The sequence below is a fragment of the Gemmatimonadota bacterium genome (assembly GCA_041390125.1).
GTDB lineage: Bacteria > Gemmatimonadota > Gemmatimonadetes > Longimicrobiales > Gaopeijiaceae > JAGQIF01.
The window spans coordinates 1-57,671 of sequence record JAWKQN010000019.1 but is presented as its reverse complement, the minus strand read 5'-3'; the positions used below and the strand labels follow the sequence as shown (position 1 = coordinate 57,671).

Annotated in this window: 50 protein-coding genes and 1 pseudogene (1 of these 51 running past the window's edge); 40 read left to right on the top strand and 11 right to left on the bottom strand. The window is 71.2% G+C overall.

Going from position 1 to position 57,671, the window contains the following annotated elements; genetic code table 11:
• Both R3E98_18475 and R3E98_18470 read right to left on the bottom strand, forming a co-directional pair.
• Positions 1-1,057 carry the 5' portion of a sugar phosphate nucleotidyltransferase gene (locus tag R3E98_18475; GenBank protein ID MEZ4425391.1) on the bottom strand. The gene continues 17 nt to the left of window position 1, outside the view, so only the first 1,057 of its 1,074 coding nucleotides appear in the window; the start codon lies at positions 1,055-1,057; its stop codon lies off the left edge, out of view.
• A complete protein-coding gene (locus R3E98_18470; GenBank protein MEZ4425390.1) occupies positions 1,026-1,424 on the bottom strand; it encodes a response regulator in 399 nt (132 codons plus the stop codon). The genes R3E98_18475 and R3E98_18470 overlap by 32 nt, the downstream gene beginning before the upstream one ends.
• Positions 1,425-1,535: 111 nt before the next feature.
• Between R3E98_18470 and R3E98_18465 the strand changes: the two genes are divergently transcribed.
• From R3E98_18465 to R3E98_18450, 4 genes are read left to right on the top strand one after another with little or no spacing between them, the layout of a single operon-like run.
• Entirely contained in the window at positions 1,536-2,135 is a 600-nt protein-coding gene (locus tag R3E98_18465; GenBank protein MEZ4425389.1) for a hypothetical protein, read from the top strand.
• A 1-nt stretch (position 2,136) separates the two neighbouring features.
• Positions 2,137-3,417 (top strand): serine--tRNA ligase, encoded by a 1,281-nt coding sequence (gene serS / locus R3E98_18460; GenBank protein ID MEZ4425388.1) that lies wholly within the window; start codon positions 2,137-2,139, stop codon positions 3,415-3,417.
• A 55-nt stretch (positions 3,418-3,472) separates the two neighbouring features.
• Positions 3,473-4,669, top strand: coding sequence for a HAMP domain-containing sensor histidine kinase (locus R3E98_18455; GenBank protein ID MEZ4425387.1), 1,197 nt, complete (start codon positions 3,473-3,475; stop codon positions 4,667-4,669).
• A gap of 40 nt (positions 4,670-4,709) precedes the next feature.
• Positions 4,710-7,004 (top strand): UvrD-helicase domain-containing protein, encoded by a 2,295-nt coding sequence (locus tag R3E98_18450; GenBank protein ID MEZ4425386.1) that lies wholly within the window; start codon positions 4,710-4,712, stop codon positions 7,002-7,004.
• Positions 7,005-7,082: 78 nt separating this feature from the next.
• Here the strand turns inward: R3E98_18450 and R3E98_18445 are convergent, their stop codons facing one another.
• Both R3E98_18445 and R3E98_18440 read right to left on the bottom strand, forming a co-directional pair.
• Positions 7,083-8,039, bottom strand: a complete 957-nt coding sequence (locus R3E98_18445) for a zinc dependent phospholipase C family protein (GenBank protein ID MEZ4425385.1) — start codon at positions 8,037-8,039, stop codon at positions 7,083-7,085.
• Positions 8,036-8,566 (bottom strand): hypothetical protein, encoded by a 531-nt coding sequence (locus tag R3E98_18440; protein MEZ4425384.1) that lies wholly within the window; start codon positions 8,564-8,566, stop codon positions 8,036-8,038. Before R3E98_18440 ends, R3E98_18445 begins: the two co-directional genes overlap by 4 nt.
• Positions 8,567-8,688: 122 nt before the next feature.
• Between R3E98_18440 and murA the strand changes: the two genes are divergently transcribed.
• The 8 genes from murA (at position 8,689) to R3E98_18400 (ending at position 17,665) form a co-directional block, all read left to right on the top strand.
• Entirely contained in the window at positions 8,689-9,969 is a 1,281-nt protein-coding gene (gene murA, locus R3E98_18435; GenBank protein ID MEZ4425383.1) for a UDP-N-acetylglucosamine 1-carboxyvinyltransferase, read from the top strand.
• A gap of 168 nt (positions 9,970-10,137) precedes the next feature.
• A complete protein-coding gene (rimP, locus tag R3E98_18430; protein ID MEZ4425382.1) occupies positions 10,138-10,644 on the top strand; it encodes a ribosome maturation factor RimP in 507 nt (168 codons plus the stop codon).
• Positions 10,645-10,705: 61 nt separating this feature from the next.
• Positions 10,706-12,157, top strand: coding sequence for a transcription termination factor NusA (gene nusA, locus R3E98_18425; GenBank protein ID MEZ4425381.1), 1,452 nt, complete (start codon positions 10,706-10,708; stop codon positions 12,155-12,157).
• A 328-nt stretch (positions 12,158-12,485) separates the two neighbouring features.
• Complete coding sequence (gene infB / locus R3E98_18420; GenBank protein MEZ4425380.1) at positions 12,486-15,149, top strand: translation initiation factor IF-2; 2,664 nt, start codon at positions 12,486-12,488, stop codon at positions 15,147-15,149.
• A gap of 31 nt (positions 15,150-15,180) precedes the next feature.
• Entirely contained in the window at positions 15,181-15,462 is a 282-nt protein-coding gene (locus R3E98_18415; GenBank protein MEZ4425379.1) for a DUF503 domain-containing protein, read from the top strand.
• 15 nt (positions 15,463-15,477) lie between these two features.
• Positions 15,478-15,852 carry a 30S ribosome-binding factor RbfA gene (gene rbfA / locus R3E98_18410; GenBank protein MEZ4425378.1) on the top strand — a complete coding sequence of 125 codons (375 nt, stop codon included), beginning with the start codon at positions 15,478-15,480 and terminating at the stop codon, positions 15,850-15,852.
• Complete coding sequence (gene truB, locus R3E98_18405) at positions 15,849-16,721, top strand: tRNA pseudouridine(55) synthase TruB (protein MEZ4425377.1); 873 nt, start codon at positions 15,849-15,851, stop codon at positions 16,719-16,721. Before rbfA ends, truB begins: the two co-directional genes overlap by 4 nt.
• Positions 16,715-17,665, top strand: a complete 951-nt coding sequence (locus R3E98_18400) for a bifunctional riboflavin kinase/FAD synthetase (GenBank protein ID MEZ4425376.1) — start codon at positions 16,715-16,717, stop codon at positions 17,663-17,665. The genes truB and R3E98_18400 overlap by 7 nt, the downstream gene beginning before the upstream one ends.
• 53 nt (positions 17,666-17,718) lie before the next feature.
• On the opposite strand, the gene R3E98_18395 is transcribed toward R3E98_18400, so the two are convergent.
• Positions 17,719-18,615, bottom strand: coding sequence for a mechanosensitive ion channel family protein (locus R3E98_18395; protein MEZ4425375.1), 897 nt, complete (start codon positions 18,613-18,615; stop codon positions 17,719-17,721).
• Positions 18,615-19,367, bottom strand: coding sequence for a DUF432 domain-containing protein (locus R3E98_18390; GenBank protein MEZ4425374.1), 753 nt, complete (start codon positions 19,365-19,367; stop codon positions 18,615-18,617). Before R3E98_18390 ends, R3E98_18395 begins: the two co-directional genes overlap by 1 nt.
• A 104-nt stretch (positions 19,368-19,471) precedes the next feature.
• On the opposite strand from R3E98_18390, the gene R3E98_18385 reads away from it, so the two are divergent.
• The 9 genes from R3E98_18385 to R3E98_18345 all read left to right on the top strand — a co-directional run bounded on the left by R3E98_18385 (position 19,472) and on the right by R3E98_18345 (position 33,367).
• Positions 19,472-20,068: a sigma-70 family RNA polymerase sigma factor gene (locus R3E98_18385; protein MEZ4425373.1), complete on the top strand. Its 597-nt coding sequence runs from the start codon at positions 19,472-19,474 to the stop codon at positions 20,066-20,068.
• Positions 20,065-22,557: a protein kinase gene (locus R3E98_18380; GenBank protein MEZ4425372.1), complete on the top strand. Its 2,493-nt coding sequence runs from the start codon at positions 20,065-20,067 to the stop codon at positions 22,555-22,557. Before R3E98_18385 ends, R3E98_18380 begins: the two co-directional genes overlap by 4 nt.
• Before the next feature lie 137 nt (positions 22,558-22,694).
• A complete protein-coding gene (locus tag R3E98_18375; GenBank protein ID MEZ4425371.1) occupies positions 22,695-24,416 on the top strand; it encodes a protein kinase in 1,722 nt (573 codons plus the stop codon).
• Positions 24,416-25,459 (top strand): PP2C family serine/threonine-protein phosphatase, encoded by a 1,044-nt coding sequence (locus R3E98_18370; GenBank protein ID MEZ4425370.1) that lies wholly within the window; start codon positions 24,416-24,418, stop codon positions 25,457-25,459. Before R3E98_18375 ends, R3E98_18370 begins: the two co-directional genes overlap by 1 nt.
• On the top strand, positions 25,456-25,911 hold the full coding sequence (locus R3E98_18365) for an FHA domain-containing protein (GenBank protein ID MEZ4425369.1): 456 nt from the start codon (positions 25,456-25,458) through the stop codon (positions 25,909-25,911). The genes R3E98_18370 and R3E98_18365 overlap by 4 nt, the downstream gene beginning before the upstream one ends.
• 27 nt (positions 25,912-25,938) lie before the next feature.
• On the top strand, positions 25,939-27,573 hold the full coding sequence (locus tag R3E98_18360) for a trypsin-like peptidase domain-containing protein (protein MEZ4425368.1): 1,635 nt from the start codon (positions 25,939-25,941) through the stop codon (positions 27,571-27,573).
• Entirely contained in the window at positions 27,573-28,424 is an 852-nt protein-coding gene (locus tag R3E98_18355; protein ID MEZ4425367.1) for a transporter, read from the top strand. Before R3E98_18360 ends, R3E98_18355 begins: the two co-directional genes overlap by 1 nt.
• 103 nt (positions 28,425-28,527) lie before the next feature.
• Positions 28,528-29,415, top strand: a complete 888-nt coding sequence (locus tag R3E98_18350) for a hypothetical protein (protein MEZ4425366.1) — start codon at positions 28,528-28,530, stop codon at positions 29,413-29,415.
• A gap of 19 nt (positions 29,416-29,434) precedes the next feature.
• A complete protein-coding gene (locus R3E98_18345; GenBank protein MEZ4425365.1) occupies positions 29,435-33,367 on the top strand; it encodes a tetratricopeptide repeat protein in 3,933 nt (1,310 codons plus the stop codon).
• A gap of 28 nt (positions 33,368-33,395) precedes the next feature.
• Here R3E98_18345 and R3E98_18340 read toward each other — a convergent pair whose 3' ends face one another.
• Together R3E98_18340 and R3E98_18335 are read right to left on the bottom strand one after the other, a co-directional pair.
• Positions 33,396-34,013 (bottom strand): hypothetical protein, encoded by a 618-nt coding sequence (locus R3E98_18340; protein MEZ4425364.1) that lies wholly within the window; start codon positions 34,011-34,013, stop codon positions 33,396-33,398.
• Complete coding sequence (locus R3E98_18335) at positions 34,010-35,146, bottom strand: patatin-like phospholipase family protein (protein MEZ4425363.1); 1,137 nt, start codon at positions 35,144-35,146, stop codon at positions 34,010-34,012. The genes R3E98_18340 and R3E98_18335 overlap by 4 nt, the downstream gene beginning before the upstream one ends.
• 228 nt (positions 35,147-35,374) lie before the next feature.
• On the opposite strand from R3E98_18335, the gene rpsO reads away from it, so the two are divergent.
• The 18 genes and pseudogenes from rpsO (at position 35,375) to R3E98_18245 (ending at position 55,574) form a co-directional block, all read left to right on the top strand.
• Positions 35,375-35,635, top strand: coding sequence for a 30S ribosomal protein S15 (rpsO, locus tag R3E98_18330; protein ID MEZ4425362.1), 261 nt, complete (start codon positions 35,375-35,377; stop codon positions 35,633-35,635).
• A gap of 177 nt (positions 35,636-35,812) precedes the next feature.
• Complete coding sequence (locus tag R3E98_18325) at positions 35,813-37,939, top strand: polyribonucleotide nucleotidyltransferase (protein ID MEZ4425361.1); 2,127 nt, start codon at positions 35,813-35,815, stop codon at positions 37,937-37,939.
• Positions 37,940-37,971: 32 nt separating this feature from the next.
• Positions 37,972-39,246: a pitrilysin family protein gene (locus R3E98_18320; GenBank protein MEZ4425360.1), complete on the top strand. Its 1,275-nt coding sequence runs from the start codon at positions 37,972-37,974 to the stop codon at positions 39,244-39,246.
• 92 nt (positions 39,247-39,338) lie between these two features.
• Positions 39,339-40,469: an alanine dehydrogenase gene (gene ald / locus R3E98_18315; GenBank protein ID MEZ4425359.1), complete on the top strand. Its 1,131-nt coding sequence runs from the start codon at positions 39,339-39,341 to the stop codon at positions 40,467-40,469.
• A 5-nt stretch (positions 40,470-40,474) separates the two neighbouring features.
• Complete coding sequence (dut, locus tag R3E98_18310) at positions 40,475-40,915, top strand: dUTP diphosphatase (GenBank protein MEZ4425358.1); 441 nt, start codon at positions 40,475-40,477, stop codon at positions 40,913-40,915.
• Positions 40,916-41,071: 156 nt separating this feature from the next.
• Positions 41,072-42,106, top strand: a complete 1,035-nt coding sequence (locus R3E98_18305; protein ID MEZ4425357.1) for a rod shape-determining protein — start codon at positions 41,072-41,074, stop codon at positions 42,104-42,106.
• 16 nt (positions 42,107-42,122) lie between these two features.
• The gene (gene mreC, locus R3E98_18300; protein ID MEZ4425356.1) at positions 42,123-43,052 is read left to right on the top strand and encodes a rod shape-determining protein MreC; all 930 of its coding nucleotides are present in this window, start codon (positions 42,123-42,125) and stop codon (positions 43,050-43,052) included.
• Positions 43,049-43,534 carry a hypothetical protein gene (locus tag R3E98_18295; protein ID MEZ4425355.1) on the top strand — a complete coding sequence of 162 codons (486 nt, stop codon included), beginning with the start codon at positions 43,049-43,051 and terminating at the stop codon, positions 43,532-43,534. The genes mreC and R3E98_18295 overlap by 4 nt, the downstream gene beginning before the upstream one ends.
• Positions 43,531-45,375: a penicillin-binding protein 2 gene (gene mrdA / locus R3E98_18290; protein ID MEZ4425354.1), complete on the top strand. Its 1,845-nt coding sequence runs from the start codon at positions 43,531-43,533 to the stop codon at positions 45,373-45,375. Before R3E98_18295 ends, mrdA begins: the two co-directional genes overlap by 4 nt.
• 7 nt (positions 45,376-45,382) lie before the next feature.
• Complete coding sequence (gene rodA / locus R3E98_18285) at positions 45,383-46,645, top strand: rod shape-determining protein RodA (GenBank protein MEZ4425353.1); 1,263 nt, start codon at positions 45,383-45,385, stop codon at positions 46,643-46,645.
• A 6-nt stretch (positions 46,646-46,651) separates the two neighbouring features.
• Positions 46,652-47,473: pseudogene (gene accD, locus R3E98_18280) on the top strand (acetyl-CoA carboxylase, carboxyltransferase subunit beta).
• A 77-nt stretch (positions 47,474-47,550) separates the two neighbouring features.
• A complete protein-coding gene (locus tag R3E98_18275) occupies positions 47,551-48,918 on the top strand; it encodes a Mur ligase family protein (GenBank protein MEZ4425352.1) in 1,368 nt (455 codons plus the stop codon).
• A gap of 48 nt (positions 48,919-48,966) precedes the next feature.
• A complete protein-coding gene (gene hisS / locus R3E98_18270) occupies positions 48,967-50,253 on the top strand; it encodes a histidine--tRNA ligase (protein ID MEZ4425351.1) in 1,287 nt (428 codons plus the stop codon).
• On the top strand, positions 50,250-50,555 hold the full coding sequence (locus R3E98_18265) for a hypothetical protein (protein MEZ4425350.1): 306 nt from the start codon (positions 50,250-50,252) through the stop codon (positions 50,553-50,555). The genes hisS and R3E98_18265 overlap by 4 nt, the downstream gene beginning before the upstream one ends.
• Positions 50,545-52,008 carry a proline--tRNA ligase gene (gene proS / locus R3E98_18260; GenBank protein ID MEZ4425349.1) on the top strand — a complete coding sequence of 488 codons (1,464 nt, stop codon included), beginning with the start codon at positions 50,545-50,547 and terminating at the stop codon, positions 52,006-52,008. Before R3E98_18265 ends, proS begins: the two co-directional genes overlap by 11 nt.
• Positions 52,008-53,273, top strand: coding sequence for a diaminopimelate decarboxylase (lysA, locus tag R3E98_18255; GenBank protein ID MEZ4425348.1), 1,266 nt, complete (start codon positions 52,008-52,010; stop codon positions 53,271-53,273). The genes proS and lysA overlap by 1 nt, the downstream gene beginning before the upstream one ends.
• A 7-nt stretch (positions 53,274-53,280) precedes the next feature.
• Positions 53,281-54,822 carry a glutamine-hydrolyzing GMP synthase gene (guaA, locus tag R3E98_18250; protein ID MEZ4425347.1) on the top strand — a complete coding sequence of 514 codons (1,542 nt, stop codon included), beginning with the start codon at positions 53,281-53,283 and terminating at the stop codon, positions 54,820-54,822.
• On the top strand, positions 54,819-55,574 hold the full coding sequence (locus tag R3E98_18245; protein ID MEZ4425346.1) for a TMEM175 family protein: 756 nt from the start codon (positions 54,819-54,821) through the stop codon (positions 55,572-55,574). Before guaA ends, R3E98_18245 begins: the two co-directional genes overlap by 4 nt.
• An 83-nt stretch (positions 55,575-55,657) precedes the next feature.
• Here R3E98_18245 and R3E98_18240 read toward each other — a convergent pair whose 3' ends face one another.
• Positions 55,658-56,062 carry a RidA family protein gene (locus R3E98_18240; protein MEZ4425345.1) on the bottom strand — a complete coding sequence of 135 codons (405 nt, stop codon included), beginning with the start codon at positions 56,060-56,062 and terminating at the stop codon, positions 55,658-55,660.
• Positions 56,063-56,208: 146 nt separating this feature from the next.
• On the opposite strand from R3E98_18240, the gene R3E98_18235 reads away from it, so the two are divergent.
• Positions 56,209-56,832 (top strand): hypothetical protein, encoded by a 624-nt coding sequence (locus tag R3E98_18235; protein ID MEZ4425344.1) that lies wholly within the window; start codon positions 56,209-56,211, stop codon positions 56,830-56,832.
• Positions 56,833-56,946: 114 nt separating this feature from the next.
• Here R3E98_18235 and R3E98_18230 read toward each other — a convergent pair whose 3' ends face one another.
• Together R3E98_18230 and R3E98_18225 are read right to left on the bottom strand one after the other, a co-directional pair.
• A complete protein-coding gene (locus R3E98_18230; protein ID MEZ4425343.1) occupies positions 56,947-57,303 on the bottom strand; it encodes a hypothetical protein in 357 nt (118 codons plus the stop codon).
• Positions 57,300-57,671, bottom strand: a 372-nt coding sequence (locus R3E98_18225) for an OPT/YSL family transporter (protein ID MEZ4425342.1), incomplete at its 5' end; no start/stop codon positions are given. The genes R3E98_18230 and R3E98_18225, both read right to left, overlap by 4 nt.

Genomic DNA, 57,671 nt, shown 5'->3' with positions numbered 1-57,671 from the left:
CGAGGGTGGACGGCAGGCGTGCGAGCAGGGCCTTCAGGTCCGGGCTCCGCGTCCGCGTGGTGACGAACGTGACGTCGCCCGTCCGGACCACGACGAGGTCGTCCACCCCGAAGAGCACGACCCGCCCGTCCTCGCTCCAGACGATGTTGCGGTGTGCCTCCACCGCGTGGACGGCACCCACGGACACGTTGCCGTCCGCATCCGCCTGCCGTGTCCGTCCCAGCGCCTCCCACGCCCCGACGTCGTCCCAGGCGAACGTGGCCGGGACGGTCCCGACCCGGTCGCTCCGTTCGAGAACGGCCTCGTCCACCGTGGTGACGGGAACCTCACGGAAGAAGGCGTCCACGTCGTCACGCTCCAGGTGCTCCAGGGCCGCGGCGACGTCGGGGGCCGTGGCACGCAGCTCCCGCAGGAAGGTGGCGGCGCTCCAGACGAAGATGCCGCTGTTCCAGAGGTAGCCGTCGCGCACATAGCCGGTCGCTGTCTCGCGGTCGGGCTTCTCCACGAAGCGACGCACCTTCCGCACCTCGGCGGTCCCGTGCCCACCGACGACCTCTCCGGGCTCGATGTAGCCGTATCCGGGCTCGGGCCGGGTGGGGACGATCGCGGTGGTGAGCAGCAAGCCCTCCCGCGCGGCCACGTGCGCGCTGTCCGCGAGGAGCGCGCGGAAGGCGGCGGGTGGATCGATGACGTGATCCGCGTGGATCGACGCCAGTACCGCGCCCGGGTGCTCGCGCTCGATCGTCCAGGCCGCCCAGGCCAGGACGGGACAGGTGCCGCGCGCCGCAGGCTCGACCAGGAAGCTGGAGGCCGGCAGGCCGGTGGCGTGCCGGATGGGCTCGACCAGGGAGGCCCCGGTCAGGACCCGGATGCGCTCGGGAGGGACAAGGCCGTCCAGCCGCTCCACGGTGTCCACGATGAGGGGGCGCTCGCTCCCGAGCGGGAGGAGCTGCTTGGGACGGCTGGGCGTGCTGACCGGCCAGAAGCGGGAGCCCACGCCCCCCGCGAGGATGAGGATCCAGAGATCAGCCGGCGAGGAGCTGGTCGATCCGGGCAAGGAGCTTCTTCGGGCTGAAGGGTTTGGTCACGAAGTCGGAGGCGCCCAGCGCGAACGCGCGCTCCCGGTCGGCGTCCTGCCCCTTGGCGGTCAGGATCATGACCGGTACGCTCGCCCGGGTGGGCATGCCGCGGAGGCGTTCCAGCACCTCCAGGCCGGTGGCCCCGGGCATCATGATGTCGAGCAGGATCAGATCGTAGCGCACCGAGCCGGCCAGCAGCTCGAGCGCGGCCACCCCGTCGGAGACGGCGTCCACCGTGAACTCGGACGCCTCCAGCAGGGTGGTCAGGATCCGCCGGATATGCGGCTCATCGTCCGCCACGAGCAGACGGGCACGGGGCACGGCGGACGTGGAGGCTTCGGACATGCCGGTGCGTCGGAAGGGGGAGAGACGGCCGGGAACCTAGGGCACAACTGGTGTAAAGTCAAGGAATTACAAGCGATTCGGGCTTGAGCCCCACTCTTCGGCGGGATAGCTTTGAACGCTTCGGCAGCGGTGGACTCCGACCCCAGGCTACGACCCGTGCGCACGCTCCTGCTCGGCCTCGCGCTGGCCCTCTTCTCCGGCCTGACGGCCTGTGAGGACCGGCCCTTCGGCTATGTGGACTGGAACCTCAGTCCGGACACGGCCCGCCTGTACTCCCTGGCGCGGCCGGGGCTCAACCAGCCGTCCGGGTTCGACTTCGTCGACGAAGTGCCGGTGCTCATCGAGTCCCAGAGCGCCCTCAACCAGTGGGACATGGCGCTCGACACCCGCGGCGGGCAGCTGGTCGCCGTGCCGGCCATCGGCTTCGGGCTGGACAGCCGGGCCCGCATCGCGGACCTGGGCTCCACCCCCTTCGACGAGATCGCCGAGGCGCCGGGCGACACGGTCGCCTACAGCGCCGGGGCCGTCCCGCTCCGGGTCGGGGACCTCTACGTCGTGCGCACGCGGATCACGGTCGGACTGTTCGGCCAGAGCTGCTTCTCCTTCTCGAAGTTCAGCCCCATCCTGCTCGACCCCGTGGCCGGCGTCATGGACTTCCGGTACGACGGGAACCCCAACTGCAACGACCGCCGCCTCCTGCCCCCCGACTGACGTGATCGACATCCGCCGTCTGCGTGAAGAGACCGACGCGGTTCGCGCCGCCCTCGCCAAGCGCGCCGACGCCAGCCTGGACGCGCAGCTGGACCGGGTCCTGGAGCTGGATGTGGTGCGGCGGAGCGCCATCTCCGAGGTGCAGGAGCTGAAGGCCACGCGCAATCAGGTCTCCAAGCAGGTCGGGGAGCTGAAGCGCGCGGGCGAGCCGGCCGACGCGTTGGTCGCGGAGATGAAGGAGGTCGGGGATCGCATCGACCGTCTGGACGCGGACGTGCGCGCGGCCGAGACGGAGATCGAAGCCATCCTGCTCGCGGTGCCCAACCTGCCGTTGACGGACGTGCAGACGGGTGGGGAGGAGGACGCCGAGGTGATCCGGACGTGGGGCGAGCCCGTCTTGTTCGACTTCCCGGCGCGGCCCCACTGGGAGCTCGGCGAAGCGCTCGGGCTGCTCGACCTCGCCCGCGGCTCGCGGATCTCCGGGAGCGGCTTTCCCGTTCTCACCGGCATGGGCGCGCGCCTGCAGCGCGTGCTGATCGACTTCATGCTCGACCTGCACACGCGCGAGCACGGCTACGTGGAGCTGCGTGTGCCCTACCTCGTCACCCGCCAATCGCTCACGGCCACTGGACAGCTCCCCAAGTTCGCAGAGGAGTCCTACCTGACGGAGCGCGACGACCTGTGGCTGATCCCCACGGCCGAGGTGCCCGTCACGAACATGCACCGCGACGAGCTGCTCTCCGAGGCGGACCTGCCCATCCGCTACACGGCGTACTCGCCCTGCTTCCGTCGGGAGGCCGGTGCGGCGGGAAAGGACACGCGCGGCCTGCTGCGCGTGCACCAGTTCGACAAGGTGGAGCTGGTGCGCTACGAGACACCGGCGCGGAGCCGCGACGCCCTCGAGGAGCTGACCCGCGAGGCTTGTCGCGTGCTCGAGCGGCTGGGACTGGCGCATCGCGTCATCCGCCTGGCGGCCGGAGACCTCGGCTTCTCCTCGGCCATGACGTACGACATCGAGGTCTGGGCCCCCGGGGTGGAGCGCTGGCTGGAGGTCTCCTCGTGCAGCACCTTCACCGACTACCAGGCCCGGCGCGGCAACCTCCGCTTCCGGCCGGACGGCGGCGGCAAGCCCGACTTCGTGCACACGCTCAACGGCTCGGGCGTCGCGCTGCCCCGTCTCATGGTCGCGCTGCTGGAGACCTGGCAACGCGCGGACGGCAGCGTCACGGTCCCTCCACCGCTCCAGGGTCCGCTCGGCGTGGACGCGCTCACGGCGAAGTGACCCACGTGCACGCTCGGTCCCACCACCGGGGGCGTCTCGGAGCGCCCGGGCGGCGTTGACGCGGGGCGCCCTGCTGCGTCGCGCCTGGACGCCGGCCCTGGCGCTCCTGCTGCTCGCGCAGCTGGCCTGGTTCCTCGTCTACACGGATCAGATCGTGCGCTCGCTGCACGAGAACGCAGCGACGATGACCCGCATGTTCGCCGAGGTGCAGGCCGGCATCACGTCGGAGGATCCGGACGCGATGTTCGAGAGCCTCATGAGCCTGCAGCAGCGTATCGTGGACGCCGGCGTTCCGTTGGCGTTGACCGATTCGGCCGGTCGCGCCATCGCGCAGGTGAACCTCCCGTTCGAGGCCGACCTGAGCACCGACGAAGGCCAGGTGCGCATCCAGGCCTGGCTGGCGTTGCTCGATGTGGACCATCCCCCCATCCGCGACTTCAGCGGCAACCTCATCCATTATGGCGATCCGCCGCAGACGGCCCGGCTGCGTTGGATCCCCTGGCTGCAGGCGGGTGGGCTCATCCTCACCTTGATGATCGGCCTCTCCCTGATCCGGGCCCAGCGTCGGGCGGAGGCGGAGCGCGCCTGGACCTCCATGGCGCGGGAGCTGGCGCACCAGCTCGGCACCCCGCTGTCGTCCCTGCAGGGGTGGCTGGAGCTGCTGCGCATGCCGCAGGAGGAGCGCCCCGGTGGGATCTCCGCGCCCGACATCGGGGACGCCATCGAAGAGGACCTGGAGCGGCTGGAGCGCGTAAGCCGGCGCTTCGAGCTGATCGGTCGGGAGTCCAAGCTGGAGCCGGTCGCGCTGCCCGAGCTGTTCGACGAGCTGGAGCGCTACATCCAGGCCCGCCTGCCACGGCTGGGCCCCGGCATCCGCTTCGTCGTGTCGGTGCCGGATGACCTGCCTGCGATCAACGGCACCCGGGTGTTGCTGGTGTGGGCGCTCGAGAACGTGGTCAAGAACTCGCTGGATGCGCTGGCCGGCAGCGGTGGAACGATCGAGGTGACGGCGCAGGCAGGGGAGGGGAGATGGGTCGACGTCCGCATCGCGGACGACGGACCGGGCGTGCCGCTGGAGGTGCGCGACAGGATCTTCGAGCCGGGTGTGACGACCAAGGCGGGCGGGTGGGGCGTCGGGCTGGCTCTGTCGCGCCGCATCGTGGAGGGGGTCCATGGAGGGCGGATCCAGCTCCTGGACACGCCGCAACGCGGTGCGGTCTTCCTGGTGAAACTTCCGCGCTCCGGCGGGTAGAGTCCCGGTCGCTCCATCCGCCCCGTCTCCCGCCGCATCCGTGGACGCCTCTCCGCTCTCGCTCTTCGACGCCGCCCGGCACCTCGAACGCCTGAACCCGCCGCAGCGTGAAGCGGTGGAGTTCTTCGAAGGTCCCGTGCTCGTCCTCGCAGGTGCGGGGTCGGGCAAGACGCGGGTGCTCACCACGCGGATCGCCCACCTGGTCACCCACCACGGGGTTCCGGTGGATCGTATCCTCGCCGTCACCTTCACCAACAAGGCCGCCGGAGAGATGCGGGAGCGGGTGGCCGGACTCCTGGGCGCCGAGCCCAACGGCATGTGGATCGGGACCTTCCACGCGCTCGGCGCGCGGTTGCTGCGGCGGCACGCGCCGCAGCTCGGGTGGAGTCGCACGTTCTCCATCTTCGATCAGGAGCAGACGCTCAAGGCCATGCAGCGGGCCATCGAGTCCGTGGGCCTGGACCCCAAGCGGTGGAACCCGAAGGCCGTACGGGCCCAGATCAGCGCCGCCAAGAACCTGCTCGTCGACGCCGAAACCTTCCGTAAGGAGAACGAGGGCAGCTTCGACATCTTCGCCCGCAACGTGGCGCGTGTGTATCCCGTCTACGAGGCTTCGTTGCGGGAACAGAACGCGTTGGACTTCGACGACCTGCTGGTGCAACCGGTCCGGCTGCTGGAGTCCCTGCCCGCGCTCCTCGAATCCTACCAGCAGCGCTTCGCCTTCCTGCTGGTGGACGAATACCAGGACACCAACCGTGCCCAGTTCCGCTTCCTGGAGCTGATCGCGGCCGGCCACCGCAACCTCATGGTCGTCGGGGACGACGACCAGAGCATCTACGGGTGGCGGGGTGCCGACATCCGCAACATCCTCGACTTCGAGAAGACGTATCCCGAAGCCGTCGTCGTGCGCCTGGAGCAGAACTACCGCTCCACCGGCAACATCCTCGCGGCGGCCAACGCCGCCATCGAGGCCAATCAGGACCGGAAGGGGAAGACGCTCTTCACCGATCGCGAGGCCGGCGAGCGGCTGACGGTCATCAGCGCCGCCGACGAGATGGACGAGGCGCGCACCGTGGTCGAGGAGATCGAGGCGCGGCAGCTCTCGCATCCGGATCTGCACAACGCGGACTTCGCCCTCCTCTACCGCACGAACGCCCAGTCGCGCGCGCTCGAAGAGGCATTCCGTCGTCGTGGCATCCCCTATCAGATCGTCGGTGGCGTACGCTTCTATGAGCGGCGCGAGATCCAGGATGCGCTCGCCTACCTGCGGCTGATCGCCAATCCCCAGGACCTGGGTGCGTTCGAGCGCATCGTCAACGTGCCGCGGCGCGGGCTGGGGAATCGCTCGCTGGAGCGGCTGGGGGAATGGGCGGTCGCGACGGGGCTACCGCTCCTGGAGGCGGCGAAGCGTGCGAGCGAGATCCCCGAGCTCGGGCGCGCCGCCGTCCGTGCCCTCGAAGGGTTCACGGAGCTGCTCGACCGGTTCGCGGAACTGGCGCGCGAGATCCCGGTGGGTGAGCTGGTGCAGGCGCTCGTGGAGGATCTCGACCTGCTGGAGCATTATCGCAAGGAAGGCCCCGAGGGCGAGGACCGCGCCGAGAACGTGCGTGAGCTCATTGCGGGCGCCCTGGATTTCGACGCCGAGGCGATGGCGCTCGAGCCCGAGGAGCGGGAGGGCTTCACCGACCTGGACCTGTATCTGCAGCGCGTGGCGTTGGTCGCGGACATCGACGCCATGAAGGGTGGGAGCGACGCGGTCACCCTCATGACCTTGCACAACGCCAAGGGCCTCGAGTTCCGGACCGTGTTCCTGACGGGATTGGAGGACGGGCTGTTCCCGCTCTCCCGGGCCTACGACCAGCCGGCCGACCTGGAGGAGGAACGGCGCCTCTTCTACGTGGGGCTCACCCGGGCCGAGGACAAACTGATCCTGTGCCACGCCCGCCAGCGCCGCCGGGCCGGTGAGATGATGATGGGCCGTCTCTCTCCGTTCGTGGACCAGATCCCGGAAGAGCTGCTCGAGCGGCGTCTGACGGACCGCTCCCGGCGCGAGTATCCCTCCTTCTCGCGCGAGCGTGCACGGGAGACGGGCGGCGGCCGGGCGCGCGCCGAGCGCGAGGAGACGTTCGCGAGCGAGGGCTTCGACTACGACTTCGACCAGGATCGCCCGCGCCTGCTGAAGGGGGAGCGCGTGCTGCACGCGACCTTCGGGTCGGGCACCGTCGTCGAGGTGACCGGCTTCGGCCACGATCTCAAGGTCACGGTGGACTTCCAGGCCGTGGGACGGAAGAAGCTGCTGGCCCGCTACGCCGATCTGCAGAAGGACTTCGGGTAGGCACGCCCACGAAGGCCGGCTCGCGTGCCGGCGCAGGTCATTCGTCGTCGATGCCGCCGCGCGGACCGGTGACGGACGCTAGATCGCCCGGGTCTCGCCGCGCAGCCGACCGCGCTGCCCCAGGGCTGCCGGGATGGGGACCCCCGGTGGATCGTCCGGGATCGGGAAGAAGGCATCGGCGCTCCGGGCCAGAAGCTCGGGATCGTCGATCGCGCCGTCCGCCAGCTCCCGGTGCCGGATCTGCTTGGCCAGCCGCAGGTTCACCTCGCCGATCGGGTCCTCACGGGCCGGAGCGGACCGCTCGCGGTTGACCAGGTAGTCGACGATCGCCTCGAAGGAGAGTTCCAGGTACCGGCGCACGAGCGGGTCCGGCAGGTCCCAGCGGGAGTTGCGCAGCACCGAGTCGAACACCTTCTGCCAGCGCTCGTTGCCTTGGAAGCGGATCATGCCGCGGAAGATGCGGCGGTTGGTCTGGAAGCTGAACAGGGTGGCGCTCAGGACCTCGTCGAAGAGCTCATCGGCGGCGCGGTGGTCGTGCTCCGTGATCAGCCGCCGCGCTTCCGCCAGGTAGGCCTCGCCCGCATGCATGTCCATGCGGTGCTCCCAGTAGGTGTGTCCGACACCCTTGGACGTGTTCGTGAGCAGGAGCTGCCGCGGCACGTAGATGTTGTGGGCCACCGTGTCCGCCGCGAGGTGAGCGAGGTAGCCGAAGGCCACCGCGCGCAGGGGTTCGTCCGGCGCGGCTTCGAGGATCTCCTCCCCGATGTGCCAGTGGTGGCAGTGGCGCCCGGCGGCCGCGTACTTCTTGGCGAAGGAGATGTCGGCGGCGATCGATCCGTACAGGAACTGGACCGGGTAGCGCTCCAGCAGGGCGCGCAGCGCCGGCGGCAGCAGATAGAGTGCGCTCAGCAGGCCCTCGCCCAGGGCGACGTGGGTGGCGGGGCCCCAGGCATGGAGCGGCGTCGCGTCGATGAGCGCGACCAGCGCCACCCAGCCGAACGCGATCCCCAGGCGAAGGAGTCCGACCGCGCTCACTCGTCCTCGGGTAGCTCCAACGCGGACGGGTCCGGGGGCAGGACCGGGGGCGGCGGGCTTGCGGGCGTGAGGGCGGCCGCGCCGGTCCGCAGCCCGCGGACGGTGGACGCCGTGCCCACGAAGATGTCCTCGGCCTCCTCCTGCACCACCTCCATGAGGGCGTTGAAGTCCTCGATGCGCTCCTCCATCCGGTCCGAGGCCTGGTGCAGCCGGGCCGTGAGCGCTTCCACGGAGCCGGTCAACGAGCCGACGTCGTCCTTGAGCGAGCGCGTGATGGCCTCGACGTTCTCGGTCACGCCGCGCGCGCGCTCCAGCACGGCATGGGACTGGGGCTCCAGGCGGTCCACGATGCTGCGCAACGCGCGCAATGCCTTGAGCACCTGCAGGAGGGCCACGAACAACGCTGCCAACACCAGCAGCACCAGCGCGGCGATGACCACGTTCGCGATCTGGCTCGCGGTCTGGAGGCCGCTCGCGGGAGCGAGCATCCATATGGTGTCGGCGGCTTGCAGCGGTGCGAAGTCCATGTCGAACGGTACCGCATCGCGACCGACCCTTCCAGGGTGCGCCTTGGCACGCGCTCCCGCATCCGGGTAGCTTCGCACCCACCCGCGCCTCGGCGCCCGCGCTCCGTCCAGCCCGTTTCCACATGCCCAGCTTCGTCGTCGAGGGTCGCCAGCGTCTGTCCGGTCGCATCCGGCCCGCCGGGAACAAGAACGCCGCCCTGCCCGTGCTCGCCGCCACGCTCCTGACCACGGAGCCCGTGGTGGTGGACAACGTGCCGCGGATCCGCGACGTGGAGACCCTTCTCGACATCCTGGTGGCGCTCGGGGCGGCGGTGGAATGGACGGGTCCGAACCAGGTGACGGTGGAGGCCCGCGCCGTGGAAGGACGGGCCCCCGATCCGCGTCTGGCCGAGCGCATCCGCGCGTCGGTGCTCCTGGCCGGGCCGCTCCTGGCCCGCTTCGGGGAGGCGCGCCTGGCGCCGCCCGGGGGCGACGTCATCGGACGTCGGCGCCTCGACACCCACTTCCTGGCGTTCGAGACGCTCGGGGCGCGCGTCGAGCTGGAGGACGGGCTGCACGTGCGGGCCCGCGCGCTGATCGGGGCCGAGATGTTCCTGGACGAGCCGTCCGTCACCGGCACCGAGAACGCCATCATGGCCGCCGTGCTGGCCCGGGGGACCACGCGCATCCGCAACGCGGCGTCCGAGCCCCACGTCCAGGACCTGTGCCACCTCCTGCAGGGGATGGGCGCCCACATCGACGGCGTCGGCACGAACATCCTGCGGATCGAGGGGGTGGAGCGGCTGGGAGGCACCCGCTTCCGGATCGGGGCCGATCACATCGAGGCCGGCTCGTTCATCGGGCTGGCGGCCGTGACCGGAAGCGAGATCACCATCGAAGGCCTCGAGACCGACCACATGCGCTCGGCACTCCTGGGCTTCCGGCGTCTGGGGGTCGAATGCACCGTCGGGGAGGACTCCCTGGTCGTGCACGGCGACCGGCCGCTCGAGGTCCGCGCCGATGCCTTCGGCCACGTCCCCAAGATCGACGACGGGCCCTGGCCGGCCTTCCCGGCCGACCTGACGTCCATCGCCCTGGTGACCGCGACCCAATGTCGCGGCACGGTGCTCATCCACGAGAAGATGTTCGAGTCCCGTATGTTCTTCACGGACAAGCTCGTAGGCATGGGTGCCCAGATCATCCTCTGCGATCCCCACCGGGCGGTGGTGGTGGGTCCGGCCCGGTTGCGCGGGGGGAGCGTGGAGAGCCCGGACATCCGGGCCGGGATGGCCCTCCTCCTGGCGGCGCTGGCCGCCGAGGGGCGCTCCCGGATCGGGAACATCGGGCAGATCGAGCGCGGCTACGAGCGGATCGACGAGCGGCTCCGCGCCCTGGGGGCACGCATCTCCCGCACGGACGACTGACCGGGAGGGCCGGGGCCGTGGTTGAGAGAGTCCGGGGAATCGGCTAGGTTAGCTGCGAAGGCCGCGGACACCGCCGCGCGCGGCGGCCGCCAATTGGTTGAAGTGGGGAAGCGGGCCTTCCCCGCTTTTTTTTCTCTTGGTGCCCCGTGTGGGCGCCGGGAGCAGGGAATGGGTGACACGCGGGACCGCGTCCGGTCGGAGCTGGATGGACGCGTCGAGGCGTTGGGCTTCGAGGTCGTCGTGGCGGAGTGGGCCGGAAATGCCCGCCGCCCCGTCCTCCGGCTGCGCATCGACCGCCCGGGATCTTCGGCCCCGGAGGCCGTGACGGTGGACGACTGCGCCGTCGTGAGCCGGGGGCTGGAGACCTGGCTGGACGGCGTGTTGCCCGAGCGGTACGTGCTGGAGGTTTCGTCTCCGGGGTTGGAGCGTCCTCTGGTCCGGGCCGCGGACTGGGTTCGCTTCGCGGGCCAGCGGGTGCTGGTGCGCGCCAAGGAGCCGATGGGTCCGCAAGGCCGTCGGATCGAAGGGATGCTGCTGGCGCTGGAAACGCAAGAGGAGCGGGACGCGCTGGCGCGGGGTGCCGGTGCGGTCCGCATACGATTGGATGGAGGAGACGAGGTGCGCCTCCCGCTGGACGGGATCGAGCGCGGTCGTCTCGTCTACGAATGGAGCTAGGTGCAGTGCGGTAACGGAGGACGTCGCCTCCGAGCCGCCGATGAGGGGCGAGGGGACAACGATGAAAGCCGGTCAGATCGTGGCAGCGCTGAGGGATATCGCCTCGACGAAGAACCTGTCGGACGAGGCCCTGAACGAGTTGATGCGCGATGGCATCCTCGCCGGACTGGCGCGCATCTACGGCCCCAACGTCGAAGCCGAGATCTCCATCGACGATGGCAGCGGCGACATCGACATCGTCGTGCTCAAGCGCGTCGTGGAGTCCGTCGAGGACGCCTCCACCGAGATCGCCCTGGGCGAGGCCCGCTGGGACGACCCCACCTACGAGGTGGGAGACGTCATGGAGATCCCCGTCGACTTCGCCCAGTTCGGCCGCAACGCGGTCATGGCCACGAAGCAGCGCATCGTGCAGCGGGTGCGGGAGGGCGAGCGCCAGCGCATCCGCGACGAGTACGCCGATCGTGTGGGTGAGCTGCTCTCCGGCGAGGTGCAGCAGATCGAACGCGGCAAGATCGTCGTGATGCTGAACCGCTCGCGGGACGCGGAGGCGATCATCCCGTGGCGGGAGCAGAACCCGCGCGAGCGCTTCCGGCAGGGCGATCCCATCCGCGCCGTCCTGAAGAAGGTGGACGAGACGCCCAAGGGCCCGCGCATGATCCTGTCGCGCGCCGATCCCCTGTTCGTCGCTGCGCTCTTCAAGCTCGAGGTGCCGGAGATCTACCAGGGCATCGTCGAGATCCGCGGCATCGCGCGCGAGGTCGGGGGCCGGAGCAAGCTGGCCGTCTACAGCCGGGACGAGTCCATCGACCCGGTCGGCGCCTGCGTCGGCTTGAAGGGCTCGCGCGTCCAGGCCGTCGTGTCCGAGCTCGGCGGCGAGCGGATCGACATCGTGCCCTGGCACCCCGACCCCGAGGTCTACGCGCGGCGGGCCCTGGCCCCCGCCCGGGTGTCGAAGGTGATCTCGGATTCCGAGCGCCAGGTGATCACGGCCATCGTCGACGAGGACCAGCTCTCCCTGGCCATCGGACGGAACGGCCAGAACGTGCGGTTGGCCTCCCAGCTCATCGGCTGGCAGATCGACCTGTACGGGTCGCGCGAGTGGCTCGAGCGGGGCGCCGGCATGGGGCTCTTCGGACCCGAGCCCGGCGAGAGCTTCGAGATGGCGGACTTCCCACTCCAGGAGCTGGATGTGTCCGCCTCCGCCCTGGCGGCCCTGGAAGGCGCCGGATATAGTAGCTTCCTCGACATCATCGATCTGGAGGAGGGGGATTTCCTCAAGATCCCGGGTCTTGCGGAAGCGGATGCGAAGCGCCTCGTCGAGTTGATCGACGAGCTGACCGTGGTCGAGCCGGTACCGGACGCGAATGCTGCGGAGTCCAATGCCGGGGGATCCCCCCCGGCGGGCACCGCCGCCGAGTCCCAGGCCGGCGGTGGGGACGCGGAGGCCGGCGAGGAAGGATCCTCGCCGGACGGTTCGCGACCCGCGGCTGGAGTGGAGGACGGGGGCGGGTGAACTTCGCCGAAGGGCTCGGCTTGCTGGGGCTCGCGCGACGGTCCGGACACGTCGCACCCGGCACGGCCCGGGCCCGTGAAGCGATCCGACGCGGCGACGCACGGCTGGTCCTGGTCGCCGCGGACGCGTCTCCCGCACAAGTCGACAAAGTGAGAAAGCCGGCCGAGCGCCGCGGGATCCCCCTGTGGATCGGGGGAAGCCGCGCGGCGTTCGGGCGCGCAGTTGGGACCGGGCCCGTTTCCGCGGTTGCGGTGACCCGAGCGGACCTGGCCGCGGCCGTCCTGGCGCAGGTGGCGCCCCGGGACGAACAGGCAGATGTGGAGCGTTGATGCGGGTTTTTGAGCTGGCACAGACCCTGAGCGTGGATTCCGAGGAACTGCTGGTGCTGTTGCGCCAGCTCGGGATCCGTGTAGCGGATCGGAGAGGATCGCTCTCCGAGGCCGACGTCGCGCGCGTCATCGCGCGTGTCGAGCGGGAGCGTCGTGCCGGGCACCGGAAGGCCGGTGAGGCCATCCAGGCCGTGATCGAGGATTCCAAGGCTCCGAGCACCCGGCGCCGGCGACGCCGGGCCGAGCCCGAGCCGGAGCCGGAAGAGGAGCCAGCGGTCGAGGCCCCCGCCGCGGAAGCGGAGGAGGCACCCGCCGCCACCGCCCCGGCGCCCGAGCCCGCCGTCGAGGCGCCACCCGCCGCGGAGCCCGAGCCCGAGGTCGAAGCGCCGGCCGCGGCCGAGCCCGAGCCGGAGCCCGAGCTCCAGCCGGAGCCCGTGCAGGAGCGTCCGGAGACGCCCGCGGCCGAGCCGGCCCGTCCTGCCGCGCCGCCCAAGGCCACGCCGCGGCCGGCTGCAGCGCAGGCGCCTGCGCCCGAGCCGGTCCGCCGCAACGCCCCCAAGGGGCCCGCCCGCGTCCTGCGTCGTCCCGCACCCGGTCAGGGTGCCGGTGCGGGATCCGCCGATCGCGGTGCCGCTGCTTCCGGCGGGAAGGTGCGCATCCAGGCCGAAGGCTATACCGCGGACGGCCGCCGCCAGTCGAAGGACCGCAAGAAGGGCAAGCGCACCCGCGTGGACCAGGATGCGGTGCAGTCGAACATCCAGCGCGTGATGGCCGAGCTGAAGGGCGGCGGGAAGAAGCGGAAGAAGGGCCGTACCGTCCAGGACGCCCGGGAGCGGCGGGAGGCCGAGGAGGCCCAGAAGGCGGAGGAACGCGCGCGCGAAGCCCGCACGGTACGGGTGAACGAGTTCCTGACGGTCGCCGAGCTGGCCGAGCTCATGGACGTGTCGTCCACCGAGATCGTGGGCAGCGCCTTCAAGAACCTCGGCCTCATGGTGACGGTCAACCAGCGCCTGGACTTCGACCAGATCGAGCTCCTGCTCGACGAGTTCGGCTTCAAGGCGGTGCGCGAGGCCGAGTACGGCACCGTGGACGAGGAGGAGGAGGACGAGGATCCGGTGGAGTCGCTGCGCCCGCGTCCGCCGGTGGTCACCGTCATGGGTCACGTCGACCACGGGAAGACGCGCCTGCTGGACGCCATCCGCGACACGAACGTCGTGGCCGGCGAGGCGGGCGGCATCACGCAGCACATCGGCGCCTACCACGTGGAGATCGACGGAGGTCGCGCCATCACCTTCCTCGACACCCCGGGTCACGCCGCCTTCACGGCCATGCGTGCGCGCGGCGCCGAGGTCACCGACATCGTGGTGCTCGTGGTCGCCGCGGACGACTCGGTCATGCCGCAGACCATCGAGGCCATCAGCCACGCCAGGAACGCGGGCGTGCCGCTGGTCGTGGCGGTCAACAAGATCGACCTGCCCGCGGCCAACGCGGCGAAGGTCAAGCAGGAGCTGTTGCAGCAGAGCGTGACCGTCGAGGACTTCGGCGGGGACGTGCTGTCGGCCGAGATCAGCGCGAAGGCGCGCATCGGCATCGACGACCTCCTGGAGAAGGTGCTCCTGCAGGCGGAGCTGCTGGACCTGCAGGCCAATCCCGACCGCGAGGCCCAGGGCACGGTCATCGAAGCCAAGCTGGACCCCGGCAAGGGTCCCGTGGCCACCATCCTGATCCAGCGCGGCACGCTGCGGGTGGGCGACCCGTTCGTCTGCGGTCTCTACGACGGACGTGTGCGCGCCCTCCTGGACGAGCGCGGCAAGCCCGTCGAAGCCGTCCGGCCCGGGTTCCCGATCCAGGTGCTCGGTGCGTCGGGTGTGCCCCAGGCCGGGGACTCGTTCCAGGCCATGGAAGCCGACCGGGCCATCGAGATCGCGCAGAACCGCCAGCGGCTGGAGCGCGAGAAACAGCTCCGGATCCGGGAGCGCGGTTTCAAGCTCGGCGACTTCTCCCAGCTCCGCGCGGAAGGGAAGGGCGGACGGCTCGCGCTCATCATCAAGGGCGACGTGGACGGCTCCGTCCAGGCGGTGGCCGACGCGCTCGAGCAACTCGGCACCAACGAGGTCTCCGTGGACATCGTGCACCGCGGAGTGGGTGCCATCAACGAGTCCGACGTGCTGCTGGCCTCGACCACGCAAGCCATCATCATCGGCTTCCGCGTGCGGCCCGATGCCAAGTCCCGCGCCGTGGCCGAGCGCGAGGGTGTGGACGTCCACACCTACGACGTGATCTACGAGGCCGTCAACGACGTGCGCTCCGCGCTCGAGGGCCTGCTCTCGCCGGAGGAGAAGGAGCGCATCCTGGGCTCCGCCGAGGTGCGAGAGGTCTTCAAGATCACTCGCGTCGGAACCATCGCAGGCTGTTACGTCACCCACGGCATCATCCAGCGCACCGGCAACGTGCGTCTGGTGCGGGACGGCATCATGATCTACGACGGCAGCATCTCGTCGCTCAAGCGCTTCAAGGAAGACGTCCGCGAGGTGCGCGAGAGCTTCGAATGCGGCATCGGCATCGCCAACTTCAACGACATCAAGGTCGGCGATGTGATCGAATGCTACCGCGTCGAGGAGGTCGCGCGTACGCTCGCCGACTCGGCACGGGGTCGCGACTGAGCGTCGCTGCCCCGCAGCTGGCGGGGTCGTTGTGACGATCCGATTTCTCGTCTTCCAGCTTGCGTTTCCCGAGGCCCGCAGCCTGAAGGAGAAGCGCATGGTACTCCGCTCCGTCAAGGATCGCCTGCGGACCCGCTTCAACGTCTCGCTCGCCGAGACGGGGTCCCAGGACCAGTGGAGTCGTGGCGAGCTCTCCCTGGTCTACCTGGCCGCGGACGCGGGCCAGGCCGACTCCATCGAGAGTCGGATCGACCGGCTCCTCGAGGAGAGCGGTCGGCTCTTCATCACCCACGTCCAGCGCGAGACGCTGTAGCCGGGTTGCGCTTCGATGTCCCGTCGTGCCGAACGATTGAATGAACAGGTCAAGCGCGAGACCGCGGAGATCCTGCGCCTCAAGGTCCGCGATCCCCGCGTGGAGGGGGTTCGTGTGCTCGGCGCCGAGGTCACCGCGGATCTGTGGCTCGCGCGCGTGTACGTGCGCTTTCCCGACGGCCGCGACGAACGCCGGGAGGCGCACGCAGGGCTCGCCGCGGCCGCTCCGTTCATCCGCCGGGAGCTCGGGCAGGCGCTGCGGTTGCGCCGGGTCCCGGAGCTGCGCTTCGAGGAGGATCGGACGGCGGAGGCCGCCGAGCGCATCGAAGCCCTGCTCCGCGACGTGGAGATTCCCGAAGCCCCTCCCGACGGAGCCCCGGAGGACGCGTGACCCCTGCGTACGTGCTCCCGGTGGACAAGCCGTCGGGGCCGACGTCACATGATGTGGTCGGACTCGCCCGCCGTGCGCTGGGGACCCGTCGGATCGGGCACACGGGTACGCTCGACCCCTTTGCCTCGGGACTGCTCCTCCTGTGTGTGGGCGGTGCGACGCGCATCGCCGAGTACCTGAGCGCGCAGGACAAGACGTACGAGGCGACGCTGGAGCTGGGACGCGCCACGGACACGGACGACCGCATGGGGCAGATCCGCGCCCAGGACGACGCCTGGCGGGCCGTCACCGACGCGGACGTGGTGGGCGTGCTGACCGGTTTCCAGGGGGCCCAGCTGCAGACCCCACCCCCCTACTCGGCGAAGAAGGTGGCGGGGGAGCGGGCCTACGACCGGGCGCGACGCGGCGAGACCGTGGCGCTGGAGGCCGTGCCCGTCGACATCCACGCGCTGGAGGCGCTGGCGTTCGCGCCTCCCCGTCTGGACTTCCGTGTCACCTGCTCCAGCGGGACCTACGTGCGTGCCCTGGCCCGCGACATCGGCGCCGCGCTGGGGACGAGCGCGCACCTGACGGAGCTGCGGCGGACCGCGGTGGGGCGCTTCCGCGTGGAGGAGGCGTTGGTGCCGGAGGCGTTGGGCGATGCCGAACGCGTGCGGGCCACGGCCCTGAGCCCCCTGCACGCCCTGGGGCACCTTCCTCGTGTCGCGTTGCAGGCCGACGAGGTCCGGCGCATCCGCCACGGTCAGGCCCTCCCCCCTCCGTCGGGCGTGGGCGCGGGGGTGTGCGCCCTCTCGCACGAGGACGAGCTGGTGGCCGTGGCCGAGGTGGGTCCCGACGCCCTGCGTCCTCGCAAGGTCTTCGCATGGTAGAGCCGTCCGCAATCGACCCCGCGCTGGCTCGACCGCTGCCCGAGGACGCGCGTGGAGCCGTCGTCACGGTCGGGACCTTCGACGGGGTGCATCGGGGCCACCTGGCCGTGTTCGCGGAGATCTGCCAGCGCGCCCGTTCGTCGGGACGGCGCAGCGTCCTGGTGACCTTCGATCCCCACCCGCTCCGGATCGTGCGTCCCGAGCATGCCCCGCCGCTGCTCACCACCCCCGTGGAGAAGACGGAGATCCTGGCCGAGACGGGGCTCGACTACGCGGTCTTCATCCCCTTCACGCGTGCGCTGGCGGACTATCCGCCGCGCAGGTTCGTCGAAGAGATCCTCGTCGAGCGCCTCGGCGTCTCGGAGCTGGTCATCGGGTACGACCACGGCTTCGGCAAAGGACGGAGCGGAGACGTCGAGACCCTGCGTGCCATCGGCGCCGAGCTGGGCTTCGCCGTGGATGTGGTGGAGCCGGTCCTGGCCGGCGGCGAGCCCATCTCGTCGACGCGGATCCGCCGGTCGATCGCGTCCGCAGACCTGGAGGATGCGCGCCGAGGCCTGGGCCGTCCGTATGCGGTGCGCGGCGTCGTGGTGCGGGGCGACCAGCGGGGGCGGACCCTCGGGTTCCCCACAGCCAATCTGGCCGTGCCCGTTCCCGACAAGCTCCTCCCTCCCGCCGGGATCTACGCCGTACGCACGCACGTGCGGGGCGGCACGTTCGACGGGGCCCTCCACCTGGGTCCCCGCCCGACGTTCCGCGGGGCTCCGCCCACCATCGAGGTCCACCTGCTGGACTTCGAGGGCGACCTCTACGGCGAGGAGCTGCGGGTGGACTTCATCGAGCGGCTACGGGAGGTTGCGCCGTTCGCGACCGTGGCCGATCTCGTGGCCCAGATCCGCGCCGACGTCGCGGCCGCGCGCGCGGTCCTGGCCCGGAGCCCCTGACGGGGATCGGGCGGCGGCGGGCGGACCCCGGACCGGGCGACGACGGGCGGACCTCAGACTCCACCGCCCCCGGCATCGATCGCCAGGGGCATCACCCCGGGGAGCCGGGGCATCGGCAGCCCCGCCTCGTCCAGCTTGCGCTTCATCAGCGCGGGTAGGCTGTGCTTGAGCTCACGGCGCTCCTCCTGGGTGGACCAGACCGTCAGCTTCACGTGCACGGCCGTCTCTCCGAACGACACGAAGTAGACGCGCGGCTCGGGCTCCATGAGCGAGGAAGGGTGTGCGCGCGCGGCGTCGAGCAGGATGTCGTGGACACGCTCCAGGTCGGCGTCGTAGGAGACCCGGACCACGAGATCCACCCGCCGGATGGGGAAGCGTGTGAGATTCGTGACCTCGCTGCGCATGAGGCTCTCGTTCGGTACGCGGATGAACCGGTTGTCCCAGGTGCGCAGCTTCACCGAGAGCATGCCCACCGAGAGGACGCGGCCGGCCGTGGTGCCGACCTCGATCATGTCCCCCACGACGAAGGGTCGCTCGCCCACCAGGAAGAAGCCGGCCACGATGTTGGATACGCTGGTCTGGGACGCGAAGCCCAGGGCGATCCCCACCACACCCGCGGCCCCGAGCATGGGCGTGAGGCTGAAGCCCATCTCGCGCATGACCAGCGCCACGAGGAACACCAGACCGGGATAGAACAGGAGCTTGCCCGTGATGACCCCGCGGTGGGGGCCGACCCGGCGACTCACCACGCTCCGGACCCACAGCGTGATCCAGGCGAGCAGGGGGATCCCGAGCCCGAGGATGAGGGCGACCTGCACGAGCGAGCCGGCTTCGTCCGGGGTGGGGACGACCGCCGGTGCGACGGCGACGACCGTGTCGGTGAGCGGAGCGGTCGCGGTGTCGGCCAGCGCCTGTGCGGTGTCGGCGATCTGCTGGAGACGCGGGAGCATCAGTAGAGCTCGAGGCTGCGGAGATGGGCGAAGGTGAGCGCGCGCAGGCCGCGCGGCAGCAGCAGGCGCGGCCCCTGCACGCGGGGAGCATCCGGCTCGAACGCCGGGGGAGCGCCGCTCACGTCCACGGCAGCATCGGCCTCTCCCAGGTAGACGATGCGGGCCTCGTCGGTGACGAAGCCCCGTCTGGTGCGGAACAGCGAGTGCTGCGGAGCGCGGATCGCGAGGCGGTCCACCTCCAGCACCCGCGTCGAACGGTTCGCGATGCGCAGGACACAGACGGCCCGGGTGGGCGCCGCCGTGGCGATGTCCGCCTCGGCATGCTCGACCTCGGCGGGAAGCCAATAGGCCAGCTCGCCTCGCGTCTTGCCCCCCCACCAGGTCTGACTCAAGACCGCGCTCGGGAGCTCCGCCAGGAGCGTGCGCTCCTCGTCCTCCAGGTGGACCTGGGCCCAGATGGGCAGGTGGACCTGCAGGCGGGTCTCGGCGCCCGGGGCGAGCCGGAACGGGTTGCGCACGCCCACGACCACGGGGCGGTCCGGGAGGGCGGGCGCCACCTCCACGGAGGTGGCGGGGCCGGGGGCGGCCCACCGCTCCTCGCGGGTCGGGCCAAAGCCCGTGAGGGGGCCGACCGGTGCGTCGATCCCCACCACGAGCGCGCCGCGCTCGATGCGTAGATGGACGGCGAGGTCCCCCACCACCCGGTGGACGGCCTCGTATTCGGACACGGTGAAGTGGCCCCAGGGCTCCATGTCCCTACACGCGCAGGAGCGGGCCTCGGGGGATCGGCCGTTCCCCCGCCGGCTCCGATCGGCTAGTGTTGCCCGTCGGGCTCAGAACAGTCGGAGGCATTGCCGTGGGCTCCCCCCGCCCCAGCGACGTGACGCGCCTTCTCGACGGATTCGCCTCGGGAGACGACGAGGCGCAGGCCGCGCTGTTGCACGTCGTCTACGATGAGCTGCGTGCGTTGGCCCGCGCCCACCTGCGGGCCGAGGTGGACGGGCATACCCTCCAGCCGACCGCCCTCGTCCACGAAGCCTACCTGAAGCTGGTGCAGCAGCGCGTGCCCCACTGGAGCGGGCGCGCGCACTTCTTCGGGATCGCCGCCCAGGCCATGCGTCGCATCCTGGTGGACCACGCCCGGCGCCGCAGCGCCGCCAAACGGGGGGGCGGGCGGGCCGTGACCCTCATCGACGGTCTGGCCGCCCGCGAGGGGCCGGGCGTGGACGTGGTGGCCCTGGACAAGGCCCTGGCCGAGCTGGAGCGCACCGATCCGCGCGCGGCCCGCATCGTCGAGATGCGCTTCTTCGCCGGCCTGGAGATTGCCGAGGTGGCGCAGGCCATCGGCGTCTCCGAGCCTACGGTCAAGCGCGACTGGCGCCACGCCAAGGCCTGGCTCTACCGGCACCTGTCCGAGGACGGCCCGGCTCCGGAGGGTGCGCCGGCGGGATGATGTCCGACCGGCGCGAACGCGTGAAGGCGCTCCTCGACCAGGTCCTGGACCTGGAGCCGGAGCGGCGCGACGCCTTCCTGGCGCGCGAATGCGGCTCCGATCCCGACCTCCTGACCGAGGTGCGAAGCCTCATGACGGCGTTGGACGGCGCCGACGATCCGCTGGAGCGACCTGCGCTCGCCGGCAGCGGCACCCCCTTTGGCCGGGAGGGGTCCGTGATCGGCGCGTACCGCTTGCTGCGTCGCATCGGCGAAGGCGGCATGGGCGTCGTCTACGAGGCGGAGCGTGCGGACCAGCAGTTCGACCGGCGTGTCGCCATCAAGCTGATCCACGCCTACGGCCACAGCGAGGAGGTCATCCGCCGCTTCCGGCAGGAACGGCAGATCCTGGCGACGCTCGCCCACCCCAACATCGTGTCCATGCTGGACGGCGGGGTGGCTCCGGACGGCCGGCTCTTCCTCGTGATGGAGTACGTGGAGGGCCAACGGATCGACGACTGGGTGGTTGAACGCGGTCTGTCCGTGGAGGCGCGCATCGACCTCTTCCGACAGGTCTGTGCGGCCGTGCAGTACGCGCACCAGAACCTGGTCGTGCACCGCGACCTCAAGCCCGGCAACATCCTGGTGACCCGGGACGGGGTGGTGAAGCTCCTCGACTTCGGCGTGGCCAAGATGCTGGACCCGGGCACCGATCCCGAACGCACGGTGACCGAGGCGGGTGCCCGGGCCCTGACGCCCGCCTACGCCAGCCCGGAGCAGCTGCGCGGGGAGCCGGTCACGCTGCTCTCCGACATCTACGCGCTCGGTGTGGTGCTGTACGAGCTGCTTGCAGGTCGCGGGCCCTACGCGTTCGGGGGCGAGTCCCTCTTCGAGATCGAGCGCATCGTCAGCTCGCGCGAGCCGACCCGACCCAGCGCCGCCGTCGCCTCCGCGGATGCGGGCGCGCTGCGCCCCCGCGTCCGGGCGCAGGAGCTGCGCGGCGATCTGGACCAGATCATCCTCACGGCCATCCGCAAGGAGCCGGAGCGCCGCTATCCCTCCGCGGCCCAGCTCGGGGAGGACCTGCGCCGCTTCCTCAGCGGACGACCCGTGCTCGCGCAACCGGATACGCTGCGCTACCGGGCGCGCAAGTTCGTGCAACGCCACCGGTCGTCCATGGCCGTGGCGGTGGTCGGTTCGCTGGCGCTCGCCGTGGGGGTGGCGGGCGCAGCGGTGCAGGGTGCACGCGCACGCCTGGCGCAGGCGCGGGCCGAGCAGCAGGCGCAGGACGTCCGTCGTCTCCTCGGCGCGCTGGTCTTCGATGTACACGATGCCATCTCGGACCTTCCCGGTGCCACGGAGGCGCGAGCGCTCCTGCTGGATCGCGCCTACGCGAGCCTGGAGGGGCTCGCGGGGGACGTGGAAGGCGATCCGGCGCTCGAATGGGAGGTGGCCGAGGCGCTCCTCCGTCTCGGGCTGGCGCAGGGCCAGCCGGCCGGTGCCAGCCTCGGCGATCTGGGAGCGGCGGCGCGCAGCTACGAGATGGGCATCGCGCTGGCCCGCTCGGCGGTCCACGAGCGTCCCGACAGCATGCGCTACCGGCGCACCCTCGCCGTCCTGCAGGAGCAGCTGGGGGACGCGCTCGCGTTCCGCGGTGACGTGGAAGGCGGGGTGGATCTGGCCCGGGCGGCGCTCTCGGGGTACCGGATCATCGCCGAGCAGCATCCCGACAGCGTGCGCCACGCCCTCTCCGTGGTCATCAGCCTCGTCAAGCTGGGCGACCTGACCGGCAACCCCAACTTCCCCAATCTGGCACGCCCCGATTCGGCGCGGGCCGTCTACGGGGAGGCCGAGCAGCGCCTGGAGGCGCCGCCCCTGGGGGCTGCGGAGGGGTGGGGCGTGCGACGCTTCCGGGCGCTGGTCCAGGAGCGGATCGGCACCCTGGCCCGTCAGCGAGGCGACGGCGCCGCGGCCCGGACCGCCTTCGAGGCATCCCTGCGCATGCGTCGGCAGCTGGCCGCCGAGGCCCCGAACAACGTGGATGCCCAGCGCGACGTGGGCGTGGCCCATCAGAACGTCTGTGAGCTCGAGGCGGCGGCCGGCGCGGTGAGCCGCGCCGCGCCCCACTGCACGGCGGCCCTGGACGTCTATCGGACGCTCCATATCCAGGACACGAGCAACGCCCAGGGCCTCACCGACGTGGCCTCCGGCCACCGATCGCTGGCCAGCCTCTCCGAGGAGGCAGGGCACGTCGACGACGCGTTGTCCCACTACGCCGAGGCCCGCACCTGGCTGTTGCGCCGCCTCGACCGGGACGGGACGGACGCCCGCAGCCGGCTCGAGCTGGCACGGGTCGAAGCGCTGCATTCGCGCCTCGCCCGGCTGCACGGTCGACCCGCCCCCTATCGCGCCGAGGCGTCGAGCCGGCTGGAGGCCCTGATCGAAGCCGGCCTGGCCACCCCGGAGGACCAGGCGCTCCTCCACGCGCTCCGGACCGGCTTCCGGACCTGATCCCGCCCGCGGGGCCGTCCCTCCCGGGGAGGCGACGCCCCGGGTCCGGGCCCCCGCCGCCCTGCGCGGTCCTCGCCCCGTGATCCCTCCGACCTCCGCCTCGCGCGTGTCAGGCGACACGCCAGCACGGGGGAGGCATGGTCGGCGAACAGATCGGGCGGTACCGGATCGAGTCGGAGCTCGGGCGGGGGGGCATGGGTGTGGTGTACCGCGCCACCCAGGTGACCCTCAACCGCACCGTCGCGGTCAAGATGCTCCCGCGCCAGCTCGCGGACGACGAGAACCTGGAGCGCTTCCGGCGTGAAGCGCAGACACTCGCGCAGCTCGCCCACGAAGGCATCGTGCACATCTACGATGTGGAGGAGCACGAGGGCTCGCACTTCATCATCATGGAGTTCGTGGGCGGCGGCTCGTTGGGGGGGGTGATCGAGCGCGAGTCGCCGCTCCCCGTGGATCGCACCCTCGAGATCACCGCCCAGGTCGCGAGCGCGCTGGCGGCCGCGCACCGCCGCGGCATCATCCACCGCGACATCAAACCCGACAACATCCTCTTCAACGAGGAGGGTCGCCCGCGGCTGACGGACTTCGGCATCGCGCACATGCGCGACGGCAACTCGAAGACCAAGACCGGTGTGATGCTGGGGACCCCGTACTACATGTCCCCGGAGCAGGCCCGCGGCCGCTCGGTCACGCCCGCGAGCGACCTCTACGCGCTCGGGGTCCTGATGTACGAGATGCTGACCGGCGAGGTGCCGTTCCAGGGCGAGGACGCCGTCGCCATCGCCATCCAGCACATCCAGCAGCAGGCGCCGGCGCTGTCCGAGAAGGCCCCCGGCACGCCGGCGACGGTGATCGCGATCGTCGAGCGTCTGATGGCCAAGGATCCCGAGCAGCGCTTCGCCGACGCGGAGGCCCTGCTCCAGGCCCTCTACGAGGCCGGTGGGGTGGGGGGCACGACGCTCGGCCGCACCTCCGGGCGGTTCACCGCGGTCGGGGCGGGTGCGGCGGCCGCGCCGGAGGCCGAGGCGTCGCGGACGGGTGGGTTCGCCGACAAGGCGCGCCAGCTGGCCGCCGCCACGGGCGGGGCCGCCGCCACCGGAGGGGCCGCGGTCTCCGCTCGCCTGAACCGCCCCTCGTTCGCGGGGCTGCCGCGATCGGTGTGGGCGGGCATCGGCGTCTTCGCCGTGGCCGGCGCCGCGCTGCTCATTCCCCGCGGTGGGGACGACCCGCCGCCCCCTGTCGTCGGGCCGGGGGTCTCCTCGCTCCCGGCGTCCGGCCCGCGTAACGCGCCGCCCTCCGCCACGTCGAATCCCGCCCCCGTCTCGGCAGAGGACGCCGATCGGATCGCGGGGATCGTGACGGGACCGCCCGCGACGCCGACGAACACACCGGAGCGCCAGCCGGAGTCGACCCCCGCCAACCGGACGGCCCCCGACCGGCGTGCGGTCGAACCCGAGACCCCACCGGTCAAGCCGACGCCGGACCCGCCCCCGGAGCGGAGGACGGGTTCGTCCTTCGACGAGGGCGCGGCGCGGCGGGAGATCCGCGCGCTGGTGGAGCGCCAGCGACGGGCGACGGAAGCCGCCGACCTGCGCGCCCTCCTCGCGGACGTCCATCCCGATCTGCGCGAGGAGGCCTCGTTCGACATGCAGGCCATGATGGCGACTGCGGACCAGGTGCGTTCCGAGGTCTCCGACATCCAGATCGAGTTCGAGGACACGGAGGTCGCCTACGTCGCGTTCGCGGTCCGGCTCACCGGTCGGCTGCTCGCAACGGGGGAGCGTGTGCTGATCGCCGATACCATGGCGTCCTGGACGCTGCTCAACGAGAGCGGCCGCTGGCTCATCTGGGAGTGGTGATGGAACCCTGGCGATTCCTCTTCGCCGGCCGCTCCGACACGGGCCGGCAACGCGAGCGCAACGAAGACGCGTTCGGACTGTACGCGGCGCCGCCGTCGGCCGTCGATCCGTCCTTCCGTGCCATGTTCGTCGTCGCGGACGGGCTGGGTGGGCACAGTGGGGGCGACGAGGCCAGTCGGCTCGTCGTCGACAGCCTCCAGTCCTCCGCCGTCGAGCTCGAAGGACGCCGCATCGACGCCGGCCTGTGGCTCGACCGCCTGCTCCGTGAGATCCACCGCACGTTGCTGGGTCGGGGAGACGCGAACGATCGCGCGTCGCAGATGGGCAGCACCGTCACGGCCGCCGTGGTCGATGCCGACCATCGGCTCGTCATCGGTCACGTGGGCGACACCCGCCTGTACCGCCTGCGCGCGGGTGCATTCGAGCAGCTCACGCAGGACCATTCCTGGGTGGCGGAGCAGCAACGTGCCGGACTCCTGACGGAGGAGGAGGCCGAGGCCTTCGAGCACCGCAACTGGCTCACGCAGTCGCTGGGCGTGGGGGAGCAGCTCCAGGTGGACCTCTACCACGAGGAGCTCGTCGAGGGAGATCGCTACCTGCTCTGCAGCGATGGCCTGCACGGATTGGTGCGGGATCCCGTGCTCGCGCGGGTGTTGGCGGAGGAGGCCGACCCGGACGCGGCTTGTGCCCATCTGATCGACCTGGCGAACGAGGCCGGCGGCACCGACAACGTGACCGCGGTGATCGTCCACGCGGTGGCCGCCCGGGCGGTCCCGGCCACGCTTCCGGGTGCGCCGGCGGTGGAGGATGCGCGCCCCGGCGCCTCCGGTCGGGTCCGGATGGGACTCGGTCTGGCCGTCCTGATCGCCGCCTCCCTTCTGGCCGCCGGGCGCTGGAGCACGCCGGCACCGGAGCCCGAGCCCACCCCCGAGCCCCCCGCGGCCACGGCGACGATCCCCGACAGCGGCGCTCTGCGCGTGAACGCTGAACCGACGGACGAGACGAGCGCCGAGCCGGATTCCACCCCGAGGAGTGAACGATGAGTGATCTCGACAAGACGCAGAAGGTGTCCAACCCCGCGTTGGCCAAGACCGTCCGGATCGATCCGGAGGAGCTGGAGCGGGAGATGAAGGGGCGCGACGACAGCGGTCGCAAGACCGTGGTGATGCAGCGTCCTCCCGAGATCTCGGCCATCGGGTGGTTGGTGGGCGACCGCGGGCAGCATCGCGGACAGATGCACAGGATCGATGCGGCCAAGGCCGTCGTGGGCGTGGATTCTCTGTGCGAGGTCGTGATCAAGCACGACCACATCTCGGATCGGCACGCCAGCATCCGCTTCAAGGACGGCGCTTTCATCATCACCGACCTCGACAGCACCAACGGCACGTCGGTCAACGGCGAGTCCATCCACCAGCACCCGCTTGCGGACGGAGACCGGGTCTCCTTCGGCTCGTCCGAGTGGGTCTTCAAGTGTGTGGTTTTCCAGGACAACTAGCTCACGGCGATCCCGAGGAGAGAGAAGATGATGAGAAGGCAGAAGGCGTTCGCCCTGCTGGCTGGCCTGGCCGCGCTCGGCGCGCTCCTGCCGCTGCGCGCGGGCGCCCAGGACCTGGACGCGGACGAGCGTCAGCGGCTGTACTACCAGGTCAAGCCGGCCACCGTGCTGGTGTGGCTGTCGGCGCAGGCGGACATCGTCGTCCCCACCGGCGACAACGACTTCACCCAGCTCCAGGCCCAGATGAGCGGCAGCGGATCCGGGTGGATCGTCACGCCGGACGGGTTCGTGGTGACCAACGGGCACGTGGTCGAGCTCTATGAGGAGGCCAACGAGAACCAGCTCAAGGGCCAGCTCCTCTACAGCGCGCTCGAGTCCGGCGGCGTATTCGATCGGATCGCACAGCAGCGCGGCGGCGCCCTGTCGGAGAACGACAAGTACCAGATCACGAGCGATCTGCTGGGCAAGTCGCAGATCACCCTCCGCAAGAGCCTGGACGTCTATCTGCAGAACTGGCAGAAGATGCCGGCGGAGGTTCGTGCCTACAGCCCGCCGATGAGCAACCTGCCCGGCAAGACGTCCTTCCCCTGGCAGGGCTCGCGCGAATCGGGCAGCGACGTGGCCGTCCTCAAGGTGGCGGGCCGGGACCTGCCGACCGTGAAGATCGGCGACTCCGATCGCGTGCAGATCGGGGACGAGATCTTCGTGGGGGGCTACCCGGGCACGGTGCTGCTGCACCCGTACCTGAGCCCGGAGTCGCAGATGCAGGCCAGCTTCACGCGGGGGCAGGTCTCCGGCGTGAAGGTGGCGGTGGGCGGCAACAGCGTCATCCAGATGGACGCGGCCATCACGCACGGCAACAGCGGTGGGCCCGTGTTCAACGGCCAGGGTGAGGTCGTGGGGATGGCCACCTTCGGCAGCATCCAGGGCAACCAGATGGTGCAGGGCTTCAACTTCGCCGTGCCGTCCAACGTCGCCCGCGGCTACCTGCCGGCCACGGCGGCGCCGACGGAAGGCATGTTCGATCGCACCTGGACGCGCGCGCTCGACGCCTACTACGGCGGCGACTACGGCGCGGCCATCGCCTCGTTCGACGAGGCCGCCCGCATCCTGCCCGACCTGCCGGACGCCAGCACGCTGCGGCTGAACGCCATGCAGGCCCGTGACCGGGGCGAGGGGACGTCCTCGACCGGCGGCGGGGGCGGCGGAGGCGGCATCCCCACGTGGGCCATCCTGGCGGCGGTGGCGGTCGGAGGCCTGCTGGTCTTCTCCGGTCTGGCCTCGAAGCGGAAGGCGGCGCCCGTCGGTGGCGCTCCGGCGAGCGCGAGCGCGGCGCGTGCCGGCAACGGCCGCCCGGCCGCGGCGGCCTCCAAGAGCGCGCACCTGGTGGCCCAGGCCGGCTCGCTGGCGGGCAACCGGTTCACGGTGACGGGGGCGGGAGTGAAGATCGGCCGCGACCCCGCCGTGTGTCAGGTCGTGCTGTCCGACAGCAGCGTCTCGCGCGAGCACGCCGTGGTGCTGAGCACCGGAGACGGGTTCGTGGTGAAGAACCTGAGTGGCACCAACCCGACGTACGTGAACGACCGCCCCATCCAGGAAGCCACGATCAAGAGCGGCGACCGGATCAAGGTGGGCGGGTCCATCTTCTCCCTGGAGGCGTGATGAGAGCGGGTGTCCTGCTGGTGGGGCTGAGCCTGGGTGCGAGCGCGCCCCTGTCGGCGCAGCTCGGTGCGATCGGTGCGGCGACGGGCGCTGCCGCCGTCTCGACGGAGGAAGGCATCAATTCCGCACCCCTGCTCTCGGAGAGCGGTCTGGTGCTGGGCGACGGCTGGGCGGTCAATGCGGGCTTCAGCCTCGTCGAGACCGAGGTGCTGCTGTTCGACGGCTTCGGCGGTTCGGAGCAGGCGACCTTCTCGTCCACCGGGCTGTCGGTGTCGGGGGTCTTCGCTCCCAACCCCGATCTCATGCTCGGCGCCACGATCACGCCCTATCTGGGTGTGATGCTCGAGAGCCCCTCCGGAAGCTCGGACGACAGTGGACGGGGAGACGCCTCCCTCTTCGCGAAGTACCGTGCGTGGCGCTCCCAGGACGGCCGTTCCAGCTTCGCGGCGACCGGCTCGGTGCGGTTGCCCGTCGCGTCGGACGGGTTCGGTCAGGAAGGCGCGTCGGTCGGCGCCTCCGGTGCCATCAGCCACCGGCTGGGCGGCGGGAGCCCGCTCACGCTGCACGGCTCGCTGGGCTTCAGCGTCCCGACCAACGAGGACGACGGTGTGACCGCCGTCAACTTCTCCGGGGCCGGCGTCTACCGCACGAGCGAGCGCTTCGCGTTCAGCGGTGAGCTGCTGGGGGCGAGCGCCGACGGGGAGTACATCGTCAACCTGGCGCCCGGTGCCCGCATCTCGGCCGGGCAGAACTGGCTCGTGGACCTGGCTCTGGCCTTCAACGTGGGCACGAGCCTCGAGGTGTCTCCGTTCGACTACGGCTTCTTCGTCGGCGGCACCTACGTGCCCTGATGTGAGGCTCGGGGGGGCGGACCGCCGGTCCGCCCCCCCCGCCGCGTTCGGTCCCGGTCGGCGACCGCGACGACCGGCTCCCCCCCCTGGCCCCGGATCCCCCATGCGCGCGTTCCTGCCGTCGCTGCTCCTCGCCCTGCTGCTGCTGGACCCCGCCGGCCTGGTCGCCCAGACCGGTTCGACGCCCGGGTTGCGGAGGGTCCCGGACGGATCGGGAGACGGCCAGTCGTGGTTCGCCGGCCGCCAGCTGCCCCGGCCGTTGCGCCTGGAGATCACCGGCGTGGGCGAAGAGACCGCGTGCCGGCACACCGCCGTGGTCTTCAGCCCGACCGAGAACGGCAGCGCGTCGCCCGACACGGTCTACGGCGACTGGCAGGACACGCGCTGCATCGCCCGCGTGCGTTGGAACCTGTCCGATCGGGTGGGTCGGCAGCACCTGCAGGCGTCCCTGGCCGGTCGACCCGACGAGCGCACGCTCTTCGAGGCCACGGGCCGACAAGGAGCGCGGGTGTTCTTCGGGGTCGGCTACACCCCACGGCAGGACTCCTACACGCAGCTGGTGACGCGCAGCGACACCGCCATCGTGCAGCAGGGCGACACCACACGCTATCTCGTCCACGACAGCACCTTCGTACGGACGGTGGACGCCAAGGCGGGTGTGTTTCCCATCATGGGCGTGGACTTCCCGCTGTGGCCGTCGCTCGGGCGGGTCCGGCTGTCCGCCGCCATGTCGGTCCGGCAGGACAACGTCTTCTTCTTCGGGATGTCCGGGCTGCAGGCCTTCGTGTTCGGAGAGAACGCGGAAGCCTCGGCCATCGACCTGCACCTGGGCCTCCAGCTCAGTCGCCGGGACGTGGGTCTGCAGGGGGCCGCCTGCACACCGGCCCGGTTCTGTCAGCGCTCGGACCTGCGCGTGGCGGGCTTCAGCCTCCTGCTGACGGTGGACAGCGCGTCCGCGTTCCGGGGGCTGGCGTCGACGATCCTGCGGTGAGGTACGGGAGCGCGGGCCCGTGACCACGCTGCGCATCTTCGTCTCCTCCCCGGGAGACGTCGCCGCGGAGCGCGAGCTCGCGCGCCGGGTCGTGGATCGGCTGCAGGGCGAGTTCGCGGGTCGCGTGGTCCTGGAGCCCGTGCTCTGGGAGCACGAGCCGCTGGTGGCCACCCACACCTTCCAGACCCAGATCGTGCGTCCGTCCGAGACGGACGTCACCGTCTGCATCCTCTGGTCGCGTCTCGGCACCCGTCTGCCCAAGGAGTTCACGCGCCCGGACGGTCGCCGCTATGCGTCCGGCACGGAGTTCGAGTTCGAGGACGCGGTGGAAGGCTACCGCACCCAGGGGCGACCCGACCTGCTCGTGTACCGGAAGACCACCGATCCGGTCGTGAGCCTCTCCGATCCGGACGAGCTGCTGCGCAAGCTGGAGCAGAAGCGGGCGCTCGACGCCTTCATCCAGCACTGGTTCATCGACGAGGAGGAGGGGACGCTCCGGGGGGCGTTCCACAGCTTCGACCGACCCGAGCAGTTCGAGGCGCTCCTGGAAACGCACCTGCGCAAGGTGGTGGAGCGCAGACTCCCGACCCGGTCGATCCGACCCGAGCCGGTGGGGGCACGGTGGACGAAGGGTTCTCCGTTCCGAGGTCTGCAGGCGTTCGACGTCGAGCACGCCGACGTGTTCTTCGGGCGCACGGCAGCGATCGGCGAGGTCCTCGATGCGCTCAAGCTGCAGCACGAGGCGGGTCGGGCCTTCGTGCTGGTCGTCGGGCAGAGCGGGGGCGGGAAGTCGTCGCTGGCGCGGGCGGGCGTGCTCCCGCTCCTCACACGACCGGGGGTGGTGGAGGGCGTGGGGCTGTGGCGCCGCGCCATCCTGCGACCGGGGGACGCCGAGGGCGATCTCCTCGACGGGCTGACGGCCGCGCTCCTCTCCGACACCGCGCTGCCCGAGCTGGCGGAGGCCGTGGGAGGCGCAGCGAGCCTGGCCCCCCTCCTGCGCGATTCGCCCTCGGCGCTGCCCGCGCTGCTCCGGTCCGCGCTGGCGGTCGTGGAGGCGCGCGCAGGGGCGGGCGCACGGGCGGGGCTGGCTCTGCTGGTGGACCAGCTCGAGGAGATCTTCACCCAGGCGGACGACGACGAGCGCCAGCGTTTCGCTCGCGCGCTCGATGTGCTGGCCCGGAGCGGGGTCGTCTGGATCGTGGGCACGCTCCGCGCGGATGTCTATCCGCGTCTGGCCGAGGTCCCGATCCTCCTCGAGCTGAAGGAGGGCATGGGCCAGCACGACCTGCGCGCGCCGACCCCGGCGGAGCTGGGGCAGATCGTGCGCCACCCGGTGGCCGCCGCCGGCCTCCGCCTGGAGGAGGACCCGGCAACGGGTCAGCGTCTGGAGGACGTGCTGCGGGATGCGGCCGCGCGCACGCCGAACCCGCTTCCCCTCCTCGAGTTCACGCTGGAGGAGCTGTATCAGCAGCGCACACCGGAGGGGGTGCTGACGCTCTCCGCCTACGACGCCATCGGCGGCATGGAGGGCAGCCTGGCCCGCCGCGCCGAGGAGGCGTTCCAGGGATGTTCGGCAGAGGCCCGGGGGGCGTTCCACCGCGTGATGAGGCAGCTGGTGGTCATCGCCGATCCGGAGGATGCCGGGACCGTCGGTGCGCGGCGTGCACCGCGCGAGCGGGTGGCCTCCGACTCGGCATCCGCGGCGCTCGTGGACGCGCTCGTCGAGGCGCGGCTCCTGGTCAGCGACCTGGGTCGGGACGGCACACCGGTGGTGGGCATCGCGCACGAGGCGCTCCTGCGCCACTGGCCTCGCCTGACGGAGTGGCTGGAGGACGACCGGGACCTGCTCAAAGCGCGCGCGCGATTGGCGCAGGCCGCCCGCCGCTGGATGGAGGAGGGTCGCTCTCCCGACTTCGTCCTGCCGCCGGGCAAGCCGCTCGAGGAGGCCAGGGACGTGCAGGCGCGCGGCAGCGGCCTGAGCGCGCTCGAGCAGGAGTTCCTGGAGGTGTCGCTCTTCCGGGCGCGACGGTTCGTGCGGCTGCGACGGGCCGCGTTCGCGGCGCTCACGCTGCTGACGCTCACCGCGGGCGGGCTGGCCTGGAGCGCGCACACCGCGCGCGTGCGCGCGTCCGAGGAGGCCTTGAGCGCGACGCGCACCCACCAGTTCACGATCGGACTCCTGGCCCGATCCGGCAGCCCGCTGTACACCGGTGGGGCGGAGTGGTCCGTCAAGGAGCTGCTGGACCACGGCACGCGCCTGCTGCTGGACGAAGACGAGCTCTCCGACGTGCCGCTCACACGGGCGCGGGCGCTCCTGGAGTGGTCCCGCCCGTACGAAATCAGACAGGAGTACGCCACGGCGCTGCGCCTCACGCGTCGGGCGCTGGCGGTGCAGGAGGAGCAGGCCGGGGTGCCCGACTCCGTCCGCGCCCGCACCTGGCTGACGTTGGGCGAAGACCTGCTGGAGCTGGACAGCCTGGACACCGCGCGACCGTACCTGGAGCAGGCGGCGTCCGCGCTGGCGGGGAGCGCGCTGGGCGCCCGTGCCCGTGCCTCCCTGGGAGCGCTCCGGCTCGCGGCGGGAGACGCCGCGGCGGCGGCGCCGCTGCTGGAGGAGGCGCTGGAGGAGGTGGGCGCGGCCGACACCGTCCTGCGGATCGCGACGCTCACCACGCTCGGACGCGTGCGAGACCTGGAGCAGCGTCGCGACGACGCGGAGGCCGTGTATCGCGAAGCGCTGGCGTTGGCCGATGGCCTCGAGGGCGGACGGCGGCCCGACGCCTACGCCTCGGTGGCGCAGTACCTGGCGTCGGTGCTGTCGGCCACCGGTCGTGAGGGGGAGGCGGACTCGGTGCTCGCCGAAGCCGAGCGCCGACAGGTCGGGATCTTCGGTCCGGAGCACGGAGACGTTGCGGTGACGGTCAAGCTCCGTGGCGCGCTCGCGCGCGAGCGCGGCGACCTGATCGCGGCGGACAGCCTGCTCGCGCGTGCGCTCGCGATCGAGCGCGCGGCCTTCGGAGCGCGCCACAGCCACCCGGCCATCACGACGTTGGAGCTGGCCCAGCTGCGGATGCGCCAGGGTCGCTTCGAGGATGCGGCGGCGCTCGCCGACGAGGGGCGGAGCGTCCTGGCGGAGGGCCTGGGGCCTCACCACCCACGCGTCCTGACGGCCTGGATGGTCCTGGCCAACGTGTACCGCGTGGCGGGGCGACCGGCCGACGCGTTGGCCGCCTACGACTCCTCCTTGGTCGTGGAGACGGCGGCCGACGTCGGAGGCGATGGCGGCGGCTACGGCGCGCGCCTGGCGGCGCGCGGTACGCTGCGGGCGGAGATGGGGGACCGCGTCGGTGCCGAGGCCGACCTGGGCCGCGCGCTCGAGGTCGCGCGCGCGGCCGGAGACACCGCGCAGATGCTCACGTGGTTGGACAGCCTGGAGGAAGCCTTCTACGCGCTCGGCGACTTCGCGCTGGCGCTGGAGCGGGCGGAGGAGGCGCTCGCGCTCCGACGGGAGTGGCTCCCACCGGGCGATCCCGCGATCGCGTCCACGCTGGGCGAGGTGGCCTTCTACACGGCCGCGCGCGGTGACACGGCGCGCGCGCTGATGCTGGTCCGCGAGGGCTGGGATCTGCTGGACGCCCTCGAGCGCCCGGGCACCGATGCCTTCGAGGCGCATCGTGCGCTGCTCAATCCGCTGGCGGTGCTGGAGGAATGGAGCATGGTGGCGGAGCGGGCCGGTGTCCTGCGCGCGCTGCTGGAGCAAGCGGCGCCGCCGCGGCCGGAGGAGCTGGCGGACGTGCTGCTCTACGAGGCCGGTGTGCGCGCCGACCTGGGGCAGGGCGCGGAGGCGGTGCGCCTCGCCCGGCGCGGTGTCGCGCTGTTGGAGCAGAACTACGGCTCCGGCCACCCCCGGACGGAGCGGGCGCGCGGGTTGCTGCGCCAGATCGGCGGATAGGCCGCGCGCACCCGAGCCGGGCGAACGCTCAGGCTCGCTCGGGCTCGAGGCCCCGGGACGCGGCCCACCGCGCCAGGACCGGGGGAAGCGTCGCGCCGGGGCTCTCCAGGAGACGGACGGGGAAGGGGGGCTCCACGCCCACGTGCACGACCGGACGGCCGGCCCGGAGCGCGCGCCGGACCACCTGGCCCGTGCCGCCGGGACCGCGCTCGGCCGCGCCGTCCCACAGCGCCAGGACCACGTCCACCTGGCCGATGAGCGCATCCCCCAGCCGCTCGTACCCTGCGCTGCGCGCGCTCCCCGCTCCGCTGCCCTCCACCACGGACGTCCGGGTGGAACGCGCCAGCAGCGAGCGGAAGGTCCGCACCGAGGCGTCGTCCGTGAAATCCCGCTCGTAGTCCGCGGCGGGGAAGGGGAGCAGCACCACCAACCGGTAGCCGGCGTCCAGCGCGGTCCGGGCGGCCAGGCGATCGGCGCCTTCGGCCAGCGGAGACACCAGGACGGGCGGAAGGGCGGTGGGATCGGCCAGCCCCTCCAGCAGGTCGGCGAGCACCGCTTCCAGGCGGGTACGATCCTCTGCGACCAGCGCGGCGAGACGACGATGGCCCGTGACCCCCACCGTGAGGGGGGCGGGTCCGGAGCTCACCCGACCGACCGGGCGAACGCGTCGGGGAAGTGCTCGGTCCGCACCTGGACGTCCGCGGCGGCGTGTCCGACCCGGTCGAGGTCGGGGATGCCTTCCACGTTGGCCATCTTGCGCAGGGACTCGACGGCCCGGGCGCTGAAGTCCAGGCCGAGGCCCCCGAGCGCGTCCCGGTCGAGCGCGACGTTGTACCGCAGGTAGTGGAGCAGCGGCGTGGGCGTCAGCCGGTCCCCGGACAGGTCACCGATCTGGCTGTCGATGGGGGAGGCGGTGGGGCTGTTGGACATCCATTGCAGCATGGTCCGGTTGAGCTCGCCGGCATCGCTCATCATCTGGAGCATGAGGAGCGCCAGCCAATGCAGCTGCGTGTACTTCTTCAGCGCCTTCGGCGGGGCCTTGGCCTCGTAGCTGCCGGTCCCGACGGAGCAGAGCAGGAGCTTGTCCGCTCCGGTGGGCCAGCCCAGTCCGAATCCCTCCAGGGTGGCCACCATGAACAGCTGCAACGCGGGGTCGCAATGCATGCTGACCCCTCCGTCCACGAACGCGCCCCCCTCGCCGCCCCCGAGGTCGTCGATGTACTGCGGCGCGAAGTACGTGGGCGCGGCCGTGGAGGCGCGCACCACCTCCCACAGGGGAAGGTGCCGGTTCATCTCGTAGTAGCGGTGGCCGGGGATGTTCACGAGGACCCAGACGGAGGCGGTGTCCGCCCGCTTCGCGATCACCGTGAGGCCGACCTTGAGCCGGTCGCTGTCCAGCCGGGCGTCCCGGAACTCGGACTTGAGGAGGCGCGCCACGGCGCGCTCGTCGAACTTGGCTCCGAGCACGCGCCCGAAGGGGCCCAGCAGCGAGCGCTTGGGCTTGAACGCTTCCCGTCCCAGCGTGCGGTACATCTCGCGCAGGCGGCCCACCGGCCAGCCCATGGCCAGGGCGCTCGCGATGACCGACCCGGTGGAGGTGCCCCCGATCAGGTCGAAGTAGTCGCTGAGGACGAGGTCGGGGGCGCCGTGCTGCTCCCGCAGGAGCGCCTCGATCCGCTCCAGGTAGCCCAGGGTGATGAGGCCACGGATGCCTCCCCCGTCCAGGGCCAGGAGGCGCTTGGGACCGGGTTCGCCGAGCCGGGCTCGCAGTGCGCTCAAGGGATCCGCCTGATTCCTGCTGAGGGGCCGAAGGCCCGGAGTCTAGGGGCCGGCCGGCGAGCGGGGCAAGCCGGGGCACCCCCCTCCCCGGGATCCGGCCACCCCCCGCATCCGCGCCGGAGCCGTTGCTCCAGGTGATGGCTTCCCTTATGCTTCGGGGCTAGCAAAGAGACGGCCAGGACCTGGCTTCCCGTGCAGCGCAGACTCTCGGAGAGGCAACGCAAGACGATGGGAATCGACAAGACCGGCATCATCGAGAAGTACCAGCTCCACGACAAGGACCGGGGAAGCGCGCCGGTCCAGATCGCGCTGCTCACCGAGCGCATCAACTACCTGCAGAACCACTTCCAGGCCCACAAGAAGGACCATCACAGCCGTCAGGGCCTCATGAAGATGGTCGGACGCCGTCGCCGCCTGCTCGAGTACCTGCGGCAGACGGACCTCGAGCGCTACCGCAGCCTCCTCGCGGATCTCGGGCTTCGCCGGTAGGCATCTCCCGGAGCGGAATCCAGGGTGGATTCCGCTCCTCCCGTTTCCGGGGCGGTCCATCCGGCGGCCGCCGGTGACCCTCCCCGGGGCGACCACAGGAACGTTCCGCCCCCGAGCGCACGAAGAGCGTCCGCCGGGCCCGGAACCGTCAATCGGATAACGAACGACATGCACAGAATGGAACGAGAGTTCGCGGGTCGACCTCTCATCCTCGAGACCGGCCGTATGGCCAAGCTCGCCCAGGGCTCGTGCCTGGTGCAGTTCGGCGAGACCGTGGTGCTCTGCGCCGCGACCGTCCAGCCCAACCCCACGCACCTCCCCTTCTTCCCCTTGACCATCGAGTACCGCGAGAAGAGCTACGCGGCCGGGAAGATCCCGGGCGGCTTCTTCAAGCGGGAGGGGCGTCCCGGGGACAAGGAGATCCTGGCCGCGCGTTCGGTGGACCGCCCGCTGCGGCCGCTCTTCCCCGACGGCTTCATGCACGAGACGCAGGTCGCCTGCTTCGTGCTGAGCGCCGACCAGAAGAACGACGCCGACGTGCTGGCTCTTCTCGGCGCCTCCATCGCCCTCAACCTGTCGCCGATCCCGTTCCGCACGCCGGTGGCGTCGGTCCGTGTCGGCCGCATCCAGGGCACCTGGGTGCTGAACCCGACCTTCGAGCAGCTCGAGTACTCGGACGTCGACATCGTCGTCGCGGGATCCGAGACCGCCATCACGATGGTGGAAGGCGGCGCGGTGCAGGTCCCCGAGGAGGAGATCCTCGAGGGCCTGAAGATCGCCCACGAGGGAATCAAGGAGCTGGTGGCCTTCCAGAAGGAGTTCATCGCGGGTCACCAGGTGCCGGTCATGGAGTGGTCGGGCCGGCAGCCGTCCGCGTCGCTCAAGGACCAGGTCGAGGACCTGGCCCAGGCCCGCGTGGCCGAGGCGATGAGCCTGCGGGACAAGCAGGAGCGCAGCCAGGCGCTGGCCGCCATCCAGGAGGACGTGCTGGCCCAGATGGCCGCCTCCGCCGGGGACGAGGACGAGGACGGCGACGCCCTCACGCCCGAGGTGAAGGACATCCTGCGCGACATCGAGAAGAAGACGATGCGCCAGCGGATCCTGGAGCACGGCGAGCGCGCCGATGGCCGAGGCCTCGACGACATCCGTCCCATCCAGTGCGAGATCGGGGTGCTGCCGCGGCCGCACGGGTCGGCTCTGTTCACGCGGGGTCAGACCCAGGCCCTGGGCGTGGTCACGCTCGGGACGGCGCGGGACGAACAGCGCATCGACTCGATCGATTCGGCGGAGGACATCTTCAAGTCCTTCATGCTCCACTACAACTTCCCGCCGTTCTCCACCGGCGAGGCCCGACCGTTCCGGGGGACCTCGCGTCGTGAGACGGGGCACGGGAACCTGGCCGAGCGCTCCATCCAGCCCCTGCTGCCGGCCTACGACGACTTCCCATACACGATCCGGGTCGTCTCCGACGTCATGGAGTCGAACGGCTCGTCGTCCATGGCGTCGGTGTGCGCCGCCTCGCTGTCCTTGATGGCCGCGGGCGTGCCCATCAAGGGCGCCTGCGCCGGCGTGGCCATGGGACTCATCCTGGAAGGCGACCGGGTGGCGGTCCTCACCGACATCCTCGGACTCGAGGACGCGCTCGGCGACATGGACTTCAAGGTCGCGGGCACGTCCACGGGCGTGACGGCCATCCAGATGGACATCAAGGTCGAGGGGCTCACGTTCGACATCCTCGAGGAGGCGCTGCGGCGTGCCCACAAGGGACGCATGCACATCCTCGGCGTCATGAACGACACGATCGCCGAGCCGCGCAGCGAGCTCTCGCAGTACGCGCCGCGCATCATGACCATCGAGATCAACCCGGAGAAGATCGGCGAGATCATCGGGCCCAAGGGCAAGACGATCCGCGCCATCCAGGACGAGACCGGCGCCACGATCGACATCGACGACAGCGGCCTGGTCAAGATCGCCGCCGTGTCGGGAGAGGCCGGCCAGCGGGCCCGGGAGATGATCGAGGCGATCGTGCAGGAGCCGGAGGTGGGCCGCATCTACGAAGGCCCCGTCAAGAACACGACGACCTTCGGCGCCTTCATCGAGATCCTGCCCGGCACCGAGGGGCTGTGCCACATCTCGGAGCTGCAGGAAGGCCGCGTGGAGAAGACCGAGGACGTCCTGAAGAAGGGCGACATCACCAAGGTCAAGCTCCTCTCGATCGACGAGAAGGGCCGGCTGCGGCTCTCCCGCAAGGCGGCGCTCGCCGAGCTGGGCGAGTCCGCCGAACCGGCGGCGAGCGAGGCCTGACCTTGCCCGGCGGCGTTCCGGCCGCTCGCCCCATGCAGGAGACGCGGCTGGCCAACGGCGTGCGGGTCCTGAGCGAGACCATCCCGACGGTCCGCTCGGTGGCCCTGGGCGTCTGGGTGCGCCACGGCTCCGTGCACGATCCGGCCGAGCACCAGGGCGTGAGCCACCTGCTCGAGCACATGGTCTTCAAGGGCACCCGTCATCGGACGGCCCGCGAGATCGTGGCGGCGCTCGAGGGGTTGGGCGGCTCGATCGACGCCTACACCAGCCGCGAGCACACGGGCTACCAGGCCCGTGTGCTCGACGAGCACCTGCACGACGCGCTCGACGTGCTTGCAGACCTGGTGCTCGCGCCTCTGCTGCGGGACGAGGACCTGGAGCTCGAGCGCGACGTGGTGCTGGAAGAGATCTCCACCGTCGACGAGACGCCCGACGACCTGGTCTTCGAGCTGCACGGTGACCTGCTCTGGAACGGCCATCCGTACGGCCGCTCCATCCTCGGCACCCGCGACACCGTCTCCGCGATCGACGGCGCCTCGCTGCGCGCCATGCACGGACGGCAGTACTGCGGTGAGAACCTCGTGGTCGCCGCCGCCGGCCATGTCGAGCACGAGTCGTTCGTGCGCGAGGTGGAGCGCCGCTTCGGCGGGCTCCCCGCCCAGGCCCGGGTGACGGATGTGGCTCCGGCCCGACCCGCGGCGGGGCGGATGGCACACGTGCGTCACGACGGCGTCCAGACGCATATCGTCCTCGGCTCCCCCACGCCCGGCCACAGCGATCGGCGCCGCCACGCGCTGGTGTTGCTGTCGGCGGCGTTCGGTGGGGGGATGAGCTCCCGGCTGTTCCAACGCCTGCGCGAGGAGTTGGCGCTCGGATACGCCGTCTACTCGTATCAGTCCTTCAACCGCGGCGCCGGCGTCACCGGGATGTACCTGGGGACCCGGCCGGGATGGGAGGCGCGCGCGCTGGGCGCGATCCGCGCCGAGTACGCCGACCTCGCGGAGCGGGGGTTGGAGCCCACGGAGTTCGAGCAGATCAAGCAACAGGTCAAGGGCCAGCTGCTGCTCTCGCTCGAGTCCACCTCCTCGCGCCTGTATCGCCTGGCCGGTCACGCGCTGTACGACGAGCCGTTCCGGACGGTCGACGACGTGCTGGCGGACATCGACGCCGTCGACGCGGATACGCTCTCCGGCGTGGCAGCCGAGTTCTTTGCGCCCGCGCGGCAGACGGCCCTGTTGCTGGGCCCGGAGCCCCCGGGCTCCACGGCGGCGATGGAGGAGGCCTGGCCGGAGCTCGCGCTCCACTAGCGGTCGCGTACACGGGGTCGCTCCCGGGAGGGGCTCGCCGGTTTCCCGAGCCTGTCGGTCCCACAGCCACATCGAACGAGGACGATAGCCATATGCGGATCGGAGTGCCGAAGGAGATCAAGACCAACGAGAACCGCGTCGCGTTGGTGCCCGCCGGGGCCGAGTCCCTCGCGGAGCAGGGCCATGAGGTCGTGGTGGAAGCCGGCGCGGGGCTGGGCAGCGGCTTCAGCGACGAGCAGTACGAGCAGGCCGGCGCGCGCATCGAGGCGTCGGTGGACGCCGTCTGGGCCCACGCGGAGATGATCCTGAAGGTGAAGGAGCCCATCGAGCCCGAGTGGCCGCGCATCCGCGAGGACCACGTGCTCTTCACCTACTTCCACTTCGCCGCGTCCGAGCCGCTGACGCGGGCGCTGCTCGACACCGGCGCCGTGTCCATCGCCTACGAGACGGTCCAGCTGCCCAACGGCGAGCTTCCGCTGCTCACGCCCATGAGCGAGGTCGCCGGCCGCATGGCCATCCAGGAGGGCGCCAAGTACCTGGAGAAGTTCTTCGGTGGGAGCGGCATCCTGCTGGGCGGGGTGCCGGGCGTCCTGCCCGCCGAGGTGGTGATCCTCGGTGGCGGCGTGGTCGGCACCCACTCCGCGAAGATGGCCGCGGGGCTCGGTGCGCATGTGACCATCCTGGACGTGTCGCTGGAGCGCCTGCGCTACCTGTCGGACGTCATGCCGGCCAACGTGGACCTGCTCTACTCCAACCGCTACAACATCCGCAACTGCCTGCGCCGGGCCGACCTCGTCGTGGGCGCCGTGCTGTTGCCGGGCAAGAAGGCGCCGAGCCTGGTGACGCGGGCGGATCTGGCCGACATGCGGCCGGGATCGGTCATCGTCGACGTGGCGGTGGACCAGGGTGGCTGCGTGGAGACCATCAAGCCCACCACCCACCAGGATCCGATCTACACGGTGGACGGCGTGCTCCACTACGGCGTGGCCAACATGCCGGGGGCGGTACCCCGCACCAGCACGCTGGCGCTGACCAACGCCACGTTCCCCTACGCCTCGCGCCTGGCCAACCTCGGGTGGCGCTCGGCCTGCCGGGCGGACCGGGCGCTCGCCCTGGGGGTCAACACGGTCGCCGGGAACGTGACCTACCCGGGCGTGGCGGAGGCGTTCGACCTGTCCTGCCGCAACGTGGCCGATTTCCTGGCCGAGCCGCTGCAGGTCTGACGGCCATGCAGGTCCGCTTCCGCCGGCTGGGGCACAACCCCGACCTGCCGCTCCCGGAGCGCGCCAGCGCCCAGGCGGCCGGGTACGACGTGCGGTCGGCGGACGAGGGCTTCGTGCTGCAGCCGGGGGAGATCCGGGCGGTGGCCACGGGCCTCGCGCTGGAGCTGCCCGACGGCATCGAGTGCCAGGTCCGGCCCCGGTCGGGCCTGGCGCTCCGGCACGGCGTCACCATGCCGAACGCCCCGGGCACCATCGATCCGGACTACCGCGGGGAGCTCAAGGTGCCCTTGCAGAACCTCGGGCGCGAGGCCGTGCGGATCGAGCGCGGCGACCGCGTCGCCCAGCTCGTTTTCGCTCGTTTCGAGACGCCCGCGCTGCTCGAGGTCGACGCGCTCGCCGGCAGCGAACGGGGTGAGGGTGGGTTCGGGAGCACCGGTCGCGCGTGAGACGCGCGCCGCTCGCCCGCGCGTCGAGGTCCCCGACGGGTATCGTTCTTGCAAAGTGCCACACCCTCGGGTAGCTTCGGGCACCTTTCCTCGGGGTTCGGGTCCGTAGCTCGCACACACACGTTCGCGTCCAGACCAGCTGGAGAAAGAACGCCCTTGGCTCGCTGGTTCACTCCCGGACGCCTCTTTCCGGGAAACGACATCGCTGTCGATCTGGGGACCGCCAACACGCTCGTCTACGTGAAAGGCGAGGGGATCGTCCTCAACGAGCCCTCCGTGGTCGCCGTGGACAAGAACACGGGCCGGATCAAGGGGATCGGGCTCGAGGCCAAGCGCATGCTCGGGCGGACGCCCGAGGGCATCGAGGCGGTCCGCCCCCTGAAGGACGGCGTGATCGCGGACGTCGACGTCACCGAGATGATGCTGCGTCATTTCCTGACGCAGGTGACCCACCGCCGTATGCTGCGGTTGAAGCCGAAGGTGGTGGTGGGTGTGCCCTCCGGCATCACCGAGCTCGAGCGTCGTGCCGTGCGCTCCTCCGCGCTCACGGCGGGGGCCAAGGCGGTCTACATGATCGACGAGCCCATGGCGGCCGCGATCGGCGTGGGCCTCCCGATCGAGACGCCCACCGGCAACATGGTGATCGACATCGGGGGTGGGACCACCGAGATCGCGGTGATCGCGTTGTCGGGCATCGTGTCCAACACCTCCATCCGGGTCGGGGGAGACGAGCTGGACTCGGCCATCGTGACCTTCCTGCGCAAGAACTACAATCTCCTGATCGGGGAGCCCACCGCCGAGGCCATCAAGATCCAGATCGGCTCCGCCTTCGACTTCGGAGAGGAGCGCGAGATGGAGGTCAAGGGTCGCGACCTGGTCAGCGGCATCCCCAAGACCGTGACCGTGCATTCGCAGGAGATCCGCGAGTGCATCCAGGAGCCGATCCAGACCATCGTGGAAGCGGTCAAACGCGCATTGGAGATCACGCCGCCCGAGCTGTCGTCGGACATCGTCGACCGCGGGATCGTGATGACCGGTGGCGGCGCGCTGATCCGCGGGTTGGATCGTCTCCTGCAGCATGAGACGCACCTGCCCATCCACGTGGACGAAGAGCCTTTGACGTGTGTGGTGCGGGGCGCGGGGCGGGTGCTCGACGACTTCGAGAAGTACCGGAACGTCCTCACCGCATAGCGGCCGCGTCGGCGCCATGCCCCCGTACGCCGAGCCGCAGGAGCAACAGGGCCGCCGCCAGGTCCTGCACGCGCTCGGCATCGTCCTCTTCGCCTACGTGCTCAGCGTCCTGCCTCCCGGTGCGCAGGGCTGGATCGGCTCCGCGCTGCGCGTGACCGTCCTGGCGCCGTTTCTCTGGGTCCAGGGCTCTCTCTCCGATGCGCGCGTCCAGGCGCTCACGGCCGCGCAGCTGCAGGCGCAGGTGGATTCCCTGACCGCGCTGATGACCGCCAACGGCGGCGTCGTCGACGAGAACCGCCGTTTGCGTGCGCTGCTCGGCCTCGCGGCCCGCCGCAGTGTCGAGGTGGTGGCCGCCAGCGTGATCCGCACCGGCACGCCGGGGTCGGCCGGCACCTTCATGCTCGACGTGGGCATGGAGGACGGCGTCCGCGGCAACGCGCCCGTGATCGTGGCGGAGGGACTCGTGGGCGTGGTGCGCGAGGTGGCCGACGGGACGGCGATCGCGATGGATTGGACCCACCCCGACTACCGGGTGGGTGCGATGACGCAGGACGGTCAGCAGTACGGCATCATCGAACCCCGCCGCGGCGAGTTCGGCGAGCTGGACCGGATGCTGTGGAGCGGGGCCCCCTTCTTCTCCGTGCTCGAGCCCGGCACGCCGGTGGTCACGAGCGGAAGTGGCGGACTGTACCCGCGGGGAATCCCCATCGGCACGATCGAGGAGCAGGCCGAGGTGGAGGAGGGGTGGCGCCGGAGCTATTGGGTCCGGCCCGCCGTCGCGGCCGCGAGCGTCACGCACGTGCTCGTGGTGCTGTGGGGAGGGGGGGCCACGGGCGGGCCCAACCCGCCGGACTGGTGGGGCGCCGACCCCGAGGCCGCCGGCGACCCGGGGGCACCGCCGTTGCCCGCGCCGCGCCCCGGCGACACGGCCCAGGGCCGCCGATGAACGGGTCCGGAGGTCGGGTCGCGTTCGTGGCCGCGCTCCTCGTCCTCGCGCACCTGATCCTGCACGTCGCGCTGGGCATCGGTCGGGCTGCGCCCGACCTGTTCGCCGTCGCGGTCCTGCTGGCCTCGCGGCACACCGGCGCCCGCGGCGGGGCAGCGCTCGGCCTGGTCCTGGGGCTGCTCGAGGATGCCTTCTCGGTGCTGTCGTTCGGCGCGGGCGCGGTCTCGCTCGCGGCCATCGGCTTGCTCGGCGGCTCCACGCGCGATCTGTTCGTGGGGGACTCCCGGGTCTTCCGGACCACGTACCTTTGGCTCGGGGTCTGGCTGAAGAGCGTGATCTTCTGGGTGATGTCGTCGGCCCTGGCGCGCCCCGCGTTCGAGCGCGCCTGGTTCGTGGAGGCACCCCTCGACGCCCTCTATGCCACCGTCATCGGCCTGCTGGCGTTCGCGCTGGCGGGGATCGGAGGAAGCACGGACCGGTGAACCACGATCATCCCCACGAACGGCGGCGCCGCGCGCGCATCGCGGGCGGCATCGTGGCCGCCTGCCTGGGCGTGCTCGGCCTGGCCTCGTTCCGGCTCCAGGTGGTCGGCTCCGACCAGTGGGTGCTCCAGTCCGAGTCCAATCGCCTGCGCCCGCTGCCGCTGCCTCCCCCTCGCGGCACGCTCTTCGACCGCAACGACAACATCCTGGCGGAGAGCGTGCCGGGCTACGAGGTGACGCTCCTGCCGGGTCCGGCGGACAGCATGCATGCGGTGCTGCGGCGGATCGCGCCGTACCTGGAGCTGAGCGAGCCCCGCATCGAATCGTTGATGAACACGGTGCGGCGCTATCCCCGGCAGCCGCTGCTGGTGGAGCGCGACGCCTCCTTCGACGCGGTGGCGGCGCTCGAGGAACGGCGCGCCATGTTTCCCAGCGTGTTCATCGACATGCGGCCCAAGCGGAGGTATCCCGCCGGTGCGGCCACGGCCCACGTGCTGGGCTACGTCGGGGAGATCAACCAGAACGAGCTGGACCGCCCCGAGTTCGACGGCTACGAGCCCCGGATGATCGTCGGGAAGGAGGGCATCGAGCGCGCCTACGAGCGCCGGCTGCAGGGCCAGTACGGGGTGCGCTACGTGGAGGTGGACGCAGCCGGTCGCATCGTCGGCTCGTTCCGCGGCTACCAGGAGGAGTCGGCCGTGCCCGGCGGCGCCCTGACCCTCAACCTGGACCTCGACCTGATGGAGTGGATCCACCGCATCTTCCCCGACAGCATGCGGGGAGCGGTGGTCGCGCTGGATGTGGAGTCGGGGGGCGTGCTGGCGCTGTATTCGGCGCCGAGCTTCGATGCGAACCAGCTCGTGGGCACGGTGGACCGCGACGAATGGAACGCGCTGAACGGCGATCCGAACCGACCCCTGTACAACCGGGCCACGCAGGGGCTCTATGCGCCCGCCTCCACCTTCAAGCTGGCGACCGCCGCCGTGGGTCTGGAGCTCGGGCTGGTGACCCCGGAGGAGTTCATGCCGGAGCCCTGTCGCGGCGGGTACCGGTTCGGACGCGGCTACTTCCGCTGCCACAAGCGCGACGGGCACGGATACCTGGACATGGCCGGTGCCATCGCCAACTCCTGCGACGTGTACTTCTACCAGCTCGGCATCCGGATCGGGCTGCAGCGCTTCCTGGACGACGTGGGCAAGCTGGGCTTCCGGTCCGAATGCGGCGTCGATCTGCCCACCGAGGGGGAGGGGGAGATCCCGGCGGAGTTCTCCTGGTGGGAGCGCCGGTTCGGGTACCGGCCGACGGAGGGCGAGGTGATCTCGCTCTCCATCGGTCAGGGCCCCAACCGCCAGACCCCGATCAAGATGGCGCAGTTCTACCTGGCCATCGCCCGCCGCGGGGAGGCGCCGGCACCCCGGATCGTCCAGGGCGAGCCGGCCCCCGAAGGCCTGCGGCTGGACATCGCCCCCGAGACCATCGAGTCCCTCTGGGCCGGCCTGCGCCGGGTGATGGATCCGGGCGGGACGGGGCACATGTCCTCGCTGGAGCACTGGGACCTCTGGGGCAAGAGCGGCACCGGCCAGAACGAGACCGGCCGGGATCACGCCTGGTTCGCGGGCTTCGGCGGCCCGCTCGGCGGCGATCCCGAGATCGTGGTCGTGGTGCTGGTCGAGCAGGGCGAGAGCGGGTCCGGCACGGCCGCGCCCATCATGGCCAAGACCATCGACTACTACCTGCGCCGGAAGCACGACATCCCCGTCGACACCATCCAGACCCTGCGCGAGCACTACCGCGTGGGTCGCCCCGCGCCCTGGGTGCGGCGGTGGAGCGAGGGGGGCTGAGGCATCGATGGCCCCCCCAGCCGACGGATCGGTGCATGGCGCGTTCCGCCGCTGGGCGGGGGATCCGCCCCTCTTCGTCGCGCTCGCCCTGATCTCGGCGTTCGGGATCGCGATGATCTATTCGGCCGGGGTCCTGAACGTCCCGTCCTCGGTCACCCAGGGGGCCTGGATCCGTCAGGCCGTCTGGTTCGGGCTGGCGCTCGTCGCCTTCACGTTCGTGCGCCGGATCCCGCCCCGCTGGCTGGAGTGGTTCGCGGTCCCCGCCTACGTCATGGGCGTCCTCCTCCTGGCCGCGACGCTGGTCGTCGGGACCGGCGCCGGCACGGCCGCCGGCACCAAGAGCTTCCTGCAGTTCGGGCCGGTGCGGTTCCAGCCGGCCGAGCTCGCCAAGATCGCCACGATCCTGATGCTGGCCCGGATGTTGGGCACCCGCGAGGAGGCGCCCCGCTATCTGCGCGAGCTGGTCCCCGCGGCCGTCGTGGCCGCCGTGCCCCTGGGCCTGGTGGTGCTGCAGCCCGACCTGGGCACGGCATTGGCGTTCGTGGGCATCCTCTTCGCCACGCTCTTCTGGGCGGGCACCCCGTGGTGGATGCTCCTGCTGCTGGCCAGCCCCGGCGTGGGGCTCATCCTCACCTTCGATACGCGATTCTGGTCCGTGTACATGGTGGCGGTGGTCGTCTTCCTGTACGCCTTCCGCTACCGGATCTACCTGGTGGAGTCGGTGGCCGTGGTGCTCGGCAACCTGGCGGCCGGGACCGTGGCGGAGCCGCTGTGGAACTCCCTGGCCGACTATCAGAAGGACCGGCTGCTCGTGTTCCTGGATCCGACGGCCGACCCGCTCGGCGCCGGGTACCACCTGATCCAGTCGAAGGTGGCCATCGGCTCGGGCGGGTTCGTGGGCAAGGGCTTCACCCTGGGCACGCAGAAGCGCCTGGACTTCCTGCCCGAGCAGCACACCGACTTCATCTTCAGCGTGATCGGGGAGGAGCTGGGCTTCGTCGGCACCACGCTTCTGCTCCTGGCGTTCGCGTTCGTCCTGCTGCGCCTCGCCCGTCTGGCCGAGGACCGCGCGCCCACCGCATTTGCCGGGGTGGTCATCTTCGGTATCTTCGGCTCCTGGCTGGTCCACATCTTCGTCAACGTGGGCATGACGATCGGGGTGGTTCCCGTGACCGGGATCCCTCTCCCGTTCGTGAGCTACGGCGGCACGTTCCTGCTGATGTCCTGGCTCTCCGTCGCCGTCGCGCTCCGTGCCCTCGAGGAGGACTAGGGAAGGGTGGCAGCGTGGTTCCGGCGCCCCAAGGGGCCGCTCAAGAAGCAGGAGAAGCGGGACGTCCCGGCGGACGTCTTCGACAAGTGCCCCGGCTGTGGCGAGATCCTGTATACGGAGAAGCTCGCCAAGAACTGGGGCATCTGCCCCACCTGCAGCCACCACACGCGCATCAGCGCCGAGCGGTATCTCGAGCTGCTCCTCGACCCGGGGTCGTTCGTGGAATGGGACGCCGACCTCCGGAGCGGCGACCCGCTGGAGTTCGCCGACCTCAAGCCCTACGCCGACCGGCTGCGGGCGGCCGAACGCAAGGTGGGTCGCAGCGACGCCGTGATCACCGGGGAAGGCACCCTGGACGAGCGCCCCGTCGTCGTCGCCATCATGGACTTCCGCTTCATCGGCGGCTCCATGGGCTCGGTGGTGGGAGAGAAGATCGCGCGCGCCGGACGGGCCGCCCTGGAGCGGCGCACCCCGTTGATCGTGCTGTCGGCCTCGGGGGGCGCCCGCATGATGGAGGGGATCTTCTCCCTCATGCAGATGGCCAAGACCTCCGCGGTGCTGGCCCGCCTCCACGAAGCGGGCCTTCCCTTCGTCTCGGTGCTCACCGATCCCACCACCGGGGGCGTGACCGCCTCGTTCGCCATGCTGGGCGATGCGATCTTTGCGGAGCCGCACGCGCTCGTCGGCTTCGCCGGTCCGCGGGTGATCGAAGAGACCATCCGCCAGGAGCTGCCGGAAGGGTTCCAGCGTTCGGAGTTCCTGCTGGCCCACGGCATGGTGGACCGCGTCGTGGATCGACGCGAGCTGAAGGCCGCCATCGCGCGCCTCTTCGCGCACGTGCTGGGCGCCTCCGTGGCGGGGGACGTCGCGGCACCCGGGCAGGCCTCGCACCGGATCGCCTCCGCCTGAGCCGCACCCCCGATCCGCCACAGACCACGCGGGGACCGATCGATCCGGCCACCCGCACCCTTCTGCACGACCTGTTTCCCGGCCGCCTGGCGCCCTCCGAGCGTTGGGGGCTGGGGAAGACACGCGCGCTGCTGGAGGCCATGGGGCGCCCCGAGCGCGCCTTCGCCTCCGTCCACGTGGGCGGGACCAACGGCAAGGGCTCCGTGTCGGCGCTCGTGGCGTCCGCCCTGCGCGCGGCCGGACACCGCGTAGGCCTGTACACATCGCCGCACCTGGTCCGGTTCGAAGAGCGCATCCAGGTGGACGGACGGCCCCTGGCCACGGACCTCCTGCAGAGCGTGGCGGGCCGCCTCGCGCCCGCCGTCGACGCGTTCGATCCCGCCTTCTTCGAGGCCGCCACCGCCCTGGCCTTCACCGCCTTCCGCGAGGAAGGCGTCGAGATCGCGGTGGTGGAGGTGGGGCTCGGCGGGCGGCTGGACGCCACCAACGTGCTGGAGCCGCTGATCGCGGGCGTCACCAACGTCGGGCTGGATCACGCCGAGTTCCTCGGGGACACCCACGCCAGCGTGGCGCGCGAGAAGGCCGGGATCGCCAAGCCGGACGTGCCGTTCCTGACCACCGAGGCCGACCCGTCCGTGCGTGCCGTCCTGATGGAGCGGGCCCGGGCGCTCGGCGCCCGGACCCTCGCGGTGGATGCCTCCGAGCTCGGCGACCTCCGCTGGACGGGGCGCGGGCTGGACGCGCGGGTGGAGCGCAGCGGGTGGGGAGCCCTGGACGTGTGGACGCCGCTGCCGGGAGCCCACCAGGCCCTCAACCTGCTCCTGGCGGTCCGCCTGCTGGACCTGCTACCGGAGCGCTGGCGACCGGACCGGGATGCGCTGCAGCAGGGGCTCGCCCGCACGGTGTGGCCCGGTCGCCTGGACCTGCGCACGGTGCGGGGGCGTCCCTGGCTCTTCGACGTGGCCCACAATGCCGAGGGGATCGAGGCGCTGGCGCGGGCGCTGCCCACGTTCGGGTTGCCGCGCCCCACGCTGGCGCTGGTGGGGATCCTGGGCGACAAGCCCTGGCGGTCGATGCTGGAGCGGCTGGGTCCGCTCGTCGACCGGGCGCTGCTGGTGGAGCCCCCGTCCGCTCCGGCCTCCCGTCGCTGGGTGCCGCGCGACGTGGAGGCGTGGCGGGGGCGTGCCGACCTTCCGGGGGTGGTCTGGGGGGGTGATCTGGCCGCCATGTTGGACGCCGTGGGCCCCGACGTGGCGAGCGTGCTCGTGACGGGCTCGGCGCACACCGTGGGCGACGCCTTCGGGCTGCTCGGGATCGAGCCCTGGCCGGTGGCGGCGGAGGCCGACGATCCCGACGCCGTGTGAGCGGACGCAAGCATTGTCCTTTGTCCTCCACACTTTAGATTCGCGCCCATGACGGAGGCTGCCAGCATCGGACGCCTGCCGGGGTTCCGGGATTTCCCCCCGGAGGCGATGGCGGCTCGCACACGGATCTTCGACGCCTGGCGGCGGGTCGCCCGGCGCTACGGCTTCGCGGAGTACGACGGCCCTCCGCTGGAGCCGCTCGAGCTCTACGTGCGCAAGAGCGGTGCGGAGATCGTGGAGCAGCTCTACGCCTTCACCGACAAGGGCGGGCGCGACGTGGCCCTGCGGCCGGAGATGACTCCCTCGCTCGCCCGGATCCTGGCCGAGCGCAGCCGGGCGCTGCCGAAGCCCATCCGCTGGTTCGCCATCCCGCAGCTCTTCCGGTACGAGCGCCAGCAGCGCGGGCGTCTGCGCGAGCACTTCCAGTGGAACGCAGACGTGGTGGGCGAGGCCGGCGCCGGCGCGGACGCCGAGGTGCTGTCGCTCGCCGTCGACGGGCTCCGGGAGCTGGGGCTGGGGTCCGAGGACTTCATGGCGCGCGTGAGCGACCGCCGCCTCCTGTCGGCCCTCTTCGCCGCGCTGGGCATCTCCGCGGAGCAGACGCCCGCGACCATGTCGGTGATCGACCGCCTGGAGCGCGAGGGGCCCGGACGGGCGGCCGAACGGCTGCGGACCGAAGCCAATCTGGGCGACGCCGCCGTGCGGGACCTCCTGGGTCTGTTCGAGACGCCCGGGCTGGAGGCGGCCACGGCCGCCTTCGGGAGCCGCGACGACGTCGGGGAGCGGCTGTCCGCGCTGGAGGGCTATCGGGCCGACCTGGAGGCGCGCGGCCTCGGCCCGTTCCTCTCCTTCGACCTCCGCATCGTGCGCGGCCTGGCCTACTACACCGGCATCGTCTTCGAGCTGTTCGACCGCAAGGGCGAGCTGCGCGCCATCTGTGGCGGTGGGCGCTACGACCGCCTGCTCGAGCTGGTGGGGGGGGAGTCCCTCCCCGCGGTCGGTTTCGGGATGGGGGACGTGGTGCTCGGCGAGCTCCTCAAGGACCGCGGCCTGGATGCGTCCACCCCGGACGGTGTGGACCTCTTCCTCGTCGCCACCGGCCCGGAGCAACGCGCGCTCCTGCTCGAGATCGCGACCGCGCAGCGCGCGCGGGGACGGAGCGTCTCCTACGCGTTGGGCGCCGACTCGGTGCGGCGGCAGTTCAAGGCTGCGGGGACGGCAGGGGCCCGCGAGGTGATCGTGCTCGGCCCGGAGGAGACCGCGCGCGGCCAGGCCCGCGTGAAGGACATGGCGTCGGGCGGAGAGCGCGATGTCGCGCTCTCCGAGTTGCGATGAGCCGGGAGGACTCGCACGAGGAGGCCTTTGGAGGCACGCGGCGGGACATGCAGCGTGCCATCCGTCGGTTCGGTGTGCTCGAGACGGTGGTATTGGGCCTCGCGATGATCCTGGCGATGGTCGGCGGTGCGGTGCTGGCCGGCCTGCTCTCCCGGGCGGGGCTGCCCTTCCGCACCACCTGGGTGGTCTGTTCGGTCCTGCTGTTCGCCGTTCCCGCCGTGCTGCAATTGCGCATGGCCGGAGAAGGCACGTCCACGGGTTCAACTTCGATCAAGCCGAGTGAGCACGACGATGGCCGATGAGAAGGCTCTGACCCCACGCGCCGAGGACTTCAGCGCCTGGTACAACGAGGTGGTGCTGCGCGGGGAGCTGGCGGACTACTCCCCGGTGCGCGGCAGCATGGTCATCCGCCCCTGGGGATACGGCATCTGGGAGCGGATGCAGCGGGCGCTCGACGACCGCTTCAAGGAGACCGGTCACCAGAACGCCTACTTCCCGCTGCTCATCCCCATGAGCTTCATCGAGCGCGAGAAGGAGCACGTGGAGGGCTTCAAGCCCGAGCTCGCGATCGTCACGCACGGCGGCGGCAAGGAGCTGGAGGAGCCGCTGGTCATCCGACCCACGTCGGAGACCATGATCTACGCCATGTACGCGAAGTGGGTGCAGAGCTACCGGGATCTGCCCATCCTGCTCAACCAGTGGTGCAACGTCATGCGCTGGGAGCTGCGCACACGGCTGTTCCTGCGGACGGCCGAGTTCCTGTGGCAGGAAGGGCACACCGCGCACGCCACGGAAGGGGAGGCCCAGGAGGAGACGCTGCGCATCCTGGGCATCTACCGGTCGTTCATGGAGGAATGGATCGGGCTGGCGCCGGTCACGGGCCTCAAGAGCGAGTCCGAGAAGTTCGCGGGGGCGGTGCGCACCTACGGGCTCGAAGCCCTCATGCAGGACAACAAGGCGCTGCAGGCAGGCACGTCCCACATGCTGGGGCAGAACTTCGCCCGCCAGTTCGACCTGAAGTTCCAGTCCGAGCAGGGTCAGGAGGAGTACGCCTGGAACACGTCGTGGGGCGTCTCCACCCGGATGATCGGCGGGATGGTGATGACGCACGGGGACGACAAGGGCATCGTGGTCCCGCCGCGCCTGGCCCCGACGCAGGTGGTGATCCTGCCCATCTACCGCAACGACGCGCAGCGCACGCCGGTCGTGGAGAAGGCCGAGGCCGTCCGGGCCGCGCTCACGGAGGCGGGGGTGCGGGCCCACGTGGATCTGCGCGACCACCTCTCGCCGGGCGCCCGCTTCTACGAATGGGAGCGCAAGGGCGTGCCTTTCCGCATCGAGATCGGGCCCAAGGACCTCGAGAAGGGCCAGGTCGTCGTGGTGCGTCGCGTCGAAGTCGACGGCGAGGATCGCAAGCTCTTCCTGCCCGAGGCAGAGGCCCTCGCGCGCCTCCCCGAGCTGCTCGAAGGCCTCCAGCGGTCGCTCTTCGAGGGGGCTCGGGCCCGCCGCGAGGCGAACTCGGTACGGGGTGGCATCGACTCGGTGGCTGCGCTGGGCGAAGCGTTGGACGCCGGGGCCGGGTTCGTGTACACGGGCTGGAGCGGGGACCCCGCCGTGGAGGCGCGGGTGAAGGAGGAGACGCGGGCCACCGTGCGCGTGATCCCGGGCGAGGAGTTCCGCTCGGCGCAGGCGCCCACCCGATGCATCGGCGGGGGCGAGTCGCGGATGGAGGTCATCTGGGCTCGGGCCTACTGATGGAGGCGTTCCCCCGCCGGAACGGCGTGCTGCACGCGGGTGAGGTGCAGCTCGATGCGCTCGCCGACCGCTTCGGGACGCCCCTCTACGTCTACGATGCCGCCATCATCCGCGACCGCTACCGACAGGTCACGGAGGCATTCGCCGAGGCCCGGCCGCTGATCGCCTATTCCGTGAAGGCGAACGGCAATCTGGCCCTGCTCCATCTGCTCGCGGAGCTGGGCGCCGGGGCGGACATCGTCAGCGGCGGCGAGTTGTACCGCGCCACCCGGGCAGGCGTCCCGGGAGAGCGCATCGTCTTCGCCGGGGTGGGGAAGACGGAGGCCGAGATCGCGGCTGCCCTGGAGGCGGACATCCTGGCCTTCAACGTGGAGAGCGTCGAGGAGCTGGAGCGCATCGAGGCCACCGCGGCCCGGATGGGGCGGGTGGCGGGCATCGCGGTGCGGGTCAATCCCGACGTGCTCTCCCCGACGCCGCACGAGTATACCCGCACCGGGCACGCGGACACCAAGTTCGGCGTGTCCCTCGCGGAGACGCCCGCGCTGTATCGGCGGGCCAAGGCCAGCCCCCATCTGGAGCCGGTGGGGATCGACATGCACATCGGCTCGCAGATCACCAGCCCGGAGCCCTACGCGCGGGCGCTGGCCCAGACGCTGACCATCGTGGACGCGCTGGAGCGCGAAGGCATCGCGCTGAAGGCCTTCGACCTGGGGGGTGGCTTCGGGGTCTCGTACCAGGGCGAGCCCGCCATGCCGCTGCGCGCCCTCGCCGAGCTGGTGATCCCACCACTGCGCGAACGGGGCCTGTGGTTGATCCTGGAGCCGGGCCGCTTCCTCGTCGCCGAGGCCGGCATCCTCCTCACCCGCGTCCTGGCGGTGAAGCGTGGCGCGGCCAAGCGCTTCGTCGTCACCGACGGGGGCATGACCGAGTTGCTGCGGCCCAGCCACTACGGCGGCTATCATGCGATCGAGTCGGTCTCCGATCCCGACGGCACCGGCGCCGAGCAGGTGGACGTGGTCGGCCCCATCTGCGAGACCGGGGACTTCCTGGCGCGTGACCGCACCATGCCGGTGCCCGGCGTCGGCGAGCTCCTCGCCGTGCGGATGGCCGGCGCGTACGGGTTCACCATGGCGTCCAACTACAACGCCCGGCGCCGTCCGGCCGAAGTCCTGGTGGACGGACGGCGTGTGACCCTCATCCGCGAGAGGGAGACGTTCGCGGACCTCGTGCGGGGCGAGCACATCCCCGAGCCCGATCCCACCTGAGAGGCCCGTGCACGATCGCATCCTGATCATCGACTACGGATCGCAGTTCACGCAGCTGATCGCGCGCGCCGTCCGGGAGGAGCACGTCTACTGCGAGATCCATCCTCCCACCCGGGACCTGGCCTGGATCCGGGAGTGGGGCCCGAAAGGGATCGTGCTGGCCGGGGGCCCTTCGTCGGTGTACGGGGACGACGTCCCCACCCTGGATGCCGGGCTCCTCTCCGCCGGTATCCCCATCCTGGGGATCTGCTACGGCATGCAGCTCGTGGCGCACCTGGAAGGCGGGCAGGTCATCGCCGGCAAGCGGGAGTACGGCCGGGCCGACCTGCGGCTCAGCGAGCCCAGCCCCCTCTTCGGGGGATTCAGCGCGGAGACGCCCATCCAGGTCTGGTGCTCGCACGGCGACCACGTGGACCGGCCGCCTCCGGGCTACCGCACCATCGCCTCCACCGAGTCCCTGCCCGTTGCCGCGTTCCGGGCGGAGGATCGGCCGATCTACGGCGTTCAGTTCCACCCGGAGGTGGCGCACACGCCCGAGGGCGGGCGCATCCTGGCCAACTTCCTCTTCGACGTCTGCGGGTGTGAGGCGTCGTGGACGGCCGGCACCTTCATCGAGGACACGGTCGCGTCCATCCGCGAGCGTGTCGGTGGGCGTCAGGTGATCTGCGGTCTGTCGGGCGGCGTGGATTCATCCGTGGCCGCCGCCCTGGTCCATCGCGCCATCGGCGACCAGCTCACCTGCGTCTTCGTGGACACGGGCCTGCTGCGCAAGACGGAGCGCGCCACCGTGGAATCCACGTTCCGGCAGCATATGGGCATGCGCCTCATCGTGGAGGATGCCTCCGAGCGCTTCCTCGATCGGCTCACGGGCATCGTCGATCCGGAGCAGAAGCGCAAGCGGATCGGGGAGACCTTCATCCGGGTGTTCGAGGAAGTGACGGCGCGCGACGTGGGCGAGGCGGACTTCCTGGTGCAGGGGACACTCTACCCCGACGTGATCGAGTCCCTGTCCGTGAAGGGCCCCTCCGCCACCATCAAGACGCATCACAACGTGGGGGGTCTGCCGGAGGACATGCGCTTCCAGCTGATCGAACCGTTGCGGGAGCTCTTCAAGGACGAGGTGCGGGCGGTCGGCCGCGAGCTGGCGTTGCCCGAGATGTTCGTGGGTCGCCACCCGTTCCCCGGTCCGGGTCTGGCGATCCGGGTGCTGGGTGAGGTCAGCGAGGCGCGGCTCGCCGTGCTCCGCGAGGCGGACGCCATCTACCTGGAGGAGATCCGCGCCGCCGGGTTGTACGATCACATCTGGCAGGCCTTTGCGGTCTTGCTGCCCGTGCACTCCGTGGGCGTGATGGGAGACGCCCGCACCTACGAGAACGTCGTGGCGCTGCGCGCGGTCACGTCCCGGGACGGGATGACGGCGGATTGGTTCCCGTTCCCGCACGACGTCCTGGCGCGGATCTCCACGCGGATCATCAACGAGGTCGCCGGCGTCAACCGCGTCTGCTACGACGTGAGCTCGAAGCCGCCCGCCACCATCGAGTGGGAGTGAGCGCGGAACCCGACCCGCTCGCCACCGTGCCACGCGACCGGAGCGGGTTCCGGCCGCGCGGCCTGGAGACCACGCGTCTGGAGACCTTCACGGACGCGGCCTTCGCCTTCTCGCTCACGTTGCTCGTGGTGTCGCTCGAGCCTCCCACGGACTTCGCGGCTCTGGCGCGGGCACTGCGCGACGTGCCGGCATTCGTCATGAGCGGCGCGCTGCTGATGGTCTTCTGGTGGGGGCACGAGCAGTGGAGCCGCCGCTACGGACTGGATGACGGACCTGCCGTGCTCCTCAGCACCGGTCTGGTGTTCACGGTGTTGATCTACGTCTATCCGCTCCGCTTCGTCTTCGGCCTCATGCTCTCCTGGCTGTCCCAGCTCACGGGTCTGCCGCTCGGCTCGCAGACGGTCGCCGTCACCGGTCCCGAGGACGTCAACCGGCTCTTCCTGCTCTACGGGGTGGGCTTCACCGCCATGTGCGGGTGGCTGACCGGGCTGTACGTGCATGCCTGGCGTCGCCGGGACGCGCTGCGGCTGGATGCCGTCGAGGCCTGGGAGACCCGCGCGGGTGCCGGGAGCTGGGCCCTCCTGGGCTCGACCGGGCTGTTGTCGATCCTCATCGCGGCGATCGTTCCTCCGAGCTACCTGGGGCTGCCCGGCTGGGCGTACATGCTCTCCGCGTTCCTGATGCCGGCGTACGCCCGCTGGGCGGACCGTCGTCGGCCGTCGCCGGCCGGGGCCGCGCCTCCGGGGCCCTGATCCGATCGGGGGCGCCGGTCCCGGACGGTCGGTCGGGAGCTCCGACGGGCCGCCCCAGCCCGTCCGAGCTGGCTCGTCCGGCGTCAGTCCAGCACGGCGTCCGCCTCGATCTCGACCAGCATCTCCGGCTCGATGAGGGCCCGCACCTCGACCAGGGTGGTGCAGGGGGGATGGGCGCCGAACCGCTCCCCGTGCGCCCGTCCGACCTCGCGCCAGCGGCCCATGTCGGTCACATACATGCGGGTCCGCACCACGTGGCGCAGCTCACCGCCGAGGGTCCCGAGCGCCCGTTCGATCAGGTCCAGGCACCGGACCGCTTGCGCGTAGGCATCGCCCGGCGCGTGGACGGCCCCCTCGTCCGTGACGGGCGCCGTGCCGGTCACGAAGATCTGGGCCCCGACGCGCAGCGCCCGGCAATAGCCGATGGGGCCCTCCCAGGGCGCGCCGGAGAAGGCGCGGGTGCGCTCGTCGGCGGTCCGGGTCTCCATCGGCTCCATTCGGTGGCCGGGCGTGGGCGTCTCCATGGAACTCCGGGGCCAGGGGTTCGTCGGCTGGCGGGGATCTTGCTCCGCGCCCGTCCGGGTCGGGGCCGCCGGGCGCGGTCCCGCAGGAGCCACGGTACGGAGGGCCACCGATGCGGGCGAGGGTCGTGGGGGTGCTGCTCGTCGTGGTGGGGCTGGGCGTCCCGGATCGGGCCACGGCCCAGGTGGCCTGGGACAGCCCACTCCTGCTGGCCCCGGGCTCCCCGGCCGGCCTGCAGGTCTTCCTGATCGACGCGGACGCCTCGGACGGCATGGGCGCCCTGGTGCACTACCGCCGCGGCCGGGCGCCGTCCGGTCTGGGGTTCCGGGTCGGCGTCACCGAGGAGGTCCAGGGGGAGGCCGTCGTGTTCGGGGGTGTGGACTTCTCCGGCCCGCTCACCACGGCCGACGAGGCGTTCCCGCTGGACGTCCTGTGGGTCGGGGGTCTGGGCGCCTCCGTGGGCGAGGACGTCCTGGTCAGCGTGCCGGTGGGGCTGAGCCTGGGCCGTCTGATCCAGAGCCCGGACGTGCGCATCCTGCCGTACGGAGGGCCCCGGATCGTCCTGGATGGCTTCCTGGGAGACGAGCCCAATCGCGAGGAGGTCGGGATCGACGTCGTGGTGGACGCAGGCGTCGACCTGGCCTTCGACACCGGATGGGCCGTGCGCTTCGGGCTCACGGTCGGGGACCGTCAGGCCGTCGCGATCGGGGCGAGCTTCGGGTCGGGCCTGCGGTAGGGAAGCTCCGCACAGGAGGGGACACCCGATCCGGAGCCGCCCGGCCCTTCGTGCGTCTCCGCGGATCCGATCCGCCCTCGCGCTACCCGACCCCCAGCTCGCGCTGTCCGACCCTCAGCTCGCGCTGTCCCCGCCCTGCGCGTGGATGGCGTCCCGCTCGCGCCGGAAGCGGACCTCCACGCTGTCCCAGATCTGGGCGATGTAGGGCACGTCGGTGCCGTGCTGGTCCACGAACTCGAGCAGGTCGTCCGGATCCACACCGTGCTCCGCCAGGATCCGCTCCCGCTCCTCGGGCGCGATCTCCAGCCCGGCGCTGCTCAACCCCGCGATACGCAGGTCCACGTACGTGTCGATGAACACGTCGGCGCTGATGGTGCGCGCCGGGCCGCCGGGGTCGCTGGAGTCGCAGGCGAGGAGCAATCCCGCCCCGGCCGCCGCCGCCAGGAGTCCGCGGGTGACGGCACGTCTCATCGGGCCTCCATGGCACGGGTGGCCGCACGCCAGAGCAGGCCGCACAGCCCCACGAACACCAGCGTGCCGATCACCGGCGACGACCAGGCGGTGAACTCCGACCAGTGGTGCCCGATCACCCACCGGTCCGCGTTGGACGGATCGCCCGTGAAGCGGGTCACGCCGTAGATGGCACCGCCGATCAACACACCGACCAGGGCGGCTCCGGCGATGAGGCCGGATGCGTACAGGACGCCCTGCTCGCGCTTCTCGGCCAGCACCTCCACCCCGTCGGCGTCCGTGCCTGCGCTCTCGTAGCGGCGCGTCAGGGCCTGTCGCATGAGCCCGCCCACGAAGATGGGGGTCATGAGCGAGATGGGCAGATAGAT

Excerpts from the sequence above, each read along its gene's own strand:
- R3E98_18470 (MEZ4425390.1), bottom strand. The coding sequence starts at position 1,424 with ATGTCCGAAGCCTCCACGTCCGCCGTGCCCCGTGCCCGTCTGCTCGTG.
- R3E98_18440 (MEZ4425384.1), bottom strand. The coding sequence starts at position 8,566 with ATGGACTTCGCACCGCTGCAAGCCGCCGACACCATATGGATGCTCGCT.
- murA (MEZ4425383.1), top strand. The coding sequence starts at position 8,689 with ATGCCCAGCTTCGTCGTCGAGGGTCGCCAGCGTCTGTCCGGTCGCATC.
- rimP (MEZ4425382.1), top strand. The coding sequence starts at position 10,138 with ATGGGTGACACGCGGGACCGCGTCCGGTCGGAGCTGGATGGACGCGTC.
- nusA (MEZ4425381.1), top strand. The coding sequence starts at position 10,706 with ATGAAAGCCGGTCAGATCGTGGCAGCGCTGAGGGATATCGCCTCGACG.
- infB (MEZ4425380.1), top strand. The coding sequence starts at position 12,486 with ATGCGGGTTTTTGAGCTGGCACAGACCCTGAGCGTGGATTCCGAGGAA.
- rbfA (MEZ4425378.1), top strand. The coding sequence starts at position 15,478 with ATGTCCCGTCGTGCCGAACGATTGAATGAACAGGTCAAGCGCGAGACC.
- R3E98_18400 (MEZ4425376.1), top strand. The coding sequence starts at position 16,715 with ATGGTAGAGCCGTCCGCAATCGACCCCGCGCTGGCTCGACCGCTGCCC.
- R3E98_18395 (MEZ4425375.1), bottom strand. The coding sequence starts at position 18,615 with ATGCTCCCGCGTCTCCAGCAGATCGCCGACACCGCACAGGCGCTGGCC.
- R3E98_18390 (MEZ4425374.1), bottom strand. The coding sequence starts at position 19,367 with ATGGAGCCCTGGGGCCACTTCACCGTGTCCGAATACGAGGCCGTCCAC.
- R3E98_18380 (MEZ4425372.1), top strand. The coding sequence starts at position 20,065 with ATGATGTCCGACCGGCGCGAACGCGTGAAGGCGCTCCTCGACCAGGTC.
- R3E98_18375 (MEZ4425371.1), top strand. The coding sequence starts at position 22,695 with ATGGTCGGCGAACAGATCGGGCGGTACCGGATCGAGTCGGAGCTCGGG.
- R3E98_18370 (MEZ4425370.1), top strand. The coding sequence starts at position 24,416 with ATGGAACCCTGGCGATTCCTCTTCGCCGGCCGCTCCGACACGGGCCGG.
- R3E98_18365 (MEZ4425369.1), top strand. The coding sequence starts at position 25,456 with ATGAGTGATCTCGACAAGACGCAGAAGGTGTCCAACCCCGCGTTGGCC.
- R3E98_18360 (MEZ4425368.1), top strand. The coding sequence starts at position 25,939 with ATGATGAGAAGGCAGAAGGCGTTCGCCCTGCTGGCTGGCCTGGCCGCG.
- R3E98_18355 (MEZ4425367.1), top strand. The coding sequence starts at position 27,573 with ATGAGAGCGGGTGTCCTGCTGGTGGGGCTGAGCCTGGGTGCGAGCGCG.
- R3E98_18350 (MEZ4425366.1), top strand. The coding sequence starts at position 28,528 with ATGCGCGCGTTCCTGCCGTCGCTGCTCCTCGCCCTGCTGCTGCTGGAC.
- rpsO (MEZ4425362.1), top strand. The coding sequence starts at position 35,375 with ATGGGAATCGACAAGACCGGCATCATCGAGAAGTACCAGCTCCACGAC.
- R3E98_18325 (MEZ4425361.1), top strand. The coding sequence starts at position 35,813 with ATGGAACGAGAGTTCGCGGGTCGACCTCTCATCCTCGAGACCGGCCGT.
- R3E98_18320 (MEZ4425360.1), top strand. The coding sequence starts at position 37,972 with ATGCAGGAGACGCGGCTGGCCAACGGCGTGCGGGTCCTGAGCGAGACC.
- ald (MEZ4425359.1), top strand. The coding sequence starts at position 39,339 with ATGCGGATCGGAGTGCCGAAGGAGATCAAGACCAACGAGAACCGCGTC.
- dut (MEZ4425358.1), top strand. The coding sequence starts at position 40,475 with ATGCAGGTCCGCTTCCGCCGGCTGGGGCACAACCCCGACCTGCCGCTC.
- mreC (MEZ4425356.1), top strand. The coding sequence starts at position 42,123 with ATGCCCCCGTACGCCGAGCCGCAGGAGCAACAGGGCCGCCGCCAGGTC.
- R3E98_18295 (MEZ4425355.1), top strand. The coding sequence starts at position 43,049 with ATGAACGGGTCCGGAGGTCGGGTCGCGTTCGTGGCCGCGCTCCTCGTC.
- rodA (MEZ4425353.1), top strand. The coding sequence starts at position 45,383 with ATGGCCCCCCCAGCCGACGGATCGGTGCATGGCGCGTTCCGCCGCTGG.
- hisS (MEZ4425351.1), top strand. The coding sequence starts at position 48,967 with ATGACGGAGGCTGCCAGCATCGGACGCCTGCCGGGGTTCCGGGATTTC.
- R3E98_18265 (MEZ4425350.1), top strand. The coding sequence starts at position 50,250 with ATGAGCCGGGAGGACTCGCACGAGGAGGCCTTTGGAGGCACGCGGCGG.
- proS (MEZ4425349.1), top strand. The coding sequence starts at position 50,545 with ATGGCCGATGAGAAGGCTCTGACCCCACGCGCCGAGGACTTCAGCGCC.
- lysA (MEZ4425348.1), top strand. The coding sequence starts at position 52,008 with ATGGAGGCGTTCCCCCGCCGGAACGGCGTGCTGCACGCGGGTGAGGTG.
- R3E98_18240 (MEZ4425345.1), bottom strand. The coding sequence starts at position 56,062 with ATGGAGACCCGGACCGCCGACGAGCGCACCCGCGCCTTCTCCGGCGCG.
- R3E98_18235 (MEZ4425344.1), top strand. The coding sequence starts at position 56,209 with ATGCGGGCGAGGGTCGTGGGGGTGCTGCTCGTCGTGGTGGGGCTGGGC.
- R3E98_18230 (MEZ4425343.1), bottom strand. The coding sequence starts at position 57,303 with ATGAGACGTGCCGTCACCCGCGGACTCCTGGCGGCGGCGGCCGGGGCG.